Genomic DNA, 51757 nt, shown 5'->3' with positions numbered 1-51757 from the left:
GGGAGCGACGCGACGACATCCACGAGGCCTTCCTCGGCCTCGCCACCTGCCTCATCACCCACCGCCACGTACAGCGCCTTTGTTAGGACCTCTTACAGCAACGGCCCACCGAAGGCGTCAACACCAAGACCAAGCGGATCGCACGCCGGATGCACGGACGAGCCGGCTTCGCCTTCCTCCGCCACCGCATCCTCCTCGGACAACAGCACGCTCTGTCACCACCGAGAGTGAGACAAGGCCCTCGTTTGACAGACCCTCCCCTTCGCTGTGGTCCCTCGGGAGGCGGTGAGCCTGGTGCCGCCCTGTCAGGCGAGGTGTTCCCGGAACCATTCGACGGCGGCGCCGCTCGCCTTGTCGAACTGCTTGACGTACGGGTCGAAGTGGCCGCCGGGGATGGTCGCGAGCCGCTTCGGCTCCAGCGCACGCTCGTAGGCGGCGAGGGCCAGGTCGGTCACGGTGACGGTGTCGTTGAGCGCGACGACCATGAGCAGCGGTGTGGGCGAGACCCTGGCGACCCAGACTCCGGGCTCGTACATGCGTGCGGCACGGGTGGAGCGGACGGTGACCTTGTTGTCCCACACCCCGTTGGGCTTGGGCTGGAGGTAGAAGTCGATGGCCTCCTGTGTCCGGTAGGACGCGGGAACCGCCGGGTCGCTGCCGACGATGGCCTGGCTGCGGGGAGCCTCGCCGCGCAGTTGGGCGCGCTCGTCCTCGTCGAAGGCCGCTTCCAGACCGGCGATCGCCTCCGGTGCCATGCGGCGCAGTCCCTGCTCGAAGCCGCTGATGGTCGGAACCTGGGCGATCACGGCCCGCAGCCGGCGGTCGGTGGCACCCAGGACGATCGCGTGACCGCCGGCGTAGCTGGTGCCCCACAGCCCGATCCGGGCCGGGTCGACCTCGGGCCGGCTCTCCAGATAGGAGATGGCGCGCCGCCAGTCGGCGATCTGCCGCCAGGGGTCGACGTCCTGGCGGGGCGTACCGTCACTGGCCCCGAAGCCGCGGTGGTCGTGCACCAGGACGGCGAAGCCGTTCTCCGCGAAGGTCTGTGCGAACGGCTCGAGGCCGTGTTCCTTCACCCCGGCGTAGCCGTGGGCCATGGTGATGGCAGGGTGCGGGCCCGGTCCGTCCGGCAGGAAGAGCCAGCCGCGCAGGCGTACTCCGCCGTCGGCCTCGAACTCGACATTTTCGCGCTGGGACATGGGACAACCTTTCTGTGGCGGAGGGGACTTCAGCCCTGGTGGAAGTGGTCGGAGTCGATCTCATCGGCCAGCCGGTCACGCAGTTCGGCGGAGAAGCGCAGCAGGGCGCCGAGCGGGCGGTGGTGGATGGCGGCCCGGAGGATCTGGCCGTCCGCGTTCTTGGTCAGGATGGTGACGCCTTCGATGGGCAGCCCGCCGAACGCGGTGGCTTCCCACTCCAGGTAGCTACGCGGACCGTCGACGGCCTCTCGGGTGAAGCGGAGCGATTCGTAGATGGCGCTCGCCGCGCCCATCACCTTCTTCACCTGGTCGCGGCCTTCCACCGGGTGGGTCATGATGCTCGCCTCCAGTACCACGTCCTCGGTGAACGCCGCGCCGAACGCCGTGGCGGACTTCCGCGCGAAGGCGTTCGTCCAGCCCTGGGGAGCCGTGCTGTCCGCGGCGGGAGCGGCTTCGGGGCCGAGGACCCGGGCGAGCAGGCGGTCGAGGAGGCCGGCGACCTCGGCCGCCTGCTCGATGTGGGCCCAGTGGCCGGCCTCGGCCACCGACACCGCCGTGACGTCGGTGAAGCGGGGGGTGATCGCGTCGACCATGGTCTCGGTGACGAATCCGTCGCCCTCGCCGCGGACGATGAGCACCGGGCCGGAGAAGGTGCTCGGCTTCTCGCCGTGGGGGTGTCCGGTGTTCCAGCATTCGGCGAGGGCCCGGATGACCTCCGGATGCAGCCGCGTCCCGGTGGCGAGCAGCCGGTCCAGCTCCGCCGGCGGGAGTGCGACGGACAGGTTCTCGCGTACGCCTCGCTGCCCGGCCTCGTCGCCGCCCAGCGAGCGGAACTGCTGGATCATCTCGTCGGGCAGGTGCACGCCCGCGAGCGGGACTGGGGTCACGAGCATGAGTCCGCGGGCCCGGTCGGGCCTTTGGGCCGCGACCAGTTCGGCCACGGCGGCGCCCATGCTGTGGCCGACGATCACGAACGGCTTGCCGAGGGCGTCGACCACCGCGCCCGCCTCGGCGGCGAACCGGTCGTAGTCGTGGGGCCCGTCGGCCGCATCGCGGTCCCCGCAGCCGGCCAGGTCCAGCGTGACGCATTCGATGCCGGGTGCGGTGAGCTGAGGGATCAGGCGGTCCCAGGCGTACTGGTCGTCGAGGAAGCCGTGGACGAACACCACGGCCAGCTCCCCGTCGCCGGTGCGGCGGTAGCGTACGTCGGTGTCGGCGACCCGTTCCGTCTTCATGTGTGTGTCCTCACTGTCCGGGTGCGTGCGGACGTCGCCCCGGATGGGGACCGGTCCTGGCTTTCGTTTCCTGGCTTTCGATGGGGAAGTGCATCGGACGGGCGTCCGGGTGTGTGACAGGGCGCGTCTCCGGGCGAAGTCTTCGATGTGCGCGGTGTCTTCGGTGTCGTCGGCCTCCGCGTGCTCGGCCGTCAGAGGCGGGCCGCTCCGTCGCGCCGGGCGGCCTCGGCGACCGCGGGGGCCACCCGCGGGTCGAAGGGGGACGGGATGACGAGGTCGGGGTGCAGTTCGTCGGCGACCAGGCCGGCCAGGGCGTGCCCTGCGGCGATCTTCATGCCTGGCGTGATGCGCGAGGCGCGGACACGGAGGGCTCCGGAGAAGATGCCGGGGAAGGCGCGGACGTTGTTGATCTGGTTCGGGAAGTCGCTGCGGCCGGTCGCCACGACGGACGTGTACTTGCTGGCGACGTCGGGGTGGATCTCGGGGGTCGTTCGCCCGGCGGGACGCTCAGGCTCTTTGGTGTGGCCGTCTGCCCTGCTTCCGTGGCGACGGGTGCCGCCGGGCCCCGGACCGCTCCGGTCCGCTGGCAGGCTCCGGGTCCGGTCGGTTGGCGGGAGCGCGGGGTTCACCAGCGCGGAGCCCCTTCGGCGAGCTGGAGTTCGCCCCTTCCGAACGAGAAGCCCTCGTTCGGGACCGGGATCAGGGCGATGAAGATGTCGTCGGGAGAGACATCGAGTGCCTCCACGACGAGCCGGTTGATGGCGGCGGACACCGCGCGCTTGTCCTCCAGGGGCCGGTGGGCGCCGAGGAGAACCGTGATGATCATGGCGTCGGCGGTTCGCCGCATGCCCATGAAGGTCGGGTCGAGGAAGAGTTCGTCCTCGCCGTGCTCGCTGATCATGATGAAGCGGTCGCCCTCGGGGATGCCGAGCCCCTGCACCAGCGACTGGTTGAGGGCGTCGGCGAGCGCGCGCTTCTGCTGCGAGGCGAAGCGACCGGCGGGGATGTGGGCGTTGAAGACCGGCATGGGGAGCTCCTCTTCGGGGGGAAAGTGTCGGTTGTCGAACCGTTCAGGGGGCCTGGTCAGGCCCTGTGTGCGGCGCTGCCGTTCCGGGCGTCCCTGACATACCGTGCGGGGGTGAGCGGCGGGTGTGCGGGCGGCCGGGAGTCGCCGCCGTCACGCCTTCGTGGCTCCGGAGGGGGACCAGTCGGCGCTGTCCACCGGCGACCATCCGTCCGGGCGCCCGTCGAGGCGGTGGCTGCGCCGGCCCAGACGCGCGCTCAATACGTCGTCCGGCAGTGGCGTGACGAACGCGTTGTCGGCGAGGGTGTACTCGGCGGCGAGACGGCCGACCGCGGGAATCGCTCCGGTGTCGATCCGTCCGTTCTGGGCGTAGACGTCGTCCCGGACGTGGAAGCGCACGACCCTGCCCCAGACGACGTGGTCGTTCACGTCACCGATCTGGATAACGCGGTCGACGACGCACTCCATCGCTATCGGGGAGTCCTTCACCCGCGGCACCTTGACCACCTCGCAGTCCGCCTTCTCGAGGCCGACCTCGTCGAACTCGTCCTGGGAGCTGTCGAATTCGACGGCGCTGCGGTGCATCTCGTGTGCCTGCGGCAGCGTGACCAGATTGGTGACGAACTCGCCCCTGTCCCGGATGTTGATGAGCGTGTCCTTCAGTGTCCCGTCCGACCGTGGCTGAACGGTCAGGGACACGATCGGAGGCATCCGGCTCACCACGGTGAAGAACGAGATCGGCGCCAGGTTGGCGACGCCGGATTCCGACTGGGTGCTCACCCAGCCGATCGCGCGCGGAGTGACCGCCCCGATGAGGAGTTTGTACGCGGAGGTCGCGTCCAGTTCGTCACTGTTGATGATCACGTTCATTTCCTCTCTGACATGTGCGGCGGCATGCCGCCGGTGAAGGTGCGGCTGTGGCGGGGCTCCGGGCGGGCCGGGGAGATCGCTGCCGGCCGTGGTGCGCTCCGCCCGTGCACCGGTGAGCGAGGCGGGACGACCGCGCCCTCGGGGCCCGGCCGGTGCGTCGCCGCTTCGGGCAAGGCCCGGGTCCGGATCGCCAAGAGGCCTTCATGCCATGCCGGTTAGGGGGATCAGGCGGACGGATCAGCCGGCCGCGGAGAGGAAGAGCTCAAGGCCCTCGAGCACGTCACGGCCCTTGGCGGTGTCGGCGTACAAGCGCGCCTCGGTGATCAGTCCGCCGGTGACGGCGAACAGGAGGAGGTGCTCGTTCTCCATGGTGCGGCCGTTCTTCGCCTTCGCCCGGGCCCGGACGGGGACCACCACGTGCGACCCGGCGTCGAGGACCGTGTGAAGGTCGTAGTTGAAGTACTCGTAGTAGTGGTCGAAGAGGTCCTTGTAGAAGGCCACGAAGCCCTCACGGCCGTGGAAGGTCCCGCCGTAGGGCAGCGAGGTGGGGAAGTGGAAGACGACGTCCGGCGACATCAGGGCCACCAGGTCGGACGAGTCGTTCTTCTCGAACCCGGTGTATGCGCGGTGGCAGGCATCGACGATCGCCTGGTTGCTCGACATGGTTCCTCCAAGCTCATGGCTGGGTGCGGTGCTGGGTCAACGCCGGTCCACTCGCCCCGGTCGTCGGCACGGTGGCGCGCGGAGCGGACTGGGGATCAAGGGGACGGGCCGGTCGGCTCGCGAGTGTGCGGCGTCCGGGGCCGAAAGGGGCTGCGGCGATGTCTCTCGACGGCCCCGTTGCCGCTAAGTTCCCATTTGGAACCCAGGAAGTCAAGGGCTGGGTTCCAAATGGCAACCCTGGAGCTACCCTAGGCGTATGGACTGGCGAGAACTCGATCTGAGCAACTGCAGCGTCGCCGCGACCCTGAGTCTGATCGGCGACCGGTGGACCCTGTTGGTCCTGCGCGAGATCTTCGCCGGACTCCATCGCTTCGACGAGATCGCGCAGCACCTCGGGGTCTCCCGCCGTGTCCTGACCGAGCGCCTCGGGCAGCTTGTCGCGGCGGGGCTACTGGAACGCCGCAGTTACCAGGAGGCCGGGCAGCGCGTACGCCAGGAGTACCACCTGACGCAGGCCGCGCACGACCTCCACTGGGTCCTGGCCGCCCTCCTGCAGTACGGAGACACGCACCTCGGCGGCCTCGAGGGCCCGCCGGCTCTCCTGAACCACACCGGCTGCGGTGGCCGCGTACACCTGGAACTGCACTGCTCCTGCGGGCACGAGGTCACCACCTCCGAGGTGAAGCCCATCACCGGCCCCGGCGCCCGAAGCACTTCCGCCTGACGGCGCCCCTCCTCCGCGCCCCCTCCCGCCCGGCCCGGCTGCCCGCGGCGGGGGCGCGCGGCGATCAGGGGCGAGGAGGCGCCGGGTACGGCGCCCGCCCAGCGGCGACGAGACTGCCTTCCTGGCACCCTCTTGCCGACATAAGTGAACATGCTACGGTTATTACATCCGAAGACAGCTTGCCGGCCACCGCTCGGGCGAACACGACCGGGATCGACGGGACTGCCTTCGACGGAGCGCCACGCCGCTCAACCGCGGTGCGGACACACGCCCACCGGAACGGGTCCTCACGCCCGCCCGCCTTGGCAAGCGCCCGGCCCGCCGTCTGGCCGCGAGCAGACGGCGCCGCGCGAGCCGCGTTTCCCCATTTCGCCCCGCGAAGGAGCGCGTCACCATGACCTCATCCTCCCCCGCCCCCTTGGCCTACGAAGTTCTCGTCCAGGAGGGCACCCCTCGAGCCGGCGGCGAGCAGTTGCCCAACGGTCAAGGGCTCGTCTCCTCGCCCCTGAGCTCGACGCTGATCTTCGGCGAGGAGGACGCCGTACTGGTCGACCCGCCCCTGACCATCGAGCAGACCGAGCGGGTAGGCGACTGGATCGAGCGCTCCGGAAAGCGTCTGGCCTACATCTACGCCACCCACGGGCACGGCGATCACTGGTTCGGCACCGCCGGTCTCGTCAAGCGGTTCCCCGGCGTCACCGTCTACGCGACCCCCGGCACCATCGAGGTCATGCACCAGCAGGCCACCGTGGGCCGCGAGGAACTGTGGGACAAGCAATTCCCCGGTCTGATCCCCGATACCCCCGTGCTGGCCCAGCCCGTGCCGGCGGAGGGCTTCGAACTGGAGGGCAACCTCGTCGAGGCCATCGAGGTCGGTCACACCGACACCGACAAGACCACGGTGCTGCACGTGCCTACGATCGGTCTCGTGGTGGCCGGCGACGTCGTCTACAACGGCGTACACCAGTACATCCTCGAAGGCGGCGAGGGCGGCCTGGAGGAATGGCTCGGGGCCCTGGACCGTGTGGCCGCGCTCCAGCCGCGCGCAGTGGTGGCCGGTCACAAGAACAAGGACCTGCCCGACGATCCGGCCACCATCGAGGAGACCCGCCAGTACCTGCTGGACGCGATCCGGCTGCTGGGCCAGAAGCCCACCGCCCGCGAGTACTTCGACCGGATGACGGCCCTCTACCCGGACCGCCTCAACCCCGGCCCGGTCTGGTACGGAGCGGTCGGCCTGCTGGGAGCCTGACGCCAAGAAGCAACCGGCCCGCCGGAACGCCGGAACCCCTGAGGTCCGCCGAGCACCACGCGGCCGGGAGACTACATGTCCAGTCGTCTCCCGGCCGCGTGCGTTCAGCCGAGCGTACGGTCGCGGAGGCCGTCAGCCACCGGCGGTCACCGTCACGGTGACATGCCCGCCGACGCGGCGTCAGGGTCGCGGACTCCAGGTCCTGTACGGCCAGCGTGTGCTGTCCGTGTGCGGCGGACGTCGCCTCGGACGCCGAACCCGCACGACGACGCCGCAGACCGAATGGGGTCCGCCCGTCGCCGAACGGGGCCGCGTCCACGATCCGAGGGGGATGTTGAGCGCGCCGGGGATGCGGGGACTGTTCACCGAGCGGATGTGCTCGCCTGCGGGCCGGCCCCGGCGGGACACCGCCTGTTGCATTGGCATGAGCGGCGGCGCCCACACCGTCCACCGGCAAGCAGTTGACCACTACCAGCATCTCAGCCTGCTTGGCCCGCGACCGGCACTGACCGCCAGCACGTCGCCGCATTCGGTTCCGACACCGGCGGCTTCGTCGGCTTCCTCGGTGGGCCCGCCATCTGCCGAGGGTGTTACTGGCGCTCAGCGTGAGAGAGGCCATGTCAGCCCCTTGGGATCGCTGGCAAGCCGCCGATTCGCCCCTGCGAATCGCTTATATGTCTGTATGTCGCAGACCTGTCGATCGAGTCACCGGACGGCTACGGTGAGCAGCTCTCGGGGGAGGCTGAAATGGCCCAATATCGGTGTAGGCGATGTTCGCGAATCTATGAGGGATACAAGTGTCCGAGCTGCCCTGAGCAGTTCGAGACCTGGAAGTACTGCAGCGTCTGCGACGGCGCAGGTTGCCACGCCTGCGGGCGCCCCAGGGACCAGAAGGTGGGCCTGCCGGGATGCGTCTCGCTGTTCGGCTACATCCTCGCGATCATGGTTGTGTGCGTCCTCTTGACGTCGGTCGGCTGGCCCGCCAGTCATCAGATCAACGAGCTCTATCACTGGCTGACACACCTGCGAGCGCCCGGAAGCGCCCCCGTACACTGACCAGCCACAGGGTCGGGCCCTTGCCGGTATTCCACGTCGCCCACTACGGGGCCTGCTCCAGGTCGCGCCGTGGCATGGCCACGCCCTCGCGGCCTATGCACTCGGATACAACTGCGTCGAAGACGTCGGCCGCCTTACGCCACTGCGCCGATGCTTGCCCTGTGACGCGCACGAGCCCCCGGACCTTGAGCAGTTGATCGGGCAGGTGGTCGACCGGGCCCGCACGAGTGGCCCGCAGTTGACCGGTGAGGGCGGGCTGCTGCAGCAACTGACCAAGCGCGTGCTGGAATCCGCTCTCGAAGGCGAGATCACCGACCACCTCGGCTATGAGAAGCATGACCCGGCCGGTGCCGGCAGCGGCAACAGCCGTAATGGGGCCCGGTCCAAGACTGTGCTGACCGACGTCGGCCCGTGGAGATCACGGTGCCGCGTGACCGCGACGGCAGCTTTGAGCCGCAGATCGTGACGGCCTTACCTAACCCCGGCCTGGGCTGTCGGTGGCCTGCAAGTGCCCATCTCCTCGGGCCGCCCGCCGTCAGAGGGCCCCGGATCCCATGACGGGGGAGCCGGACCAAACCTTGCAGGACTTCGTTGAGTGGCCCGTGCCCTGACCTTGCGTTCCGACCTCTGCAAGCGGTTCGGAGCCGCACTTTGCCACGTGGTTCTCCTCAGACGCGGGCGAAGTCGCGGGGGCGGAACTTCCCGCTCTTCAGGTGCCTCTCGATGTCTTCGAGGCTGTGCCCGGTGAGCTCCGGCATTCGCCGCCACACGAACAGCCACGCCGCGACGTTGAACATCCCGTAAATCCAGAACACCTGGCCCACACCGAAGATGCTGATCATCGTCAGCAGGGTCAGCGTGATCAGCAGGTTCGTGCTCCAGAGCGTGGCCGACTGCACGCTTGTGGCGGCGGCACGCACCGACAGCGGGTAGATCTCGGAGCCGGTCAGCCAGCCCATCAGCTGGAGCCCGCCAGCGTTGAAGAACATGAAGGCCAGCAGGCAGGCGACGATGGCTGGCACGTAGTCACGGGTGGCGTGGCCGGTGATGAAGAAGGCTCCGAGGGCGAACAGGCTGAACGCCGCGCCGGGCACCATCACCAGGGTCAGCCGACGGCGCCCGACCTTGTCGACGATCACCAGGCCGACCACCATCATCACCAGGTAGGTCATGCCCAGCGCCACGCTGACCCATAGCGCGGTCGTTTTGGAGAAGCCGTTGTCGGTCAGGATGGTCGGGGCGTAGTAGATGATCATTTCGATGCCGGACAGCTGGGTGAAGACGGCGATGCCGCAGCCGACCACCAAAGCCGGGCGCACCCATGGCTGCCACAGCCCGCTCCACCCGCGGTTGCATCTGCTGGTTCGCTGTTGGCGTCCCTCCAAGGCGACGAACTCCTCGAGCTCTGAGGAGATGTCGTAGCCGTCGGGCCGTATGTCTTCAAGCACCCGTGCGGCTTCGTCCACGCCGACGCGGCCGTGTCTGAGGACCAACCACCGCGGGCTCTCGGGCAGGCGCAGCTGCAGGAGAAGCATCACCAATGCCGGTGCGGCGGCGGCGCCGATCGCCGCCCGCCACGACACAGCCTGGCTCGCGCCCACGAGCGTCGCGATGACGATGCCAACGCCGATGGCGAGCTGGAAGCAGAGCACGAGCCCTCCGCGGATCGCCTTGGGGGCCAGCTCGGCGATGTACATGGGCACGGTCTGGGTGGCGCCGCCGACGGCCAAGCCGAGCACCACCCGGGCCAGGGCCAGGCTGACCGCAGTGGGGGCGAGTGAGCTGCTCACGCTGCCGAGCATGAACACCACGCAGATCAGCAGGATCGTGCGGTGCCGGCCGATGCGCGCGGACAGCAGGCTGCAGGCGAGGGCGCCGATCACGGCGCCGAGCAGGATCGCGGCGGCGATCACCTGCTTCATGTCGTTTCCGATGTGGAATTCCCTGGATATCTGCAGCAGTCCGCCGGAGATGATGCCCGTGTCGTAGCCGTACAGCAGTCCGCTGATGGCAGATACCACGGCCGCCATCAGCATCCGCCCGTTCAGGGCCTTGGTCGGTGGCGCCTTGTCTGCGATATGGGTCATGGTTCCTCCAGGGCGGTGAACGGACCCTCATCCATCCTCGAACCGGGGGCTGGGCCCTCATCGCTCGGCTGTCCTGCCACGGCGAGGCCCAGTACGTGACGGCCTGTCGCTGTTGGCATTCACTTGAGCAGCACCACACGACGGTGACGGCGCGGAAGGCTTCAGCGGTGCCCAAGGTGGCATTCGCCTTATCCTCGGCAGCAGCGGAGACGACACAGAATCGAACCTCCCGGTGACAGCCTGCGCGTAGCGGGTGACTGGCGACATGGCCCAGGGAGACAAATTGGTCTCTTCATCTCACCCCAAGGGGCCTAAGGGCCGTCCCGTAAATGATCTTCAGGCCCTCCTGGCATGATCACGGCGTGACCAGTGAGCGTGTGCAGCCCGGCCCCAGGAAGTGCGTCCTCTTCGACGTCGACGGCACGTTGATCGACGCTGTGGACAACCAGCGTCGGGTCTGGGCAAGTTGGGCGGGGCGATACGGAGTGGACGCGATTGAGGTCTATCGGGTGGCCCTGCGGACACGGCCGATGGAGACCTTCGCAAAGGTGGCTCCGGACCAGGACCCAAGGGAGTGCCTGGCTGCGCTGCACGAACTGGAGGACGAGGACGTCCGGTCTGGCGTCTATGCGGCGTTCGACGGCGCGTCGCAGCTGCTGGGCACCCTGCCGTCGGGGGAGTGGGCGCTCGTGACCTCCAACTACGAGCACCGGGTGCGCGGGCGATTTGCTCGTACGGGCCTGCCGGTCCCGCGCGTCATCGTGGACGCCGCCGCCGTGGAAGAAGGCAAACCCTCGCCCGTGCCCTACCTGTTGGCCGCCGAGCAACTCGGTGTCCGGCCCGAGAACTGCCTGGTTATTGAGGACGCCCCGTCCGGAGTCGAAGCAGGGCTGCGGGCCGGTATGACGGTGTGGGGCGTCAACACCGCGGCTGCGGTGGCCGGCGTACACCGTCACTTCGCGAGCCTGCGCGAAGCGGTCCCCGATATCCTCGCCTTCGCCCGGCTGGAGGGATCAGCCGGAGTGGGATGATCACGGTGTGGCTGGTGTGATCACGGCGTCGGAGTCGTCCTGGATAGCCCCGTTCACCGGGATCAACCCGCGCCAGTTCGCCAAGCTGGTGACCGTGCTGCGGCGTGCGGGCGCAGTCGCGGTTCGCAGGGGCGGCCGTGGAGCCTGTCTCTGGAAGATCGGGCGCTGCTGGTCGCGACGTACTGGCGAACCAACTTGGCGATGCGCCAGCTCGCCCTGTTGTTCGGGGTGTCGAAGTCGGCCGCCGACCGCATCATCGACGACCTGGGGCCGAAGCTCGCGCTGCAGCCGCGCACGCGGTTTGCAAGGGACGCCGTGCTGATCGTGGACGGCACTCTGGTGCCGACCCGCGACCACACGGTGGCCGAGCAGTCCAAGAACTATCGGTACTCCACCAACCATCAGGTCGTCATCGACGCCGATACCCGACTCGTCGTCCTGGTCGGTCGGCCCGTGCCCGGCAACCGCAACGACTGCAAGGCGTGGGAGGAATCCGGTGCAAAGGCTGCTGTCGGCGCCACGACGACGATTGCCGACGGCGGCTACCCCGGTACCGGCCTGGTGATGCCACACCGTCGCCGCAAGGGCGAGGAGTTGACCGCCTGGAAAGAGGAGCACAACAAGTCTCACAAACAAGTCCGCGCCCGCGTCGAGCACGTCTTCACGCGCATGAAGGGCTGGAAAATACTGCGAGACGGCCGTCTCAAAGGTGACGGTGTCTACCACGCCATGTGCGGCATCGCCCGCCTGCACAACCTCGCCCTCGCCGGATAGAGAGCGGTCCGCCAGTCGGCCGATCTCACTCTCCCGCGCTAAAGATCATTTACGGGACGGCCCTTAGCGTCGCCCTTTCACGAGGCGGGCTGTCCATCTAGTGATCATGAATGCAGAAAGTGCCTCTGACCAGGGAGAATGAGGATTTCTGAGGTCCATGTTTCTCGCCACCGGTCGGAGGCAGTTTCCAGGTGAAGAAGCGTATTGGGTCCTATCCGCGTGTCCGCGTCGGCGGGGGTCGCGGAGTGGTTTCGCAGGCCGGTGCGGTCGCGGGTCGGAAAGATCCTGCTGGATGTGGCGCTTGCCGTCGCACTGGGCGGAGACTGCCTGGCCGATGTGGCCCCGTTGCGTGCTGAGCCGGCCGTGCTCGGGCCGGTGGCCTCCGACCCGGGCGGCCTCCCGCCTGGTCGGACAGCTGGCGTCGGGCGGCAAGCGGGTCCTGACCGCGCTGCACACCGCCCGTGCCGAAAGTGACAGCGATCCGGGCAGTCTCCCGGCGTGTTCGACGAGCGTGCAGTTGAAGTCTGGAACGACGAACTCGAGGAACTGTTCCTGCGTACCGGCCACCGCTTCAGGCGCGTCGAGCCGCGTCGCAGGATGCGTGACTACATCCGTGGGCTACTGGGCCCGGTCGGCCGCAAAGACGGCTGGCAGCTGGCTGAACACGCCGGACACCGTACACCGACCGCCTCCAGCGGCTCCTCAACGGCGCCTGCTGGAACGCCGATGAGCTCCGCGACGACCTCCAGCACTACGTAGTCGAACGACTCGGCGCGCCCGACGGGTCCTCATCCCCGTCTCCTCCTTGCACTCGTCCACCTGTCGCTGTGGGCCCTGGCCACAACCCTCACTGCACAGGGCCATCCGGTCAGCGCTTCAACCGGCGGACACCTGCTGCACACCCTGGGCTACAGCCTGGCCCAGTTCTCCCACCTGAATGCCACCGCCACCGCAGAGGGGCGAACCGCTCGCCGTCGTCGGCCGGTCCGAGTCCGGCAAGTCCACCCTTCTCAACAGCATGGGTACCCTCGACCGCCCGACCGGCGGCGTTGTCGAGATCGACGGCAAGGACGTGACCTCGCTCTCCGACCGGGCGCTGTCCGTACTGCGTGGACGTCGACTGGGTTTCGTCTTCCAGCAGTTCCACCTCACCGACGGCCTCAGGGCATGGGAGAACGTCGCCACCGGACTGATGTACGCCGGACTGCCCCGCCAACAGCGCCGTACCCTTGCATCCGCCGCGCTGGCTCGGGTGGGTCTGGCACACCGCGTCACCCATCTGCCCCGCCAGCTCTCCGGTGGTGAGAAGCAGCGTGTCGCCAGCGCCCGTGCCCTGGTCAACGGTCCCGCCCTGGTGTTCGCCGACGAACCGACCGGAGCCCTGGACACCGCGAAAGGCGCGGCCGTCCTCGAACTGCTCACCGCACTCAACAAGGAGGGCACGACGATCGTGATCATCACGCATGAACGGGGCCTCGCCACCCGGCTGCCGCGCCAGGTGACGATCCGGGACGGCCGCGTCATGTCCGACACCAACGGCGGCGTCACACCAGTGGCAACGGGCAGTCGACATGTCCGACTTCCCAGCTTCTGCCACCACAGGCACAGCGCATTCCGCTCCCGTCCGGGTGCGGCTGCCCCGCTCGACCTGCTGGGCCTGGGCCCGCTCGGCATCCGTACGAGAAAGCTGCGGGCGGCACTTGTCGTTTCTGGTTCGGGGGCGGGGTGGCGTGGAGCATGTTGGTGCCCAGGGCGGAGAACTGGTTCAGCAGGGCCTTCTGACTCGATGCGGGAATGCCGGTCACGATGGGGCCACTGCCTCGCGGCTCGGCTCACCGAACTGCTCCCTGTCGATGCATGACCTGGGGTAGTTCGCTGTGCCCGAGGGGCGCCCGTCGCATAGGCTGAAAAGGGACGTCGGCCGGCGCAACGCGGCACGCAGGGAGATTCCTTACCTCCGTGTCGGCAGCGGAGCTTGACCCGCTGATCGAGGCCGCAGCAGTCGGTGGCCACCGCCGCTGAGGTCGGCCAGGCGCAGGCGGGCCCGAGCTCAGCACTACAGAGGCTGACGACCCCCACGCCTTGGGTGCGAGAGGGCAATAGGAGAGGTGACATGCCTGCATACGGATTCTTCGTGCAGTTCGAAGCCAAGCCGGGCAAGGAAGACGACGTGGCTCGGTTCCTCGTCGACGCCAAGGCCCTGGTCGAGGCGGAGCCGGGAACCCTGGCCTGGTTCGCCTTCCGGCTCGGACCCAGCACCTTCCGGATCTTCGACGCCTTCGAGACCGAAGACGACCGCGAAGCGCACTTCCAGGGAAAGGTGAAGGAGCAGATCCAGGCCCGTGGCGATGAGCTGTTCAGCACGCCCCCCACGATCACCCCGGTGAACGTGCTCGCCTCCAAACTCCCGGATTAGCCGTCGGCTAGTGGAGGCGTTGCCGTGGACGTTCCGCTGCAGTGTATGAACCCAGCACCTCGCCGAGACCGACCCGGGGACATGAGACTTCTGCGGTGAATGCGGCTCGCGACGCCTTCGGGCAGGTCGTGTTCTCGCCGTGCATGCGGCGCACGGACAAGTCGATGCGCAGAGGCCGGCCTGCGAGAGTGACATCGGCGAGGCTCCGTACATAGCGGCTGTGGCATCACGCACTGAGCTGTCCACATCCCGTACATCCCGCTGGTTCATCGGATCTCGTGCGAGCGCGGACCGCCACCACAGCGCCGGATTCCTCGACCGAGATCACCAGCACCTCAGACAACTGCGGTAGCAGACTCGCCAGTTCAACAGGACACAGCCATAGACTGCATCCCCTGCGGACCGACTGACCGTGTCACCGAGATGATCTCCGGCTACGAAAATCCAGCCAGAGCGACGTTCAGGTGTACGCCGACACCTGTCCCGCTGACCACTCCACAGCCCGTCTGCTGGCGCAGCCCATTTAAGCCAAACCCGCATCAGATGCTGAAGGGTTTCCCGCTACGCAGGGTCGCGTTTGATGAATGCTTGCCGACTGTGCACGAGCAACTCGCGCACCGCAGGGCTGTGCGTGCTCTTCCAGATCAGAGCTAGCACGGCGGGTGCCTCGACATCGTCGATGATGCGGGTGGTGAGCAGGTCGCGATAGCTCGCGGCCATTGAGTCGCTGAGGATAGCGACGGCGAGTCCGCGGGCGGCGAGGTGGGCAATGGCCTCCGCTGCGCTGGCTTGCAGCGCGATTGCAGGTTGGAGGCTCTGTGCGGCGCAGGCACGGTCGAATACTGTGCGCAGACCCGTGCCAGGTGGCATGCACACGATCGGGTGGGTGGCAACGTCACGCAGGGTGACCCGCCGCAGTTTCACCAAGGGGTGCCCAGCGGGAACTCCTACGACGAGTCGCTCGCTGATGATCGTCATCGCGTCCAGCCCATCGGGCGTGGCCGTTGTGGTCCCGACGAGAGCCAGGTCGATGGTGCCGGCCCGCGCCCCTTCGACAAGCCGGTCGGAGCTGTCCTCCAGCAGCGAGATCTCCACACCAGGATGCGCCCGGTGGAATGCGGCGAGAGCGTCGAACAACGGTGTGACGGTGCAGCCGATGACCATCCCGACCGCGAGCCGACCCTTGATCAGGTCGGTCACCTCACTTACTGCCTGGCCGACCGCCCCAGCCGCGGCGAGCGTGGCGCGGGCATGTTCGAGCGCGGCTCTTCCCGCAGCAGTAAGGGTGACGGTGCGCGCTGACCGGTCAAACAGCTCGGTACCCAGTTCACGTTCCAGCTGGCGGATCTGGGCGCTGACGCCGGACTGGCTGATGTGAACCCGCTCGGCTGCCCGAGTGAAGTTCCGCTCTTCCGCGACTGCGACGAAATATTCCAACTGCCTCAGATCCATGACCGCAGATTCTAGTTGTCAGTAGATCTATCTGTTGGACTTCTGATCAGTGGGCGACCACGCTGGGAAGGCACCGAAGTCAGACGTCAGGAGGAACCCATGCCGGGATACGAGAAGGCCATGCGGCCCGAAGACATCACCCGCTTGTTCATCGAACGATCCAATGCCGGTGACGCGGCCGGGGTCGCCGCCCTCTACGAAGAGAATGCGGTGATGGCCTACCCGCCCGGCGACCGGACGGTGGGCCGAGAGGCGATCCGTGTGCTCTGGGAGAAGGTGCTGGCCAATCGCCCCCGCTTCGAACCGGAACAACCGCTGCCCACGCTGATCAGCGGCGATATCGCCCTCACCTCGACCCCGCCGAAGGACGGGGCCGGCGCCCGGGCGCAGGTCGTCCGGCGCCAGCCTGACGGAAGCTGGTTGCGCCTGCTCGACCAGCCTGAATTCGTCCCACCCACCCACTGAACCCCGTCCACCGTCCCGGCGGAGGAGTCGTCCCACGAGACCACCCGGACGAGCTACCACAGGGGCTCCAACACACCGTCACGGACATGTAGCTATGAATCGTCGCAGTTCAGAGCGGTTTCCAAGCTCCTGCGGTCGGTAAAGTCGAGTACAAGCGTATTGTCGACGCCGGTGTCATCAACCAGTCCCGGAGGCCGGCGGCACGGGCTGGCGTGGTGCTTCACGGATCTCTGTACGGCCGGATCCGAGGTGGGCTACGAGGCGATGCGCCACCGGATCGAGGACTTCGCGGTCTGGGCCTCCCAGCTAGCGGTGCGCCTGGGCCGCAGGCATGAGGTCGTCCCCGACGACCCGCACGGGGCGCTCGGGGTGGCGCGCTTCCGGCGCACGCTGGCCTGGCATATCGCCCGCAGACCGGGCGGGCTGGTGGCGCTGGCCATCCAGTACGGGCACATGCGCACCGCGATGAGCGCCGGGTACGCTGCCCGTGGCCGCGGGGGCATCCACGAGCTGCTCGACATCGAGACCGCCCGGGCCACCGCCGACACCCTCACCACCCTCCACGACGCTCTCGCCGTTGGGACCGGAATCTCCGGCCCTGCCGCCCGGCGAGCGATCCACGCCGCCGCCCAAGCCCCGGCCTTCGCCGGGTCCATCCGCACCCACTGCCAGGCCCGGGACATCCTCGGCAACCCGGCCCTGACTGTCTACGACAACCCGCGAGCGTTCCTGATGTGCGTCTACGACCGCGACCGAGCGCTCTGCCACCGCCTAGATGTCTCCGACACCCCGCGGCTGGACCGCCGCCAGCCGTCGTGCGCAAACGTCGCGCGCACCGACCACCACGCTGATCAACTCCTACGACAGGCCATGAGCTTGGAGAAACAGGCCCCCGCCGAGGCGCTCCCCATGAGCCCCGCCCTCGATGAGCGCCAGCGCATCCGCGCCGCCATGGACCGCATCCTCAACGGCACACCCGAACACTCCAACGGCGCCCTCACGATCGTCGCCCTCGCCGTCGAAGCCGGTGTCCCGCGCAACGCGCTCACCCAGCGGCACATTGACCTGAAGAACGAGTTCTACGAGAAGGTCCGCGCGCGCGGCGCCACCCCGGACAGCGAGCAGCGCCTGCGCAAACAGGTCCGCCGACTCAAGGAGTTACGGGCCGCCGACGCGGAGGAAATCGCCAAGCTCAAGGCCGACGTCGAGGCACTGGTGGGCGCTCTGCACCGAACCACCGTGGAGAGCGGTCGCCTGCGCCATCAACTGGCGGATCGTGCTTCGGTGGTCCGCGCGCTCCCGGCGCAGGCGCCTTTCCGCCAGTAGCGGCCAGATGTAAGCCGGTGTACAAGGCGCCTTCCGCTCGTCAGCCGTTTCACCAAGGTGAGGGACGCACTGAATCCGAGGCGTTCGCGGCGCCGGGGGCCATCCCGTACGCGCGAACCCCTCGGATTCTGCTTCTGAGCTAGAAGGCCGCTGTCCGGTCTTCGCTGCGCGGGTCGATCACCTGGTGCTCGGTGTAGATGCCCGCGCGCGCCTCACGACGCCAGGGACGCCCGTAGGTCACTGCGTCGGCGGCGGCCTCGGAACTGTCGTCGAGGTTCACGACGGCTACCGATGGCGAGTCGTCCGTGGGGCACCGCGCAAGCCAGTGGCCATTGGGAGCGACGATTCCGGACGGTGCGGTGGCGCTGTGCTGTGCCGGCCCTGACAAGCTGACCCAGTAGCTGTTGGCCGCGGCGTGGCCTTGGGCTTGGGCGGCGGTGTTACCCGGGGTGCCGCTGGTAGAGAACAAGACGCAGTCGACATCCAGCTTCTCGTATTCTGCGAACAACTCCGGGTAGTGGATCTCCATGCCGAGCAGGCAGCCGAAGCGCACACCGTCGACCTCAAAGGTCACCGGTGAGACGCCCGGCGAGTACATGTACGAGACCTTCGTCTTCGACAGGAGACGCTCGTCGTAGCGCGTGACGACGGCGCCGCGATCGGAGATGACGTAGAGACTGTTGTGCGGGCGGTTCGGCTCGGTCAGGCGATGCACCGATGCAATCACCGTCCACAGCCGCAACTCGCGGGCCAGCTCGGCGATCGCGGCCAACTCCGATTGGACCACGGGCCACTGGCACCGGTCCCAGTCCGCCGGGCCGACCGCGTCCGGGCCGTCGACGGACATGACGAACTTGCTGGGAAAGCAGATCGCGCCTTCCGGAAAGTGCACGATCCTCGCTCCCTGAGCACTGGCCTCGCGCATCAGACACGGACCTCACGCCCGCTTTCGCGCAGCGCTTCAACGCCTCGGGGGTCTTCGCGTACGAGCGTCTGCGCTACGGCGAGCCGCACGCTCTTGGGATTCCTTGCTTCCGACATGACGTCTCCTGATGGAGTCGGACGGAAGTGCCGGAGGGCGGACGTGTAGGACTCACCGGTCTTGGCGGCGCGGGCACGCACCTGGCGCTTGAAGTTCCTACGGGCTGTCATCGCGGCCTTCCACGCCTTGAGCGGGCTCCCCAGCAACGTCGCCCGAGGCGATCGGGCTGCAACAACGACCTGAGACGCTGGTCCCTTTGCCTCCGACGGGAGACCGCGCTGGGGACGGTCGCGGGAGGTTCGGCGTAGGCCACGCAGTCGATCATCATGCCGTCGCTCGCGAGCTCCGTCAACATCCTTCAACACGTCCAGCGCACCGTCGAATTGCCGGCGGCTGAAAAGAAACACCTCAGCTCAACACGCTGAACTTGACAGGGAAGTCGACGGTCAGCTGGTAGCGGGTCTTGTCGGCGGCCCAGTCGGCGACGTACTGGCACCAGTAGCCGGTGTACGGCGCATCCACTGGGCTGGGGCCTCGTCGATCTTCGACCGGTTGGAGGTTCTCGAGGCACAGGTGGAGATGCCTGCCGGTCCGCGGCTGTCCGTGAGCTTCGCGTACGGCACCCCGTCCTTCACGACGGGGGGCTGCGCGCCCTGTACGCGATCGTGCGTCCCTGCCCTGAACTCGCCGTCCTGTCACCGCAGGTGGAGTTCCAGCACGTTGTGGTGCGCGATGAGTACGAAGCCCGGCAGCTGGCCCGCGTGATGTCGCCGCGGGCCTGATCGCGCACCTGGGCCTGTCCCGCGGCGCGGGCAGCCTGGAACTCTGACGCCGTCTGCCCGGGACGGGACAGACAGCCCGTACTTTTTCGGGTACGGGCCGGGCTCAGAACGCTAGGTCTTCGGCGCAGCCGCCGGCCCAGCGTTCTGCTCGCAGCCGGGCCCAGTGTTCCCGGACTGCGATGTCGTCCGCGTTTTCCAGGCCACTGATCTCGTGACCCCACTCCTTCAGCGCTTCCGGCACACGGTCGCGCCGGTAGCGGTGGGTGCTGGTGGCCAGCAGAGAGCGGGTGTGGTCGGCCAGTTCACCCCGGCGTGCGGTGAGAAGCGGGTGCTCGGCCAGAGGGAGGGCGGCGACGAGCGCCGCGTGGCGTACCTCCTCGTGATCGTCCCCGAGGAGTGGGTGTATGGCGCGGTAGAACAGGGGGCGCAGTTCGCGGACGGCCCGCATTTTGGGGACCTCCGTCACCACTCAAGCTGTGATCCCACGCTGTCGCCTGCCAACTGCTGGGAAGCCGCGGCCGGATCTCCTCCTGCTCTGTACGGTGCCGTCTGCGGTCAGGAGGCCTGGTCCGTGGACGTCACCTGGACCGACGTCCAGCAGATCACCAGCGTCTTTCGTTCTCCGATCAACCGCCTGCTGCCCGTTGAGTGACGACCCTCCACGCCCGGGCAGTGCGCTGCACGTCCCGCTGTCCGTCGCAGCACCGCCACCCCCTCGTGCTAGAAATGGATCTGGAATGACTCGGATGACACTTCGCCCGCACCAGGTAGAGGCCGTGGATGCGGTGCTGCGGAATCTCTCGGAGCAGCCCGGGATGGGCATTCCGCCCGAGGGCCTGCGCACTCAGGTCATTGCCGCCACCGGGTCCGGGAAGACCCTGATCGGTGTGGGAGCGGCGAACCGCCTCTCCGCGCGCCGGGTGCTGGTCCTGGTGCCGACACTGGATCTGCTGTTGCAGATGGCCGCCGCCTGGCGCCAGGGTGGCCGCCACGGCGCGATGATCGGCGTGTGCTCCCTGCGGGGCGCGGACAGCCAGGGCCTGCCGTGCACCACCGACCCGGACGAACTGATCGCCTGGACCGAGGGCCAAGAGACGGTCACGGTGTTCGCGACCTACGCATCGGTCGGCATGGGCACCCTCCAGCGCGCGCACGCCGCCGGCCTGCCGGTGTGGAGCCTGATGGTGGTGGATGAAGCCCACAGGGTCAGTGGCGATGGTCTGAAGCCGTGGGCGGCCGTCCACGACCAGGCCCGGGTCCCGGCCGTACGGCGTCTGTACATGACCGCGACGGCCCGTGTGTGGGAGGCCGACGGGGAACGCCCGCGGCTGGTCGCGTCCATGGATGAGGATTCCGAGATCTTCGGCCCGGTCGCCTACAAGCTGAAGCTCTCGGAGGCGATCAGGCTCGGCCTGGTCGCGCCGTATCAGGTGCTGTGCCTGGACATCCGCGACCCGCACCTGCACACGGCGATGACGACCGAGGCGACCGGCTCCGACGCCGTACGCGGGGCGCGCCTGGCGGCCGTGCAGACCGGCCTCATGCGCGCGGCGGTCGAGGAGCGGTTCAGGCGGGTGCTGTCCTTCCACGGCAGGGTCGGAGAGGCGGAGGCGATGGCGGCCGCGGTCCCGGCGACGGCGGCCCGCCTCGCCGAAGATGACCCGGCCACGTTCCCGCCGGCGGAACAGGTGTGGGCGCAGTGGCTGTACGGCGAGCACGCGCCCGCCCACCGCCGCCAGGTCCTCGAGGAGTTCGCCTCCGACTTCCTCGGTGCACCCGGAGGGGAGGGCCGGGACGTGCGCGCGGAACTGCGTGTTCTGTCCTCGGTCCGGGTGCTGGGTGAAGGCGTCGACACTGCCGAGTGCGACGCGGTTCTGTTCGCGGACGCCCGCGGCTCGATGGTGGACATCGTGCAGATGGTCGGCCGCGCCCTGCGCATGCGGCCGGGCGTCGGGAAACTCGCCACCCTGATCGTCCCGGTGTTCCTCGGCGAGGACGAGGACGCCAACGAACTGCTCACCTCGGACGCGTACGGCAACCTCAGCAAGATCCTCGGCGCGCTCCGGGCCCATGACTCGGACACGATCGAAGCCCTCGCCGACCCACGCGTCCGCAACGCCCGTCCGGCAGACGACATCGACGACACCGACGAGGAGGACGTCGACGCCGACGACGCCCAGGGCGACGCCCGTATCGGGGCAGCGGCGGCCGGGGTCCTCCGGTTCAGCGAGGAACGCGACCCGTCCGCCCTCGCGCGGTTTGTGCAGCTCCGGGTGATCGATCCGGAGGGGGCGTACTGGCTGCGCGGGATCGAGGCGGCCACGCGGTGGCTGCGCGAGACCGGCAGCACCGAGCTGCGCGTGCCCTACACGTTCGTGTCCCCTGAGGACTGGGGCGCAGCCGGCGGGCATCCGCTGGGGGTGTGGGTGGCGGATCAGCGCCGTTACTACGCGGCCGGGACATTGGAAGCCTCGCGCGTGCAGCAGCTCGAGACGCTCGGCATGGTCTGGTCGGTGCAGGCATCCGCGTGGGACGCCGGCCTCGCCGTCGCCCGCGCCTACGCCGAAGCACACGGGCATCTGCTCCCGCCCACCACGGCCGTCTTCGGCGGAGGCAACTTCCCCATCGGAGTATGGCTCAAGAACCAACGCCAGGCGGCCCGCAAGGCGGCGGAGAACGCCCGGCGACGGCAGGCCGGGAAAACGGGCATCTCCTACGCCGGGGAACTCTCAGTAGCCCGTACGGAGGCCCTGGCCGACCTGGACCCAGGCTGGTGTCCGGTGTGGGAGATCAGCTGGCAGCGGGCCTACCGGCTCATCCTCGCCCACCACAAGGCGGATGGCAGCCTCCCGGCCGGGCCGGGCGAACTCATCGTGCAGGGTGAGGACTTGGGTGCGTGGGCTGCTGGGCAGCGCACCGCATGGGACAAGCTCATGCCCGCACAGCAGTGGCTGCTGGAGTCGGTCGGGATCGAGCCCGCAGACGACGGCGCACCGGCACCGGGCGCGCCCCGGTCGCAGGACGCCCGGTGGACGGCGAACCTTGCTGCCGCCCGCCAGTTCCACGCCCGCGAGGGCCACCTCCAAGTACCCCGCCAGCATGTCGAGATCACCGCAGGCAGCCACAGCGACGGGGACCAGACGGCCGTGAAGCTGGGGGCCTGGCTCGACAACACCCGCCGCCGGGCCGCCAAACTGAGCCACGAACGACGCAGCGCACTCGATGCCCTCGGCATGCGCTGGTAGGAGCCCGGACAGGTGAGGGCAGGCGTCCAGCCCGCTGAGCCGAAGCACGATAGCTGTCACCGCGGCAGCCTTGTTGTCACCAGAACTCCGGGATGGGGATCGCGGGGACCACAGCCCAGGTGAGCGTGGCGGCCCCCGGTTTTCGGACCGAGGGCCGTCGGACGGATTCAGTTGGGCGGGTCGAGGGAGAACACCGAACGGACCCCCGGCGCCGGGGCTATGCGTTCATTGATGCCCCACAGGCGGCCGGAGGAGGGGGCCCAGGAGAGGTTCTGGATGAGCGGAGGGCCGTACGTGAGCACGTGCGGCGCACTGCCGGGCTTCGCCCAGTGGATGCAGTACGGAAGGTCGGCGGTCGCCGGGTCCTTGGGGTCACGGTCCGCGTATTCAGGGCAGGTGCCGCTGAAGTAGAAGTATGTGCCGTCGGTCGCCGCTCCCTGCACCCCCCAGACCGGGGTCCGGTAGCCGGCTGTGGCGTGGACGGTGCCTTCGTGATTGGTCGTGCCGTCCGTGTCGAGCAGCGTGTCCGCGGCGTTCAGTGGCCAGCGCACGATCGGGGCGCCGCCCGTCGAACGGCGGAACTCGGACGTGATGAGCCCGTCGGTACCGGTACGGTCGAGGCTGAGGGAGGTCATGCACGGGTTGAGGTCCGTGCAGGGATCGCCCTTGGTTCCGTTGTCGTAGAAACCGATCATGGGCAGGGCCCAGTTGTGCCAGCGAGCGGAGGACTTGCCGTCGCTGATCCCGACGGACTCGCGCGTGTTGTCCGACATCCGCCACAGGTGGCGCAGGTCGTAGACCTGGATCTGGTGTCCGCTCGCCACGAACAGTCTGTTGCCGTACCAGGCGATACCGTCGGCGTGACCGGCGAACGGGCTGCCGGCGGCGCCCACGGCCTGGAAGTTCCCCGTGGTCTGGGTCTCCATATAGGGATCGACCAGCATGATGTGGTTATAGATCGTGTGGTCTCCGCCGTCGTTGTCCACGACGGAGATCCGGGCGAACTCGTTGCTGCCGGTGTTCCTGCTGTGCCAGGACGCGATGTAGACGTACTTGTCGAGCCACTTGCCGTCGGGCTGGGCGTCATGCGATCCGGTGATGCCCTGGGGCACCCAGTTGCCGGTGGTGTCGTCCGCTTGTTCCCAGCAGAAGCCGTCGACGCGGTAGGACGTGTTGAGGTTCTGGTTGCCGTGGCACAGGTACGGGCGGCCACTGTGCCCGCTCCCGCTGAGCAGGGGCGCCAGCGAGCTGTACGCAGTCACCATGCCGCTCGCCTCGACGGCGTCGATGGCGCGCCAGCGAGACGCGAAGTCCCCGGCTGTGAGGGTCATCTTGCCGGGGTCGGACATCGGGTCCAGGGTGCTGGCCGCCGCGGCCGGCTGTGCTCTCGCCAGCATGAGCAGGAGTAATCCCAGGGTGAGCCCGACCGCCAGGTGAACCCTGAGCATCCGCTGTGTGATTGGTATGTGCATGGCAGTGAAGAGTAGCCAGGCCGTGCGGCAGGTAATACTGCGGGTCCGGGTGTTCCCTGAGACCGAGCGGCCGTTCGCCTGCGCGACGCAGGCGGGTCTGGGCCGGGACTCGGAGCGCCTGGATGCCACGCCGCGCCGGAGACTTCGGACTTACTGGCTCTAACAAAAGCTGTTGATCATGTGACTGTGGGCTTGTCTGTTCGTTGGTCTGGTCGTGGGGAAACGTCAGTCGCGGCCGTGGATCGTGTCGGATGAACTGTGGTCGTTCATCGAACCGTTGCTACTCGTGCCGGCGCCGACGTTGGTAGAGGGCAGACCTCGGGTGCACCGCCGGGGAGACCGATCCAATCGGGGTCGGGATGCAGATCTCACGGAGGCACTGCATCTTCGACTGCGCTGCTGGTCATCACAGGACAGCTCCCTCAATGGCGTGTATAGATTCGGGGCCCGTCCCGATCACTTCCTCGCTGACGAATCCTGAATCGGTGACACGGGGCGTGTGCCCCGGTTTTCCGGCCTTCCGACCTGTCTGGGGTGGGGGCAGCTGGGTCAGGGAACGACCTGTCCCCAGACCCAGCAACCCTATGGCGCAGGCGACCGGGCCGGTAGGCCAGTGCTGAGGCTGCCGGTGCTGCGGCAGAGCGCGCAGTGGCTCAGCGCGCGGTCGCTCCTTGCGGACCTGGCACAGGTAGTCAGAACCGTCTTCTGGCGTCCACGGGGTCCAAGTTGGGAGTGTTTGGCCTGGTCAGGTCCTTGTAGCGCAGCTGCATCGACCCTGTTGGTGACACGTATGTGACCGCTGGGACTGATGCGGACCCCTGCCGGCTCGTTCCGGCGGGGGTGTCTGCGTTCAGGGATGGGCCCGGCGTTAGCGCCCTCGCACAACGAGGTGGAGCAGTGTCACCACGGCAACACCGGCGACGAGGGCGGGGCCAACGACGGGTGCTCGAAGGCGACGTACACGGTGCCGCAACCAACGAGCATGAGCAGTGCGGTCCGTTGATCTATCGACCCGTTCATCCGCGAGGCCCTCCCTGCATCTACGCCGTCATGGCTGTCCAGGGGGAGCGGTCCGTCGCCGAGCGCATGGGCGCCAAGATCCCTCCCGTGGACAGCAGTTGCATTCCGATGCTCTCGCATCCTGACTTCGTCCTCGATGTGATCCGTGAGGCCGCGAAGTCCCCCGACGCCTAGGCCAAGCCGACAACGACCGGCCGCAGCGCAGCATGCAAGGAGGCGGCCCCGGACGGACCGGGCCGCCTTCTTGCAACGACATCACGCTTTCAATCTCAGTAGTAGGTGCTTTGTTGGCTGGTCAGGCATTCTCCGCGAGGCAGGGCTTCAGCAACGTCGAGTTCAGCGAGGCTGCTCCCCGATCAGCTCGGCAGCCTTTTCGGCGATCATGATCGTGGGTGCGTTGGTGTTTCCACTGGTGACAGTCGGCATGACCGAGGCGTCGACGACGCGGAGTCGCTCGACTCCGTAGACCTCCAGATCCGAATTGACGACGGAGTCGTGTCCGGTTCCCATGGCACAGGTGCCCACTGGGTGATAGGCCGTGGCACTCCATCTGCGGACGTGCTCTTCGAAAGCCGCGTCGCCCAAGCCGTCCAGACAGTCCAGGTCGTCACTGGCCGGCAGGTACGACCGCGCCAGGTATTCGGCGAACGGTGCGCAGTGGGCGATGCCCATGACCGCTCTGAGTCCGGCGACCATGACCGCCGCATCCGCGGGCACGTCGAAGTATCGGGGATCGATCAGCGGTGGGGCCTGAGGATCAGCCGACGCGAGACGGACGGTGCCGCGAGTCTGCGGGTGCAGGGGGACGCAGTTCATCGTGAACACCGGCCGGTCGGGTCCTTCCTCACCGCTGAGAATGAGTGCCGTGGCCCCTCCCACCAGCTGGACGTCAGGACGGCTTTGGCCGTCCGTGACGTTGAGGAACGCGCCGACCTCGCCGTAGTTGGAGGCGAAGGGCCCGTCGCCGTGTGTGCGCCACCGTTCGAGGTTGTCCGGGGTGAGCAGGTCTCGGACGATGTCAGTGGAGTTCCGGGTCTCCCACACGACGGGAGTCATCAAATGGTCCTGCAGGTTACGCCCGACCCCGGGCAGGGGTACTCGGACGTTTATGCCCACATCGTGCAGTTCGCCGGGATCGCCTATGCCCGACAGGAGCAGCAGCTGGGGCGAGTTGATGGATCCGCCGCAGAGCAGAATCTCGCTGTCGGCGTGGGCCGTCCGTTCTCGTCCGTCCCGGAGACAGGTGACGCCGGCCGCGCGTGATCCGTCGAGTGTGATCTTTGTTGCAAGGACGCCGGTGCGTACCGTGAGATTGGGTCGGCCGAGGGCCGGGCGCAGGTAGGCGTCGGCTGTGGACCACCGTCGCCCGTGATGGCATGTCACCTGGTACAGGCCGGCGCCGGCAGGGGACGCACCCGCGAAGTCGTCGTTGCGGTCCAGTCCCCATTCCACGGCGGCGTCCAGCCAGGATTGTGAGAGTTCGTGGGTGTAGACGCGGTCCTCGACGTGCAGGGGGCCGTTCGAACCGTGGTAGGGCTCGCCGAGGCGGCGGTTCGACTCGGACTTCATGAAATAGGGCAGGACGTCGTTGTAGCCCCAGCCTTTCGCACCGTGCTCGTCACGCCAGCTGTCGTAGTCGTGCCGGTTGCCCCGGGTATAGATCATGATGTTGGTGGACGACGAGCCGCCCAGTGTCTTGCCCCGGGGCCAGGAGAAGGTGCGCCCTGGCTGGGGCTGCTCGACCGTCCGGTAGCTCCAGTCGGTATGCGATCCGAAGAGCATTCCGAGCGCGGCTGGGATGTGGATGAGTTCGTCGGTGTCGGGGCCGCCCGCTTCGAGGAGTAGCACGCGGACGCGGTCGTCGCGGCTCAGGCGGTCTGCGAGTACGCAACCGGCGCTGCCGGCCCCCACGATGACGTAGTCGAATCCTTCGGTTCCGGTGGAATTCATGTTGACTTCCTCGCCTGGCGGACGGCCGCAGCCCGGACTCGCCCGAGCCGGGCGACGGATGCCGGCTGTCGCATCAGGGGTGGTAGATCGACTGGAGTTGCTGGTATGCGTGAAGCCCCTCGGGCCCCAGTTCGCTGCCGAGCCCGCTGGCCTTCCTGCCTCCGTAGGGGGAGGTGAGGTCGGGCAGATAGCCGTTGAGCCCGACGGTGCCGGTCCGCAGACGGCGGGCCACCTGGGCACCGTGGTCCAGGTCCGTGGTCCAGACGGTGCCGGCGAGGCCGTAGGCCGACTCGTTCGCCAGGCGCACTGCCTCGTCCTCGCCGTCGTAGGGCGTGATCGTGAGGACCGGGCCGAAGATCTCTTCCTGCGCGATGGTCGATGAGTTCTCGACGTCGGCGAATACGGTGGGTTCAACGAACCAGCCTCGGTCCAGGCCGGGTGGCCGGCCTCCTCCGGTGGTGAGCCGCGCCCCTTCGTTGAGGCCGGTCTTGATGTAACCCAGGACCCGTTCGCGCTGGCGCTGGCTGACGAGGGGGCCGATCTGGGTGGCGGGGTCGAGCGCGTCACCGACGACGGCGTCATGGGCCATCGCCGTACAGAACTCGACCACTTCCCGATACCTGCTGCGGGAGGCCAGGATCCTGGTACTCGCGTAACAGGTCTGACCGTTGTTCAGCAGACTGGCCGTGAAGAACTGCTCTGCGTTCGCGGCGAGGTCGGCGTCGTCGAGAACGACGGCGGCGGACTTGCCTCCCAGTTCCAGGGTCACCGGTCGCAGCAACTCGGCGCACGCTGCGGCCACTTGGCGCCCCGCTCTGGTGGATCCGGTGAACGACACCTTGTCGATGTCAGGATGGGAGACCAGATAGGCGCCGGTGTCGCGGCCGCCCGGAACGATGTTGATCACGCCGTCGGGGATGCCCGCTTCTTCGACGGCCTCCGCCAGCAGCACCGAGTCGAGGACCGTCTCCGGAGCCGGCTTGACGACGAGCGCGCAACCGGCCGCCAGAGCCGGGGCCACCTTGAAGAAGGCGATGGTCTGAGGGAAGTTCCAGGTCATGATGGCGGCTACGACGCCTGCGGGTTCCCGGCGGACCAGGGTGGTGCCACGGGGCAGTCCGGTACGCAGTTCCTCGGACGTCATGCTGTCGGCCAGACCCGCGTAGTAGCGCAGCAGGGCTGACGGCACCACACCTTCGAAGGACCGGGCGACAGTGATCGGCATGCCGTTCTGCGCGCTGACGGCGGCGGCGGTCGCCCCCTTCCTGGCATCGAGCGCATCCGCGAGACGGATCATGGCGGCCGCGCGATGTTCAGGGCCCCAGGAGGCCCAGCCGGTCGGTGCGTCGAATGCGGCACGAGCGGCTCCGACCGCCCGGTCGATGTCGTCCTGGGAACCGTCCGGCACGGCACCGAGATGATCGCCGGTACTCGCGGATGCGACGTCGATGACACGGTCACCGGACGTGGGCACCCAGCGTCCGCCGATGAACAGATGGTTGGGATCCATGGTGAACTCTCCCCACGGCATGGCCTTGGGACCACGACATTCCGTGGTGTTCGATACGTGGATGACCGGCGGGCACGAGGGTGCTCAGCGCGGTACGCAGGCCGCTGCCGGTCATGACTTTCCTGCGCAGTGGCCCGGCGCGTGGAGCCTGCGGGTGGGCCACATCTGCGACGCCCCTTGCGGCTGGGTACCGCCCCTGGGGAGCGCTTTCATGGTTCACGACTGAATAAAGTCGACGCTACACCCATCTGGGGTAATCTGTCACCAGATGGGTGAAACGTGGTGAAAATGCCTTGGCCGCCCCAGATGAGGGCCAGACCGACGGCTCAAAACCTCCCACGAGGCCACTGAGCAACCCGGTCGGGAGGCCGGGCCCCGGTGCGTGACCTCGCACCATGAGCTGGACGCCTCAAGGAGAGTTGGCACATCGTGAGGACATATGGCGGGGCCACGGCGGATGAGCGCGCTTCGCTCCGTCGTCGGCGCCTCATGGAAAGCGGTCTCGAACTTTTCTCCAGCCAGGGATACGCCCACACCTCCATCCGTGCGGTACTCCGCCACGCCGGAGTGAAGGACAGGTACTTTGCGGAGAGCTTCACGTCCCTCGACGATCTCATGGCAGCGCTCATGAGAGACATCTACGAGGAACAGATCACCCGGTGCACCGAGGCGATCGCCACAGACCAGCCGCTACGCGACCGGGCTCGAAACATGATCGACGTCATCACCGGGCTCCCTCTGGAAGACCCGAGAAAAGGGCGCGTCAAACTGACGGAATCCCTGGGGGCCGGTCCCCTCACAGCACGCGAACGGCGTCTGGGCCTGCAGCGCATGAGCGGCCTCGTGGACTCCCTCCTCAGGGAAGGGCTCCATGATCCCCGGATCGACCCCACCACCCTGTCCGTGGCCGTCGTGGGCGCGGTCAGCGAGATGCTGCTGAGCTGGTTCAACGGAGTTCTGGGCATCTCAAGGGAGGAACTGGTGGATCAGGGCCTCCTCCTCTTCGAGGCCATCACCGAGCATGCCTCGGCAACATCACGAGAATGACAGAGCAGCCACCGTCAGCGGCTCCCAGAGGCCATCCGCAACCATGCATTCCCCAAGCTCGGCCGACCGCATCCACCGGCATTCCGCCACACCTCCCCGCCGCTTTCCCGCCGGTGGCGACCCAGGCGTTCACGACCGGGTCGTCGAGCCTCGTCATCCCCACGCGAGCGGGGGTTGCTCGTCAGCTCATCAGCGATCGAGGCCGTGAGGCCAGGATTGCCTCGGCCTCGTCACCGATCGTGCGGACCACTTCTTCGGCGGGACGGACGGCATCGACGAAGATCGCCGACTGGCCATAGAGAATCGCGCTCGTGTCAGGGTCGGGCGGGCCCTCAACGGGACTGACGTCCCTCGGGGGCGCGTATTCCTCCTTGCGGTCCCGCAGCGTCGCCTCGCGCTCTGACCACTCATCGGTGAACCGATTGCGGCGGACTCGTTCACCGATGGTCTCCGGCCACGGCAGCCCCGACACAATGTCGTAGGCCCGCGTCCATACGGTGTCGCCGCCATCACTCTCGACGATCAGACGTTTGTGGACATCGTGTACCTCGATCGCTTCGGGCGTGGCGAGAAACGCCGTGCCCAGCCAGGCGCCGTCCGCCCCGGCGGTGAGGACGGCCGCGAGTGTTCGGCCATCGCCAATGCCTCCTGCGGCCAGCACCGGAACATCGGGGTAGCGCCTCACGATCCCGGCCAGGAACGGCAGGAGGCCCATCGTCCCGGTATGGCCACCGGCCTCGCTGCCCTGCGCCACGAGGACATCGGCACCCGCGGCGACGGCCGTCTGTGCGTCATCGTAGTTCTGTACCTGGCACATCACCCGGGCTCCTGCGGCCTTGGCGCGAGCAAGCCACGGCTTCGGGTCGGCGAACGACAGTGCGATGACCTCTGGTCGCTCTTCCAGGGCGGCCTCGAAATGCGGTTCGGTGAAGGGGAGGAACGGCGTGATGAAGCCGACTCCGAACGGGCGGTGAGTCGTGGCACGGATGGTCGCGATCTCCGCATGGATCCAGTCAGGCCCTTTCCAGGGATGTGTGCCCCCGAAGGAGCCGAGCCCGCCGGCCGCGGAGACCGCGGCGGCGAGTGTTCCGCCGCTGTGCAATCCCATCGGGGCCGCCATCACCGGGTAGGTGATACCGAACATTTCGGTGAATCTCGTATGCAACATGGTTAGACGCTAGCGAACACGGCGAGCCCGGCGCACCAGAAGCACCCCGTCTCGCCCGCGCGAAGCTACTCGATCGCAAAGCGGAACCGCGGAGCGCCTGATTCGGCAGCCGCAGTGCTCGGTGGTGTCGCAGAGCTTGTGACACGATCTTGCAGAAGTGCTCCGGGTGGGCGTGAACGATGTGATGATTCGGCCGTTCGGGAGGCTGCGAGTACTCGGCCGTGGATCGTGGACGACGATTTTATTGTTCGACTGAATCGCAACACACGGTAGGGGAATGCACGCGCTATTCTTCGCGGACGGTGCGGTGGGCAAGTAAGAGCCTGCGCAACTGATGAAGCCTGTGAGTCGTGCAGGGGCCCGAGCCTGGTTGGAAGGGGCTTGGGCCGTGTGCGCGCATGCTGATGTTATGAGGCTGATCAGGAGCCAGCGCCGGGCAGCTTCTGCGACAGTTCGATCATGTTGCCCCACGGGTCACGGAAGAACGCCAGTCGCCGGCTGATGTCCTCGATCTCGAAAGGTTCACCGATAAGGTCGACACCACGGTTAGCGAGCTCCGCACGTGCTTCGTCGACATCGTCGACAGAGACGCACATGTGCTGGTAGCCGCCGTGCTGCAGGCTGACTCCGAGGTCGTCGAGAACCTCGTTCGGGAAGGGTACCGGTCCGGCCAGCAGTTCGACATGGAAGTTGTCATCGTTGGGCGGGCAGAGGTACGCGAGCTTCAGCTCACCGTAGGGCCACTCCTGGAGTACTCGGAAGTCCAGCTTCTCCGTGTACCAAGCCTTCGCCGCGTCGTAGTCGGGAACGCGGATACCAACATGGTGACCACTGAACGACGAAAAGGGGCTTGATGGGTTTTTCGGCGGGTGGGCCGGCATGGGCATCGCAATCACTCCTATCCTGCTAAACCATCAGGGGATGGCGCGATGAGGTAGACGGTTCAGCCTATCGTGCGGTTCGGTGCGGAATAATCAAGGTCCGGATATTCGTGATCAGGTTCGATGGCTCGCCGTTTATAGCTGGTAACACGATTATGATCGGTGCTTCTTCAGTCGCATCCAGCAGATGAGGCTGCATGCCAACGAGACCAAGGCGTCACGTCGTTCTCCAGCTCCTCCGCATAGGTTCGGGCGTCCAGTTGCTGCCGGCGGGCGGTCGATGCGGCGGCAGTGACGTGGCCGATCGGGGCCTGGGCGAGCGGTTCCCGGGAGCGGTGCGGGAACGCCTGCCCGAGCAGCCGACCCGCCGTACGAAGGCACTCCCCGGTGCGAAATACTCTCCCGATGGGTTCACGCACTTCCCCGGTCAGCCAGCCGATCACGATACGGAGGGCCGTCGCGCGGGATGCCAAACGGCTCACGCGGCTCGTGCGTCGCTCAGGCGCCTACGAGGGTAGGTACGCAGCCGCAGTCGCGGGCTACCGGGTCGGTCCTGATTACATCGAGGCCCACCGCGTCTTTGTGGCCGTCGGCGCCGACGAGAACGGAGGCCGGGTCCTCGGGTTCTACTCGCTCGTCCTCGCTCCACCGGAGCTCGACCTGCTGTTCGTCGCCGACGAAGCGCAAGGACGGGGTATCGGACGGCTGCTCGTCGCCCACATGCAGTCCGAGGCCCGTGCCGCCGGGCTCGACCGTCTCAAGGTCGTGTCGCATCCTCCCGCCGAGGACTTCTATCACCGCGTCGGTGCGGTGCGGACCGGGACCGCGTTCGCGAAACCGCCCGCCGTGCCGTGGGACCGTCCCGAATTCGAGTTTCGCGTTCCTTCGGAATGACGCGGAGTGCCGGTTGGCGGGGCACCCGGCTTCGCCTGGATGGTGGCCGGCATGCAGGAGCCGCTGGACGCCGCGCGCTCCGTGTGTGCCGTCGACGCCACCGTGGCGGGGTGATCGCCTGCGGCCAGCGGCCGTCCCCGGCGACTTCCTCGCCTCCGACACACCCAGAGCGTTGAGCTCGTCCATCAGCCTCTCCCGCTCAGGTGGCCGAAAACGAGAATGCGATGAGTTCACCGTCCTCGAACGCTCTACCCAGCGACACGACCGTTCTCGACAGGAGTGCCATGTCCACGATCCAGCCAGTGGTCATCACTGCCGACCAGGACGTCCTGCTCGGCTTCTGTACGAAATTGTTCGGCGCCGGTTCAGGCTGCGGATCATGGACCGTCGTGTCGCGCTGGTCGCACTGATCGGAGGACGCTACGACAAGATTGCCGTCGTCCATCAGTCGGGTCTGCTCGATGCGATTCTCGAGTTGTTCGACGTCTACTGGCAGCGGGCACAACCCATCGTCTCGATGGTCCCGGAGACCCCCGACCGGCCGAGCACGGACGATCTCTTGCTGTTGAGAATGTTGCAAGCGGGCTACAAGGACCAGGCGATCGCCTGGCAACTGGGGACGAGCGCGCGTGACCCGCCGCATCGCCGCGATCGCGTCCCGGCTCGGCCTCGATACCCGCTTTCAGCTGGGCACCGAAGCCGCCAAGCGAGGCTGGATCTGAGAGGGCGTATGAAGTAGGCAGATTGCCCTTTACGCCCTAGCAAGTTCCTCGCCAGGTGGGGGTGGTGTCCACCGACAGCACCGTCACGTCCGCGACGGACGGGAACAACAGAGCTTCCAGCCGGAGCAATGTCTCTTCCGCGACGTCGAACTGTCGGCCACCCCGAGATCGGCACTGATCATTTTCAGGCAACTTCCCGGAGGCCGCCGCGGACCACAGCCGTCACTCAACGTATGTGCTCCACGGAAAGCGTTCCAGAACCCAATCTCGTGGACAAAGCCAGCACCGCAGTCGGCCACACCTCAGACAGTCGGCTGAAGGTCGCCGGCACCGAGGCGGCGGGATCAGGCACCATGAGCGCCTGACGGTGCCGTGCGATCTCGTCGATTGTTGCTGTGGTGTGGGGCAGGAGCGTTGCTTCTCGCCGCGGCTCTTGCTGCCATTGAAGTGCCGGGGATCGGCGCGTGGATCGCTGCGGCGGCTCTCGCAGGACTCGCTTCCGCTGTTAGCGGACTCGTGGTGCGCGGCACGGACATCGCCGTAAGACGTGGCCAAGAGGCCGTAGTTGAACCTGCGCCGCTCACTCCTATCGTCGTCACAGCTCAGCAAAGCAGAGTCACCAACAGCTACGGCCTCATTCTCCCGCTGCCCGAAGGGCACGCTGCCTGCCCCGAGTGCCCAAGGGCTGGCGTACGGACCCTGAACGTCCGCCTAACCGTTGAGGCTGCCGTTGATCGCGCTGTAGTCCTGACAGGCCTGACTGTGCAGGTGGAGTCACGGTCGTCTACTCCGCCCGACCTTCAGATCCTCCCCAGTCCCAAGCCAAGACCCAAACCCAGACGCACATTCGACGTTCTCTACCGCGGTCCGGAACTCGGTGTGGACCTCGGAGCCCCGGAGCCCATACCGAAACCGGCTGAGGGCGTGCCGGACTTCCCGTACACGGTTTCGCCGGACGACCCTGAGTACTTCGTCCTTCAGGCCGAGCTGGAAGCGCCAGGGGAAATCACTTGGCGTGTCGGGATTCACTGGGTCTATGGCGGAAAGTCCGGTGTCGTGCTTGCCGGTGACGGGGGCGAGCCTTTCCGCCTCGTCACTCCTCGCCCACTACACGCTGATCGCGAAGATGCGGGCGACTCTTGAGCGCCAATGTGGCCAACCGAAGCACTCGAGATCGCCTTGGCCTGCGACCTCGCGCGGGAGTTCACCGACATGCTTCGCGACCGTCGCGGCCACCTACTCCGGGATTGGATCCAGAAGGCCGAGCTGGGCGGCCCCGACGCCATTGGCATCTTCGCCGACTCCATCCGCCAAGACCTCCACGCCGTCACCGCCGGCCTCACCCTGCCCTACAGCTCCGGCATCGTGGAAGGACACGTCAACAGAATCAAAACGATCAAGCGGCAAATGTACGGTCGAGCCTCATTCGCTCTGCTCAGAGCCCGCGTCCTTCAGCCGTGGCCATCACGGAAGAGCGGTCAGAACCGCACAGTTGGCCGTTGTCTTCGGGTGGCAATGTTCCCCAACCCGCTTCTCTTCGCTGCCAAGGGGCGGCCACCCCGCGCACGCGCCGCGACCAGAGCCTCGGCGTCATACGCCCAGGTGGTTTGACCAATGCACCCCCTGGATCGGCCTCCTGTCCACCCTATCTTCAGAGCGTAGTCAAACGGCTACGTTGAGTGAGAGGAGACAGGGATGCGTCCGATGTCCATGGGCCGACTGGTGGCCCTCGCCTCGACGGCCCTGCTGCTGGCCGGCGTGGTGAGTGCCGGATCGGCTCAGGCGCAGTCCGCTGCTCAGGCACGGTATCCCGGGGGGCTCGTCACCTACTCGATCGAGTTCTCCAACCCCCAGGAGAAGGACGACAACGACCTGCCTGAGCCCTACGGCAAGGTCTACGTGACCGACGGCGGCCTCCGGCAGACCCCTCTGTGGGAGCACCCGGACCTGGACATCAACACCCCCACCGTCCCGCGCTACCCCGAGGCCGACTTCACGCACCGGTACGCCGACCACCTCATCACCGAAGTCTGTGCCTTCGTGGGTGAGGACGACACGGGCATCAACGCCGACGACGTCCTCGCGGAAGGCTGCGAGCCCTTCCACGGCCCCGGCGCGTACAACATCCCCGGTGCAGACGGTGAGGTGACCATCACCGTCTACCACATCGGCTGATCCCCTCGCCGCATGGTGCCCTGCTCCTTTCGGGAGCAGGGCACCATGCATTGGCACTCAGTTGCCAGAGCAGCCAACTGAACCGCTCAACTCCCGCGTCGTGAACCTGGTGAAGGTCGTGGGTGGGCAGGGAACGGGAGAGCGGAGGGTGAGGGGAGCGGGCGTCCGGTGTTTGTTCCGCGCGGCGCCGGCCGCGCGGCCCGCCGTGGTCGGCGGGTCGCTCCCTTGGTGGGCTGGAGGGTTGGTCCCACCCCCGAGACCGTAGGGTGCACCGAGAGTTGCAGACCTCCGGGAAGACTGTCCCGTCCTCGCGGATCATCCCGGCCGGGCAAGCCTGTCCAGCCCGGCGATGACGTACAGCGGCCGGGGCCGGCCACCCAAGTACTGCACACCTGCACACCTGCGCGCGGCACCCGGGCGTGGGAGGTGCATACCGTGCAGGCCCGGGCGGAGTGGCCCGTCAGGGCCGCAGGCCGTACGGCTGCCCCGGTCCGTGAAGTGGTGGAGCGGACGATGACCCGCACCCTGACCGTCGCGGTTCCCGCGCCGCCTCGTCCGGCGGTCAGGGTGACCGGCCAGCCCTACACACTTCCCGGGGATGCGGTGGAGTGGGTGGAGGTCCTCAAGGCCCTGCGGGACGTAGCGGGGGCCGGGCAGATCTACCCGTTCCGCGAGCAGCTGGCGAAGATCTGCGACCGGACTGCGCAGGTGCTGCGGGAAGCCGTGCCAGTCTGACGGGTCGGCAAGCCTGACGACTACCGCGGTTATGCCGTCCGGGACGTCGCCCGCCGCCGGGAGGCGGAAGCCCGTGAGTGCGCGTAGCAGTCGCGCAGGCGCACGAGGGGACCGCCCGCACCGGCCGGTGCGAAACCCCTCGTCGTGGCGTACCGGCAGCGCCTCGGGGCGGTGGTGATCGTAGGCTGATGTGGGGTCTCGCGCTTCGCTGCATACACCGAAGCTGTGACCTGCGACTTCTCGCGGTGCCTCACGCTGCTTCATCTGCGGTTGTCTCGGCTCGCGGTGCATCCCCGCCAGGTTTGGCGACACGGGTGTGGTTCCTCCCGTGCCGCGCGGCACCCTCGTGACGTCAGGCGGCGCGCTTCACGTGGCGGACCAGCCACATGAGCAGGGCGTCCAGGTCGGCGGCGGCCGAGAGGACCCGATCGACTGCCTCGGGGGTGTGCAGCCACTCCTCGCAGCCGAGGGGGCGGGCGGCGATCAGCGAACGGTGGCGCAGCAGGTTCGTACGGGAGTGGTTCGTCGGGTAGCCGCGTGGGGGGCGTTTCATCACGTCCCCGGAGATGTCGTAGCCCTTCTTCTGCACGTCCTCGACGATGGCGGACAGTTCGCGGCCGCTCCCCTCGGAGGCCACGGCTTTGCGGAACATGTCCACCTGGCCGGGATCGGGGTACCACCAGGCGCCCTGGATCCGCAGGCCGTCCAGGGCGAACCGGAGACCGATCTCGATCTTGCGGCCGAGCCGGATCACCGCGCTCTGGTGCTGCCACCACCAGGAGTCGGTGCGGTAGTGCCAGACGGAGAAGTCCTCGTATCGGGGGTCGGTGTCCGCGACCTCGTTGAGCAGGGCGATCATCGGCTGCCGGACAAGGCGTTCGCGGTCCGCGCGGTAGCGCTCGCGGGTCGCGTGGGTCGGTTCGCCCTGGAGCTGCCACAACACGTCCATGGCCTGATCCGGCCAGCCGGTGAACTGTCCGCGCATGCCTGCAGGTTAGCTCACGCAGGGTCCGCGCTCCGAGAGGACGAGCGCCTCGTCGGAGGTGAGCTTGATCGTGATCTCGGATGTGTCCACGGCCTGAACCTATCCCGTTGTCGCCTTGGGGAAGTCTCGTTCGCCGCTCAGCGCGTGACGCGATGAGAATCCGACAGCTCGAACGAGAACGAGTGAGAATTCGGCAGCTTCACTGCCACAGGACAGCGGCGGGGTTCGTCGGCGAGTCGAGAGTGCAGTCGATATGAAGCGGGCGGTGAGATTGTGCAGCCGAACTTGAGATCCGACAATTTGCTGTAGGTTCTCGGTTTCGCTGTCAGGTGACGGCGCTGTGAGGAGGAGTACCACTGGAGTGCCGTCCTAGGGGACTTCACGGACGACTTCTACCACCTGGGCCTGCCCCCACTGTGCCGTGGAAGTGACCATCGCCATCGGGGATCACGGGCGCTCTGCAGCGATCCGGGACTGGCGCCTGGGCGATGTGGACCGTCGCGGCCTGCGGCCGGCAACTTCCGAGGAACTCTCCGGCACCGGCCGGAGGATGCACGAGGCTGCCGTCCGTGACGGGCACGAGGCCCTCGCCGACGGAATCGCCTACCTCTTCGGCAAGGCCGAATGCCCACACTGCTCAAGCGTGTTCAACATCGCGGACGAGTACACATCCGCCAACTTCCCCTTCCTGCGGTAAGCCAAGGTGAATCGGAAGTATGCGGGAAGGGCTCAGGAGCGGAGCCACAGCCGGATCGCGGATACGGTCACCGTGCCGTGGAAGACGTAACTGGCTCTAACAAAAGCTGCTGATCATGTGACTGCGGGCTTGTCTGCTCGTTGGTCTGGTCGTGGGGAAACGTCAGTCGCGGCCGTGGATCGTGTCGGATGAACTGTGGTCGCTCATCGAACCGTTGCGGCCCGTGCCGGCGCCGAAGCTGGTCGAGGGCAGACCTCGGGTGCCGGACCGGCAGGCACTGTGCGGGATCCTCTTCGTCCTGCACACAGGCATCCAATGGGAGTACCTGCAGTCAGCCGCCCGAAGAACGTGCCTGGATTCGTCGTTTTGCCCCGGCGCTGGGTCGTCGAACGCTCTCACGCCTGGGTCATGCACGCCCGCCGGCACGCGCGCGACTACGAACGGCTCATCCAGCACTCCGAATCGCTCATCACCTGGGCCGCGATCACCCTTATGACCAGGCGAATCACCCGCCGAAGCTCCCGCAGGAGCGGACAGCCGGCCTCCCGCGAGGCCCAACGCGACTGATCGTCTTGCCACTGACGGTCAGCAGCCCCGCCAAGAGGTCACCGAGCCCTCAAGCTAGCTCGATTGTCGCACCACCACGACTCAGAGCACCCGTAACAGGCACTGACCAATACGGCGTCGCTCCCCCCCACCACCGCCACCGGGAGATCCCGAATCCGCTGGACCGCACCTATCCTCCCACCGCCGTCACGAGCCCGTCAGCCCGCCCGAACAGCGGAGCGAGCACACGAGATACCTCAGTTCACCTCGGCGGATCCTCGCCCGCAAGGCCGTCGACGGATTCGCGGATGAGGTCGGCGTGACCGACGTGGCGGGCGTACTCCTCAATGAGGTCCAGGAGAATGCGGCGGAGGTTGGGGTGTTCGCCGCTGCGGGTGGCATAGGCACCGAACTGATCCAGGCCGCCCGCGCTGAGTGCCTTGTCAACGATGGCACGGGAACGGGCGACTGATTCCTGCCAGAGAGTGAGCAGCTGCTCGGGAGTGTCCTTGGCGGCGGAGTGGTAGTCCCAGTCGGGGAAGCTGTCCCAGTCGACGGTATTCCAGGGGGCGCCGACGGAAGAGCCGAGCCACAGCCGTGCAAAGTGGCTGTCTTCTACGTGCGCCAGGTGCTTGAGTAGGCCGCCCAGCGTAATGGTGGATGCGCCGACTGTGGCTTGCATGCCAGCTGCGTCCAGGCCGGAGCACTTCCAGGCCAGCGTTGCCCGCTGGCGTTCGAGGGCACCGATGACGGCTGCTGCCTCGGTACCGGCGAGTGGAGGTTCGGGCCACGCTTCCGCAGTGATCTCAGTCATGGCCGCAGACCTTAGCGAACGGCTCCGACAGTCCGGCCCTGCGGACTCCACCCTGGCCAAGTCCGCGAACTGCAACGAACCGATCTCTCGAAAACACAAGATCCGCCGACCACGCTCCAGCTAGGCCCTGTTCGAATTCTGAGCTGGGCGAACGCTCGCCAGGGATCGAAAACAGGCACTCAGCACCCGCCCCTGACGGCGGGTTTCGACCCCGGCGACGGTAGAAGCTGACACAACCGAGAACGGCGCGTTCCCGACACCGGTCGGGTCAGGTGCGAGGGCTGGTCGGCAGCATGGCCCAGACGGTCTTGCCCATAGGAAGGGTCCTGCCCGCTCGGTAGCGCCAGGTCCAGCCCCAGTGTTCGGAAAGGGCGTCGACGATGCGCAGGCCACGGCCGTGCTCGTCCAGGGGGTCGCTCGTGCGCCGAACCACGGGCGGGATGTCGCTCGAGTCGATGACGGCGCACACCAGGTGGTTCGGTCGCTGGGTGAGCTTCAGCCATACCTCGGCCTCGCCGCCCGGGGCGTGCGGCACTGCGTGGACCACGGCGTTGGCGGCCAGTTCGGCGACGACGGTGAGGGCGTCAGCGCTGCAGTGGTCCAACGCCCAGTCGCCAAGCGTGCGATGGGTGAAGTCGCGGGCCCGGGCGCATCCCTGTGTGGTGCAGATGAGGCGCAGTACGGCGGTCCTGGATGAGCCGGGCGATGGCTCCTGGCGCGTGAACTCTCCGGGGCGCGAGGCGCCGGGGAGGGCTAGCCGCCCGAGGTCGTCGGGCGCGGTCCCGTCCGGCAATGGCGCAGCCGTGCCGGGCAGCCGGAGCGCTTGGTGCGCAGGTAACGACACAGCGCCTCCCTGATGGGACGTCACCTTGTGGGCGCCAACACGCCGGTTGACGCCACGGGCTATTATCCACAACCGAAGGCGCTTCCGTGCAATTTCACGGGGAATTACACGCACGATGCTGGAAGCGCGCGGCACGCGGTGCGATCCGATCCAGTAGGTGGCGAGGTTGCGGGCGTGGCGGAACGTGAACAAGGAGAGCGCGGTGTCATCAGTTCCGAACGGAGTGCGGGCTAGCTCACTGGGCGTCCGCTGGATCAAGAGCCGGCACAGTAATGCCGAAGGCAACTGCGTTGAGGTGGCTGCCCTCGGCGAGGGGGGTGTTGCGCTGCGCAACTCCCGCGACCCCGACGGCCCGGCGCTCGTCTACACGCCGGAAGAGGTTGCCGCCTTCGTGGCCGGCGCGAAGGACGGCGAGTTCGACCACCTGCTGTGAAGCGGAGCCGGTCGTCCCCACTTCGGTAGACGCCTGCAGCGGGAGAGGGCTGGGTGCGATACTGCGGGTTGTCGTCTGCCGGTCTACGGGGGTCAGGATGTCCGCCGAGTCACCTCGTATCTCGCACCTCGAACCGTATCTGAGCCGGACCGAGCCCGCTCCGACCTTGCTGAAGATGCTGGTCGGTGTCCAGTTGGCGGGCATCCGCGAAGACTTCGGTCTCTCCCAGGACCAGGCAGCGCGTGCCGTGGGATTCAGTGCGCCGAAGCTGTCGCGTATCGAGTCGGGCAAGGGTCGGCGACCGCCCGCGGAAGCCGACGTCCGCGCACTGCTGGAGCTGTACAAGACCGACGAGCACGAGGCGCAGGTACTGCTGCAACTGCTCCGGCGCGCCGGTGAGCCGGGCTGGTGGCAGCGCTTCGACAAGCGCCTGATGCCCGAGTGGTTCGACCGGCTGGTCGGCCTGCAGGAGGCGGCCACCACCATCCGTACCTTCGAAATCCAGCACGTTCCAGGCCTGTTGCAGACTGCGGCCTACACCCGGGCGGTCGTGGAACGCGGTCTGCCGACAGCGCCGGCCCGCGAGGTGCAGCGCCGCATCGAGCTGCGCATGCGCCGCCGGGAACTGCTGGAACGCGCGGATCCCCCGCAACTGTGGGCGATCATCGACGAGTCCGTCCTGCTGCGCGTCCTGGGCGGTCCCGAGGTGATGCGCGAGCAGCTCCAGCACCTCGTCGACATGGCGCAGCGCCCCCATGTAACCGTGCAGATCGTGCCCCTGGACGTGACGAACGCCTCCTCGCCCGCCATCCCCGTCACCTACCTGCGCTTCGGCGGCCTCGATCTGCCCGACATCGTGTACCTGGAGCACATCAAGAGCGCCGCGTTCCTGGAAGACCGCGACGAGACCGAGGAGTACCGGCTGGCCTTGGACCGGCTGGGCGACGAGGCACTCAACCCACGCGAGTCCCTGGAGCGGCTGCGCGACACCGTGGAACAGCGGTACCCCGCTCCGTAACCCGGCGCCCTGCAAGCGTATGAGCCCCGGGTGCGGCCGTACGCTCTAGCGGATGCGGCCCACGCCCCCGAACTCGATCCACTCCTGCGTGGCCTGACGGGGAACCACCTCACTGTCCGGCCGCCATGTGGACACCTCCACCAGCCCCGGATCGAGGATGTCCAGGCCCTCGAACCACTGCGCGACGTCCTTCTCCTGTCGTACGCGGCCCCAGTGCCCCTGCGTCGCCTGGTTCATGAAGTCGGTCACGAAGTCGCGGACCTCGGGATCCTCGCTGACCAGCTGACACATCACCATGCAGCTGCCGGGAACCAGTTGTTCGGCGACACGGCGGACCACCGCCGGCGGGCCGTCGCTGTCACTGTCCGGGATGCAGTGGAAGACCGAGTTGAACAGCAGAGCCACCGGCTGCGAGAAGTCGATCAGGCGCTCGGTGTCGGGGTGGGAGAAGATTCCGTCAGTATCGCGCAGGTCGGCCTGGATGACGGCCGTGCGCTCGTTCTGGTCCAGCAGCGCCCGTCCGTGTACCAGGACCATCGGGTCGCTGTCGACATAGACGACGCGGCTGGCCGGGTCGATCCGCTGCGCGACCTGGTGCACGTTGTCCTGGGTAGGCAGACCTGAGCCGTGGTCCAGGAACTGCCTGATGCCGTAGTCGGTAGCCAGCGTCGCAACCACCCGCTGCAGGAAGCGCCGGTTGTTCACCGCCAGGGCACGCGTGCTGGGTACGACCTTGTCCAGTTCCTCGCAGGCCGCCCGGTCGGACGCGTAGTTGTCCTTGCCGCCCAGGTAATAGTCGTACATGCGCGCGGCCGTCGGAACCTCGGCATCGATCTTCGTGGACACCTGCTTGCCAGGCTGCATCATTCCCCCAGATCCAAGCCGCACCAAGGCTGACTCGACAGACAATACATCCTAGATATGGGGCAGTTGGCGAGACCAGCCCCGACCGACGTGGCAGCCAAGCTCCGCCGCGTGATCACCACCGCCAGATTTTCACCAGCGGCCATGCCCAGGCCCGGACGAAATCCGCGCCGTCCGGCACACCTGGGCGATGACCGGCGGTCCAAACGGGCTATGTGCCGCCAGCCGGCTCGGCACCCGCCTGCGTCAGGATCTGCAGCAGGGACCAGCCCGGCGCTTGTTCACGGGGGCGGACGGAGACAGTGAAGACTCCGGGGTCGGCGCGGGCACGCCCTGGAACTGCCGGAGGACACAGCGCCGCTGACCGACCCGACCGCCACGCAGCGCTGAGAGCCGCCTCGCCTCTCCTGCTCCTCCTGGATCCTCCGGCCATCCCTCGCCCGCCTCACGGGACCAGGGAAGGCGGGCCTGGTGGGCGTGGAGCGCGGCGTACAGCTCGGCAAGCTTGAGCTGCGCGGCCAGCAGGTCCTTCGGGAAAGCCTTCGGGTGGAACGGCTAGTTGTCGGCAGTGGGGGCAGGAGTACTCATGCCCTGGACGCTAGTTCGAGTCGCTGACAGCGCTCCGCACCCAGGCCTCCGTGCGGGCCCGTGGCAGAGGGTCCGCGCCCGGTCCCAGGGGGCGTTCCACTGGGCCCACCTCTCCTCATTCGCACAAAGGCGCATACGAGGGGGCCGGCCCGCCGGTAAAGGTGTGACGCGCGACGGTAGATGGCCACTCGCAGCGATAGTCGGCCACGTCGAAACGATCGCAGCCGTGGAGCCGCGGCCCAGCAACTACACCCACCACCACGGAGACAGGAACATGGCGGCGACGAAGATGGGCGCACCGATCGAGATCATGATCCACCCTCTACGCCTCGTCATGGCCCCCACGTCAGCGGAGACGCCGTTGTATGCGTCCCGGACAATGACGAGGCCGAGAACCACGGCAATCCCGGCGGGACTCACAATCGCCATCCAGATCAGTGTCAGCAACAAGAGCACACCATCCGACATTGCGGTCCCCCCTCGTCCATTTCTCGACACCGCAGCATAGATGCAAAACATCACCGACGGCCCATACGGCCTCATCTCTACCGCCGGTGACACAGATCCGCTGCGTTGGCCGAGCGGAACCCAAGAAGGCCACACGGTGAGGCACGGCAGCGCGGGTACGGGATCCTGGAATGGCTTCCCGATGGAGAAGCCAAGCCATGAGACCTGGGCATTAAACCCCTTTGAGAGAGCTCGTGATCTCTCCTAGGTTGGCCCGTGTGACGATCGAGGTGCCCTACCAGCCGCTGCCGGTCGACCAGTCGGAGGTCCGCTACGCCCACGGCCCCGACTCGGCTGTCCAGCCCGGCGTGCCTGTCGGCGAGACAATCGAGTTCGACCGGAACGACAGCGCGATCTACCCGGGCACCTTCCGGAAGTTCTGGGTTCACGTGCCCGCCCAGTACGACCCCGCACAGCCGGCGTCGCTGATGGTGTTCCAGGACGGATGGTGGTACCTGGACCCCGAAGGAGAGGTCCGCGGCGCGATCGTCCTGGACAACCTCGTCCACCGCGGTGACATCCCGGTCACCATTGGCGTGTTCGTCGACCCCGGTGTCTTGCCCGACGCTGCGGACCCGAAGAACCGCAACGCCGAGTACGACGCATTCGACGACCGGTACGTCAGTTTCCTCCTGGCCGAGATAATCCCCGAGGTCACGCAGCGGTACACGATCACCGAGGACCCTGATAGGTGGGGCATCTGCGGTGGCAGCAGCGGCGGCAACTGCGCCTTTACCGCAGCGTGGCTGCGCCCGGACAAGTTCCGCCGCGTCATCGGGTACCTGTCCAGCTTCACGCAGATGCCAGGCGGCAACCCCTACCCCGAACTGATCCCTTGCGTTCCCCGCAAGCCACTGCGCATCTTCTTGCAAGCGGGCCATCGTGACCTGCGCTGGAACGAGCCCGAAGCGAACTGGCTCGCCAACAACTTGCGTGTCGCGGCCGCACTCGCGGAAGCCGGATACGACTTCCGCCTCGTCCTGGGCGACGGCGGTCACAGCCCCAACCACGGTGGAGTCCTGCTCCCTGATGCCTTGCGCTGGTTGTGGCGGTCGGATGATCGCCCGGACTAGCCGGTCGGCTGGGGCGGGACCACTTCGTAGGGGCGCCGGTCTCGGATCAGGGCCCACAGGACGTTGACTCTGCGGCGGGCGAGGGCGATCACGGCCTGGGTATGGCGTTTCCCCAGCGCGCTTGCGGTCGTAGAACGTCCGGGAGTTGGGGTCGTAAGGAACACTCGTCAGGGCTGACATATAGAAGATGCGCTGGAGGCCCCGGTGGTAGTGGCGGGGGCGGTGCAGGTTGCCATTGCGCTTCCCGGAATCGTTCGGTGCCGGCGCCAGGCCGGCGAATGCTGCCAGCCCGTCCGGGCTGGCGAAGCCCGCAAGGTCAGGGCCGATCGCGGCAAGGAACTCGGCGCCCAGCAGCGGGCCGATGCCGGGCATGCTGGCCACGATCTCGGCCAGCTCGTGCGCGCGGAATCGGGCCTCGATGAGCCGGTCGATCTCGGCGACTTTCTCGTTCAGAGCCCGGACCTCCGGGGCAAGTGTCCGAACGAGTTGGGCGATCACAGCCTCGCCAGGAACGGCGGTGCGCTGCTGCTCTGCGGCCTCCACCACCTTCCTTGCGAGCTCCTCGGAGCTGCGGACACCGCGGGCGCGCAGCGATCGGGTGAGCCGAACGGTGCCGAGGCGGCGGAGGGCTGTCGGAGTCTGGTAGCCGCCCAGCAAAACGAGCGGTCCGGCGCCGGTCAGGATGAGCGAACGTTCCAGCACGGGGAACATGCCGGTCAGGGCGGAGCACATCCGGTTGATGGACCGGGTGCGGTCGCGGACGAGGTCGGCGCGGCGGTTGGTCAGCAGCCGAAGTTCGATGGTTGTCTCGTCGCTGGGCCACAGCGTGTGGAGATCGCGGCGGATACGGGCCTGGTCGGCGATGACGAGTACGTCGCGGGCATCGGTCTTGCCCTCAGCGCGGTAGCCGTGACTGGCCCGATTGACCACACGGCCAGGAATGTAAAGGACTTCCTGCTCGTGGTTGACGAGCAGGGCGAGTAATAGGGCGGGCTCACCGCCAGCCATGTCCACCGCCCAGGTGACCTGATCGCCGAGAGCGAGTACGGCGTCAAGGAGCTTCAGGAGCTCCGGCTCGTCGTTGGCAACGCGGCGGGACAAGAGCGTCTCGCCGCCTTCGTTGAGGACAAGGCAGTGATGATGGGTCTTGCCGCTGTCTATGCCTGCCCAGATCCGGTTCATGACGCTCCAGATGTCGTGCGGGCAGTTGGTGCCACGGACGACCTCGCCGGCATGGCCTTACACCGCGATCTTGTTCGCACTTCCCAATCTGGCGGCCGGGTCGTCGTGGGGCGCCAGGCGGCCAAGCCATTGCAGCCACGGTCGGCAGCCAACTAAAAGCCACACCGGGCGCCCCTGGGTGGCCCAACCATACGAAGGGCTCGGCTCATCCCGTCCCTGGAACGTAAGGCCGACTATCTCTGAGCAAACGGGCCAACCGCCCTTGAGCGCAGGTCCCTCACCAGCGGCCTACCCACCGCCGCGGGCCAACTATCGCTGATGGTCACACCAGCACGGTGAACGTGCTGTGGCTGAGCGTCCCGGTTGGTTGTGACCGCATTTCCGTGATGACTACGACCTCTGACGGAGCACAGCCGGGTTTCGGACGTCCGATGATCGATGCCGGAAGCCTGTACCTGATCCTGGCCGCCGTTGATCAGGTATGGGTTAGCGTCAGGACCTGCCGTGTTGTTGTCGCGGAGTTTTGCCAAACTCTGCGCGTATCCAGTGCCTCGGCTTCTAGATGCTGCCGAGGTTCGGGAGGGTGCACGGGTCCTCGATGTGGGGACAGGCACGGGCAGTATCGCCGTTGCTGCGTGTGAGCGGGGTGCGAGAGTGGCGGCGGTGGATGCCGAACCGGGCATGGTCGCCTGTGCCGCGCGGGCAGCCCCGGAAGCTGACGTGCGGCTTGCTGCTCTGCCCCGCCTGCCTTTCGCTGACCACGAGTTCGATGCTGTGGTCGGCAACTTCGTTCTCAACCACGTCGGACGGCCCCGGGCAGCCCTGAGGGAACTGCGCCGCGTGACGCGTCCCGGCGGACGGATAGCCGTCACCATTTGGGCGGTACCCGCGGCCGCCGGACAGGCCCTGCTGGGCAGGGCTGTCCAGGCAGCTGGCGCCAGTCGTCCGGCTCACCTGCCGGCTCTTGCTCCAGAAGAGGACTTTCCGCGCACTGAACAGGGCATGGCCGCGTTGCTGGGCGACGCGGGCCTGTTGGGTGTCGTCTGCGACACCTTGGTCTGGGACCATCGGACGACTCTGGAGGAGTGGTGGAGCGGACCAGCCGCCGGAGTGGCGACGATCGGGCAGATCGTGACAAGTCAGAATCCGATGGTCATCGCCGAGATCAAAGACCACTTCGAGTCGCTGTGCGCCGATTTCACCGGTCCGGGCGGCGTATTGGTGTTGCCGCATGCGGCCCTGATGGCACACGGCCAGGCATGACGTTGCCCTGCCCGGAACAGGCTGGCGTGACAGGGATGTACGTCCGTGCTGCTCAGGGCACGCATCCTCCTCCAGCCGTAGCCATCACGGAAGCGCGGTCACAACCTCCCAGTTGGCCATCTGTGTACTCGGGCCGCGGCATAGGCAGACCTCCGCTCCCAGGTGGGCTGGGGTGGGACCTGTGGTCTGTACGGACGGCACCGCTCGCGTGGGGGCGTCCCCGGCCCAAGGGCGGGGGTGACGGATTCCCGTCCCGCCCTGCTACCCGAAGGAATGCCGCATGCCCGCTCTTCCCCCGATCGGCGCCGAGCTCCCGTGCAGCGCCCTAGCCATCAACACCCCCCTCAGACGAGCTGGGCCGGGACTTCCACCGGCGCAAGGCCCTGAGCAAGGCGTCTCTCAATAACGCGCGCCGACAGGACGTCACTCCCACCGGCCGCGAGCTTCGTGAACTGACGCTCCGCGTTACCTCCTGAGTCCGGTGTTTCGAGACCGGCCTCGGGACTGGTGAGGTCGCGCGTTCAGGTGTCGCGTATTCCGGCATCGCCTTCGACCGCGACGGCTTGCTCGTCCCGCGCGGCGCCCTCGCCCTCGAGCTCCGCGACCGCGTAGGCGAGGTGCCCGTTCGGCTCGTGGTCACCGACCGGACCTCGGGCCGGGACCGCTCCGTCGACAGCAAGGACGGCTTTCCGCGGCGTCGTCGCCCTGGACGGCGCTGAGCGCCGCCCCGGCTCGTTGACCGATCACCCGGCCCTGACCGTACCTCTGCGAGAGACTGGGCCGATACTTCCTCCACCACCTCGTGTCGGATCGTCCGGTCGGGTGAATGGGTGACCGGGGGTGTCCCGGCCGGTGCTGTGTCCACCCCCGCTGGCGCTGGTTCGTACGGGTGGGGTTCCGGGGTCGGCTGTGTGTCGGTGCGGCGCGGGCGTGGCTGTGGCGGGTTACCAGATGAGGCACCAGTAGTTGTCGTAGTGGCCGATGCTGATGTGCGGGCGCTGCGGTACGAGGTTCGGGTTCGGTTGTCCTACGGCTGACAGTGAGCAGGCCGGGTCGCCGACCGTCTTGGCGGCCGCCATCCGCTTGGCGGCGGCCACCGCCTCCGGCGAAGTGACCCAGGTGGTCGTTCCCGGTCCATTGCCGGTGGTCGTCGGGGCCGGTGTCATGGGCGCCGGTGTCTGCGGAGGCTGCGAGGTGGCTGGGGGCGGGCTCGGCGTCGTCGTGGGGGACGGTGAGGGCCAGGGCGGGGTCGGCCGGGGCGGGGTCACGGACGGTCTGGGTACCGGTGTCTGCAGAGGCTGCGAGGTGACCGGGGGCGGGGTCGGCCGCGTTGTCGTGGGGGGCGGGGTCGGCCGGGGTGGGGTCAGGGACGGTATGGGTGTCGGTGTGTGGTGAGGTGCCGGCTTTGTGGTCGGTGTGTGGACCGGGGGCGGGGGAGGCGGGGTTGTCCGGTGGGGTGCCGGCCGGGTGGCGGTCGGTACCGGCGGTACGGTCCGGGTCGGTCTGGGCATGGGGGGGTGTGTCGGCCTCGGTGTCGCCGGGGCCGGTGATCTCGGGGCCGACGGCCGCGGCGAAGGGGACAGGGACGGAGTCGGCGTGGACGGCGACACCGTCACCGACGCCGTCACCGAGGGTGATGGCGTCGGGTGGGGGGCGCTGCCGCCGTTGTCGGACGACACCAGCGCCCAGGCCGCCAGACCGGCCCCCAGGGCGATCACGGCCGCTCCGCCCGCTATCCACGGGGTCCGCCGTGATGGCTGCCGGTGCCGGTTCATGGTTCTCACTGTCTATCCGATCGCCGACGGCCTCAAGCCGGGGCCCGGGCCGACGCCCGGTCCCCGGCAGCGTCCGCCGGTGCTGTGCTCCCGACGCTGACGCCCGGCTCGCTTGAGCGCCGAGCGCAACTGCGCGAGCGACAGCCTGGCCGCCTGGGCCGGGGTCGGCGCGAGTTCCAGCAGGATGCGGGCCTCGGAGCGGCAAAGGCCGTTCTGCCAGTGCAGATAGGCGTCGAGTGCGGCGGGGAAGTACTCACGCAGGAGCGAACGGAGCTGGTTGGACATCTGCTGGCGGTTCCAGACGGCGTCCTGCTGGGCTCGGGCGAGGACCGCGATCGCGTGGGCCAGGTCGCTGTCCTGGGGCAGCGGCCGGTGCGCGTGCATGTCGGTGCGCAGAATGTTCGCCAGGACGAGTGCGTCGCCGGGGTTGGACTTCTTGGGGGTCACGGAATGGCGGTCGCGGTAGCGTGCGGCGGCCAGCGGGTTGATCGCGAATATCTGCCGCTTGCCGGTTCGCAGTACCGCGACCAGCAGGCCGCGAGAGGTCTCGATGGCGACGGGGTCGGGTTTTCGGCCGGCCGTGACCGCCGGAGCTGCCGGCGTATTGGCGGCGAGGCGGGTCCGACGTTCGCGGACCGGTTGGGCCTGGCGCGTGCCGGTCTCTTGGGCGAGGGATTCGGAGAGATCGGCCAGCAGCGAACTCGGGGTGTGCGGGGACGCGGTAATGGCCCAGGCGGGCCGGTCCGGACCGGGTCCGGCCCAGATGGTCCAGGTGGCCAGGTTCTGATTCGGGTGCTGTGCGGTGAAGGCGTCGAACTGGACGCCGGCGTCCCCGTCGGGGGACGTCCGGCGGATCCATCGCCCGTCCACGGTGTGCTTCCATCCGGCGTCGGAGAGCGGCTGGGTGGCTGTGGTGACCTTCTTTTCGTCCACTGGGGCGCCGATGGCGGTGTCCCAGCCGTCGCCGTCGGCGCGGTGGGTGAGCAGATCGTGCAGCACCGGGGCGGGGGTGACGCCGGTCGCGGTGAGGACCCACATGCGGTCGGAGACGGGCGTCACGTAGGCGGCTACGATCCAGGCCCTTTCGTGGGTGGGCGTTTCGTGGACGCGCTCGATGCGTAGGGTCTGCGACTCGTGGATGGCGTGGGTCGTGTCATCCGACCAGGTCCGTTCCCTGTCAAGTTCCGCGTGTTGAGCTGCTGTTGGACTGCACCGCTGGCCCATGGCTTTGGCAGCGGTTCGTGGCCCACTCGCCAATCAGGGCTGGACCCACCGGTGTTGACGGCAAGGTGATGTGAGGAAGTTTTGGCCCCACCGTCCTTGTTGCGGTCGGAGCATCGATGTGATCTCCGGCGGGAGGAGGCGGCCCAGCTCCTACTCGACGCATGCCGCCTTGGTGTTGCGCGTCAGCCATGGTCGACGTAGGCGACGAGTCCGCCGACGGTCAGGCCCACCGCGCATCCGCGGCGGAAGGATTCGTGGCGCATGAGCGGGGTGTGCTGGGCGTCGGTCATCGCGTAGGGTGCGCGGATCCCCAGTTCCACGCCGCACAGGCACACGACGTAGCCGTGACGCAGGGCGGCGGCCGCCCACTCGGGGTCGTGCGGGACCCAGGTCCGGGAGTAGATCTCACCGTCGGGCGTTCGCAGTTCCAGCCGGGAGTAGGTGTATCCGTAGCGCCGCTCCAGTTTTGGCTGTTCATCGGGTATCTCGTGCAGTTCCCATCCGGGGATCGAGCGCAGGTCGGAGACCTCGGGCGGTAGGCGCCTCATGCCGAACAGGATGGCGCCTTCGATCTGCGGTTCCTCGGGTATCTCGTCGAGCGAGGCTCCCTTCGGCACGACGTACCCGAAGTAGCCCACGCCCACGGCATGCCTGAACTCGAAGAGGGCAGTGGGCATGCGGGGTGTCTGTGCGGGATCGATGGTGATTGTGCCTTCCGCGGTCTCCAGGCCCCCCAGCACGCACTCGAGCTGCAGCGCGGGGTCGTCGCAGAACAGGATCTGCCCGAGGTCGTCGACCTGTTCGAACTGATGCCAGCTCATCTCCTGCAGCCCTTCGGTTGGTTGCGGTTCCGCGTCCGCGAAGCAGACGACTCAATGTTGAACCATCCTATTGAAGTATCGTTGAACAATCCATACATTGAACGCGTGCACCACCAGGCCGGCGGTTTCGTCGAGAGCAGGGGTGAGGGTGAGCGCGGAGGAAGCAGGCACAGGGCGGACAGGCGTGGCTTGGCGGGTGCTGGTGGGCGCCGCAAGCACCGGCGCAGCGTTGGCGCTGTGGGCGATCGTGCGCACAGCCATGAGCCTCCGCCAACTTGAAGTCGCAGGTCAAAGGGCTGGTGTGACCGGTACTCAGGGTGCTCACGCTGGTCGTGGGCGGGAGCCTGTGGAGTAGATCGTCTGTCAGCGGTTGACTTCGAGGTTCGTCAGAACGAGCAAGGCTCGCAGGAGGCGGGTGGCACGGGCGGGGTCGGTGCGGAGCTTGGTGAGGGTCCGCCAGTTCTTGAGGTGCGCGAAGCCGTGTTCGACTGGCGCGCGTCCGACGGCGAGGACGCGGTTGGCGTCCTTCTGGCCTGGGGTGAGCTTGTGGGTGCGGCTGGCGTGGAAGCCGGTGACGATCACGGGGTCGCGTACGTCGTTGTCCAGGCCGCGGAAGCCGAGGTCTGCGAGGGCGCCGAGGCCGGCGGCGCGCAGGTGGGCCAGGATGTGGTCGTGGCGGGCGGCGGTGATGTCGTGGGTGCGGCTGGGCCGGGCGGCGGATATCCAGATCAGGCGGCCGCGTTCGTCGGTCAAGGCGAGAAAGTGCAGGCCGTGATGGTGGTGTTTGCCGGAGTAGTTCCGCCGGTTGGCCTTGCCGGTGCGACGTTGGGTGGGAATGAGGGTGCCGTCGATCAGGACCACCTCCCCGCCTGTCTTAGAGGTCCTAACAGAAGTCGTTGATCATGTGACTTTCGGCTTGGATGGTCGTTGGTCTGGTCGTGGGGAAACATCAGTCGCGTCCATGGA

Annotated in this window: 40 protein-coding genes and 12 pseudogenes; 26 read left to right on the top strand and 26 right to left on the bottom strand. The window is 67.6% G+C overall.

Annotated elements, in window-relative coordinates:
- Positions 1-305: 305 nt before the first annotated feature.
- From ACWGJB_RS47605 to ACWGJB_RS47580, 6 genes and pseudogenes are all read right to left on the bottom strand, one after another.
- Positions 306-1199 (bottom strand): alpha/beta hydrolase, encoded by an 894-nt coding sequence (locus tag ACWGJB_RS47605; RefSeq protein WP_453386277.1) that lies wholly within the window; start codon positions 1197-1199, stop codon positions 306-308.
- A 29-nt stretch (positions 1200-1228) separates the two neighbouring features.
- Positions 1229-2434 carry an alpha/beta fold hydrolase gene (locus ACWGJB_RS47600; protein ID WP_453386276.1) on the bottom strand — a complete coding sequence of 402 codons (1206 nt, stop codon included), beginning with the start codon at positions 2432-2434 and terminating at the stop codon, positions 1229-1231.
- Positions 2435-2625: 191 nt separating this feature from the next.
- Positions 2626-2919, bottom strand: a pseudogene (locus tag ACWGJB_RS47595) (malic enzyme-like NAD(P)-binding protein); the annotation flags it as partial.
- Positions 2920-3059: 140 nt separating this feature from the next.
- Entirely contained in the window at positions 3060-3461 is a 402-nt protein-coding gene (locus ACWGJB_RS47590) for a tautomerase family protein (protein WP_453386275.1), read from the bottom strand.
- A gap of 150 nt (positions 3462-3611) precedes the next feature.
- Positions 3612-4322: a flavin reductase family protein gene (locus ACWGJB_RS47585; protein ID WP_453386274.1), complete on the bottom strand. Its 711-nt coding sequence runs from the start codon at positions 4320-4322 to the stop codon at positions 3612-3614.
- A 243-nt stretch (positions 4323-4565) separates the two neighbouring features.
- Positions 4566-4991 (bottom strand): nuclear transport factor 2 family protein, encoded by a 426-nt coding sequence (locus tag ACWGJB_RS47580; RefSeq protein WP_453386273.1) that lies wholly within the window; start codon positions 4989-4991, stop codon positions 4566-4568.
- A 256-nt stretch (positions 4992-5247) separates the two neighbouring features.
- Here ACWGJB_RS47580 and ACWGJB_RS47575 point away from each other — a divergent pair, with 256 nt between their 5' ends.
- From ACWGJB_RS47575 to ACWGJB_RS47565, 3 genes and pseudogenes are all read left to right on the top strand, one after another.
- The gene (locus tag ACWGJB_RS47575) at positions 5248-5715 is read left to right on the top strand and encodes a winged helix-turn-helix transcriptional regulator (RefSeq protein ID WP_453386272.1); all 468 of its coding nucleotides are present in this window, start codon (positions 5248-5250) and stop codon (positions 5713-5715) included.
- A gap of 394 nt (positions 5716-6109) precedes the next feature.
- Complete coding sequence (locus ACWGJB_RS47570) at positions 6110-6967, top strand: MBL fold metallo-hydrolase (RefSeq protein ID WP_453386271.1); 858 nt, start codon at positions 6110-6112, stop codon at positions 6965-6967.
- A 1249-nt stretch (positions 6968-8216) separates the two neighbouring features.
- Positions 8217-8488, top strand: a pseudogene (locus tag ACWGJB_RS47565) (transposase); the annotation flags it as partial.
- A gap of 203 nt (positions 8489-8691) precedes the next feature.
- Here the strand turns inward: ACWGJB_RS47565 and ACWGJB_RS47560 are convergent.
- Positions 8692-10110, bottom strand: coding sequence for a sugar porter family MFS transporter (locus ACWGJB_RS47560; protein ID WP_453386270.1), 1419 nt, complete (start codon positions 10108-10110; stop codon positions 8692-8694).
- 362 nt (positions 10111-10472) lie between these two features.
- On the opposite strand from ACWGJB_RS47560, the gene ACWGJB_RS47555 reads away from it, so the two are divergent.
- The 6 genes and pseudogenes from ACWGJB_RS47555 (at position 10473) to ACWGJB_RS47530 (ending at position 14331) form a co-directional block, all read left to right on the top strand.
- Positions 10473-11141, top strand: coding sequence for an HAD family hydrolase (locus ACWGJB_RS47555; protein WP_453386269.1), 669 nt, complete (start codon positions 10473-10475; stop codon positions 11139-11141).
- Between the two features lie 7 nt (positions 11142-11148).
- Positions 11149-11915 (top strand): annotated as a pseudogene (locus tag ACWGJB_RS47550) (transposase).
- 191 nt (positions 11916-12106) lie between these two features.
- A pseudogene (locus ACWGJB_RS47545) lies at positions 12107-12384 on the top strand (IS1380 family transposase); the annotation flags it as partial.
- Positions 12385-12413: 29 nt separating this feature from the next.
- A pseudogene (locus tag ACWGJB_RS47540) lies at positions 12414-12700 on the top strand (transposase); the annotation flags it as partial.
- A 170-nt stretch (positions 12701-12870) separates the two neighbouring features.
- Positions 12871-13449 (top strand): annotated as a pseudogene (locus ACWGJB_RS47535) (ABC transporter ATP-binding protein); the annotation flags it as partial.
- A 579-nt stretch (positions 13450-14028) separates the two neighbouring features.
- The gene (locus ACWGJB_RS47530) at positions 14029-14331 is read left to right on the top strand and encodes a putative quinol monooxygenase (protein WP_453386268.1); all 303 of its coding nucleotides are present in this window, start codon (positions 14029-14031) and stop codon (positions 14329-14331) included.
- Between the two features lie 561 nt (positions 14332-14892).
- On the opposite strand, the gene ACWGJB_RS47525 is transcribed toward ACWGJB_RS47530, so the two are convergent.
- Positions 14893-15783, bottom strand: a complete 891-nt coding sequence (locus ACWGJB_RS47525) for a LysR family transcriptional regulator (protein ID WP_453386267.1) — start codon at positions 15781-15783, stop codon at positions 14893-14895.
- Positions 15784-15882: 99 nt separating this feature from the next.
- Here ACWGJB_RS47525 and ACWGJB_RS47520 point away from each other — a divergent pair, with 99 nt between their 5' ends.
- Positions 15883-16248 (top strand): YybH family protein, encoded by a 366-nt coding sequence (locus tag ACWGJB_RS47520; RefSeq protein WP_453386266.1) that lies wholly within the window; start codon positions 15883-15885, stop codon positions 16246-16248.
- Between the two features lie 171 nt (positions 16249-16419).
- Entirely contained in the window at positions 16420-17574 is a 1155-nt protein-coding gene (locus tag ACWGJB_RS47515; RefSeq protein WP_453386265.1) for a hypothetical protein, read from the top strand.
- Between the two features lie 139 nt (positions 17575-17713).
- On the opposite strand, the gene ACWGJB_RS47510 is transcribed toward ACWGJB_RS47515, so the two are convergent.
- Together ACWGJB_RS47510 and ACWGJB_RS47505 are read right to left on the bottom strand one after the other, a co-directional pair.
- Entirely contained in the window at positions 17714-18466 is a 753-nt protein-coding gene (locus ACWGJB_RS47510) for a carbon-nitrogen hydrolase family protein (RefSeq protein WP_453386264.1), read from the bottom strand.
- A 975-nt stretch (positions 18467-19441) separates the two neighbouring features.
- The gene (locus ACWGJB_RS47505) at positions 19442-19804 is read right to left on the bottom strand and encodes a hypothetical protein (RefSeq protein WP_453386263.1); all 363 of its coding nucleotides are present in this window, start codon (positions 19802-19804) and stop codon (positions 19442-19444) included.
- A gap of 280 nt (positions 19805-20084) precedes the next feature.
- Between ACWGJB_RS47505 and ACWGJB_RS47500 the strand changes: the two genes are divergently transcribed.
- Positions 20085-22583: a Helicase associated domain protein gene (locus ACWGJB_RS47500; RefSeq protein ID WP_453386262.1), complete on the top strand. Its 2499-nt coding sequence runs from the start codon at positions 20085-20087 to the stop codon at positions 22581-22583.
- 167 nt (positions 22584-22750) lie between these two features.
- Here ACWGJB_RS47500 and ACWGJB_RS47495 read toward each other — a convergent pair whose 3' ends face one another.
- A complete protein-coding gene (locus tag ACWGJB_RS47495; protein WP_453386261.1) occupies positions 22751-24055 on the bottom strand; it encodes a hypothetical protein in 1305 nt (434 codons plus the stop codon).
- Between the two features lie 1050 nt (positions 24056-25105).
- Here ACWGJB_RS47495 and ACWGJB_RS47490 point away from each other — a divergent pair.
- Positions 25106-25249, top strand: a complete 144-nt coding sequence (locus ACWGJB_RS47490) for a hypothetical protein (protein WP_453386260.1) — start codon at positions 25106-25108, stop codon at positions 25247-25249.
- Between the two features lie 162 nt (positions 25250-25411).
- Here the strand turns inward: ACWGJB_RS47490 and ACWGJB_RS47485 are convergent, their stop codons facing one another.
- Complete coding sequence (locus ACWGJB_RS47485) at positions 25412-27025, bottom strand: GMC family oxidoreductase (RefSeq protein ID WP_453386259.1); 1614 nt, start codon at positions 27023-27025, stop codon at positions 25412-25414.
- Positions 27026-27098: 73 nt separating this feature from the next.
- Positions 27099-28535, bottom strand: a complete 1437-nt coding sequence (locus ACWGJB_RS47480) for an aldehyde dehydrogenase (RefSeq protein WP_453386258.1) — start codon at positions 28533-28535, stop codon at positions 27099-27101.
- Between the two features lie 429 nt (positions 28536-28964).
- Between ACWGJB_RS47480 and ACWGJB_RS47475 the strand changes: the two genes are divergently transcribed.
- Positions 28965-29582: a TetR/AcrR family transcriptional regulator gene (locus ACWGJB_RS47475; protein WP_453386257.1), complete on the top strand. Its 618-nt coding sequence runs from the start codon at positions 28965-28967 to the stop codon at positions 29580-29582.
- Between the two features lie 181 nt (positions 29583-29763).
- Here ACWGJB_RS47475 and ACWGJB_RS47470 read toward each other — a convergent pair whose 3' ends face one another.
- Together ACWGJB_RS47470 and ACWGJB_RS47465 are read right to left on the bottom strand one after the other, a co-directional pair.
- On the bottom strand, positions 29764-30726 hold the full coding sequence (locus ACWGJB_RS47470; protein ID WP_453386256.1) for an NAD(P)H-dependent flavin oxidoreductase: 963 nt from the start codon (positions 30724-30726) through the stop codon (positions 29764-29766).
- 443 nt (positions 30727-31169) lie between these two features.
- A complete protein-coding gene (locus ACWGJB_RS47465; RefSeq protein WP_453386255.1) occupies positions 31170-31637 on the bottom strand; it encodes a VOC family protein in 468 nt (155 codons plus the stop codon).
- Between the two features lie 399 nt (positions 31638-32036).
- Here ACWGJB_RS47465 and ACWGJB_RS47460 point away from each other — a divergent pair, with 399 nt between their 5' ends.
- The 5 genes and pseudogenes from ACWGJB_RS47460 to ACWGJB_RS47440 all read left to right on the top strand — a co-directional run bounded on the left by ACWGJB_RS47460 (position 32037) and on the right by ACWGJB_RS47440 (position 36157).
- Positions 32037-32525 (top strand): GNAT family N-acetyltransferase, encoded by a 489-nt coding sequence (locus tag ACWGJB_RS47460; RefSeq protein ID WP_453386254.1) that lies wholly within the window; start codon positions 32037-32039, stop codon positions 32523-32525.
- A 379-nt stretch (positions 32526-32904) separates the two neighbouring features.
- The gene (locus ACWGJB_RS47455; protein WP_453386253.1) at positions 32905-33264 is read left to right on the top strand and encodes a hypothetical protein; all 360 of its coding nucleotides are present in this window, start codon (positions 32905-32907) and stop codon (positions 33262-33264) included.
- 1132 nt (positions 33265-34396) lie between these two features.
- A pseudogene (locus ACWGJB_RS47450) lies at positions 34397-34705 on the top strand (transposase); the annotation flags it as partial.
- Between the two features lie 237 nt (positions 34706-34942).
- Entirely contained in the window at positions 34943-35422 is a 480-nt protein-coding gene (locus tag ACWGJB_RS47445) for a hypothetical protein (RefSeq protein WP_453386252.1), read from the top strand.
- A 513-nt stretch (positions 35423-35935) separates the two neighbouring features.
- Positions 35936-36157 (top strand): hypothetical protein, encoded by a 222-nt coding sequence (locus ACWGJB_RS47440; protein WP_453386251.1) that lies wholly within the window; start codon positions 35936-35938, stop codon positions 36155-36157.
- Positions 36158-36509: 352 nt separating this feature from the next.
- Here the strand turns inward: ACWGJB_RS47440 and ACWGJB_RS47435 are convergent, their stop codons facing one another.
- Positions 36510-37142 (bottom strand): DUF2461 family protein, encoded by a 633-nt coding sequence (locus ACWGJB_RS47435; RefSeq protein WP_453386250.1) that lies wholly within the window; start codon positions 37140-37142, stop codon positions 36510-36512.
- A 550-nt stretch (positions 37143-37692) separates the two neighbouring features.
- Between ACWGJB_RS47435 and ACWGJB_RS47430 the strand changes: the two genes are divergently transcribed.
- The 3 genes and pseudogenes from ACWGJB_RS47430 to ACWGJB_RS47420 form a co-directional block, all read left to right on the top strand.
- Positions 37693-37839 carry a hypothetical protein gene (locus ACWGJB_RS47430; RefSeq protein ID WP_453386249.1) on the top strand — a complete coding sequence of 49 codons (147 nt, stop codon included), beginning with the start codon at positions 37693-37695 and terminating at the stop codon, positions 37837-37839.
- Positions 37840-38017: 178 nt separating this feature from the next.
- Positions 38018-38167 (top strand): annotated as a pseudogene (locus tag ACWGJB_RS47425) (transposase); the annotation flags it as partial.
- Positions 38161-38363: pseudogene (locus tag ACWGJB_RS47420) on the top strand (transposase); the annotation flags it as partial. The pseudogenes ACWGJB_RS47425 and ACWGJB_RS47420, both read left to right, overlap by 7 nt.
- Positions 38364-38647: 284 nt before the next feature.
- Here the strand turns inward: ACWGJB_RS47420 and ACWGJB_RS47415 are convergent.
- Both ACWGJB_RS47415 and ACWGJB_RS47410 read right to left on the bottom strand, forming a co-directional pair.
- Entirely contained in the window at positions 38648-39199 is a 552-nt protein-coding gene (locus ACWGJB_RS47415; RefSeq protein WP_453386248.1) for a DinB family protein, read from the bottom strand.
- Between the two features lie 268 nt (positions 39200-39467).
- Complete coding sequence (locus ACWGJB_RS47410; protein WP_453386247.1) at positions 39468-40043, bottom strand: ATP-binding protein; 576 nt, start codon at positions 40041-40043, stop codon at positions 39468-39470.
- Positions 40044-40245: 202 nt separating this feature from the next.
- Here ACWGJB_RS47410 and ACWGJB_RS47405 point away from each other — a divergent pair, with 202 nt between their 5' ends.
- Positions 40246-40476 carry a DUF397 domain-containing protein gene (locus ACWGJB_RS47405; RefSeq protein WP_453386246.1) on the top strand — a complete coding sequence of 77 codons (231 nt, stop codon included), beginning with the start codon at positions 40246-40248 and terminating at the stop codon, positions 40474-40476.
- Between the two features lie 97 nt (positions 40477-40573).
- Complete coding sequence (locus tag ACWGJB_RS47400) at positions 40574-41494, top strand: helix-turn-helix domain-containing protein (protein ID WP_453386245.1); 921 nt, start codon at positions 40574-40576, stop codon at positions 41492-41494.
- A gap of 45 nt (positions 41495-41539) precedes the next feature.
- Here ACWGJB_RS47400 and ACWGJB_RS47395 read toward each other — a convergent pair whose 3' ends face one another.
- Both ACWGJB_RS47395 and ACWGJB_RS47390 read right to left on the bottom strand, forming a co-directional pair.
- Positions 41540-42358 (bottom strand): SAM-dependent methyltransferase, encoded by an 819-nt coding sequence (locus ACWGJB_RS47395; protein ID WP_453386278.1) that lies wholly within the window; start codon positions 42356-42358, stop codon positions 41540-41542.
- A gap of 834 nt (positions 42359-43192) precedes the next feature.
- Positions 43193-43393, bottom strand: coding sequence for a hypothetical protein (locus tag ACWGJB_RS47390; RefSeq protein WP_453386244.1), 201 nt, complete (start codon positions 43391-43393; stop codon positions 43193-43195).
- A 278-nt stretch (positions 43394-43671) separates the two neighbouring features.
- Between ACWGJB_RS47390 and ACWGJB_RS47385 the strand changes: the two genes are divergently transcribed.
- Positions 43672-44526 (top strand): alpha/beta hydrolase, encoded by an 855-nt coding sequence (locus tag ACWGJB_RS47385; protein ID WP_453386243.1) that lies wholly within the window; start codon positions 43672-43674, stop codon positions 44524-44526.
- Here ACWGJB_RS47385 and ACWGJB_RS47380 read toward each other — a convergent pair.
- Positions 44523-45708: pseudogene (locus ACWGJB_RS47380) on the bottom strand (IS110 family transposase). The gene ACWGJB_RS47385 and the pseudogene ACWGJB_RS47380 sit on opposite strands and share 4 nt — an antisense overlap.
- 471 nt (positions 45709-46179) lie before the next feature.
- On the opposite strand from ACWGJB_RS47380, the gene ACWGJB_RS47375 reads away from it, so the two are divergent.
- A complete protein-coding gene (locus ACWGJB_RS47375; protein WP_453386242.1) occupies positions 46180-46971 on the top strand; it encodes a class I SAM-dependent methyltransferase in 792 nt (263 codons plus the stop codon).
- Positions 46972-47915: 944 nt separating this feature from the next.
- Here the strand turns inward: ACWGJB_RS47375 and ACWGJB_RS47370 are convergent.
- The 5 genes and pseudogenes from ACWGJB_RS47370 to ACWGJB_RS47350 form a co-directional block, all read right to left on the bottom strand.
- A complete protein-coding gene (locus ACWGJB_RS47370) occupies positions 47916-48137 on the bottom strand; it encodes a hypothetical protein (RefSeq protein ID WP_453386241.1) in 222 nt (73 codons plus the stop codon).
- Between the two features lie 669 nt (positions 48138-48806).
- Positions 48807-49313, bottom strand: a pseudogene (locus ACWGJB_RS47365) (IS110 family transposase); the annotation flags it as partial.
- Between the two features lie 99 nt (positions 49314-49412).
- Positions 49413-49970 (bottom strand): annotated as a pseudogene (locus ACWGJB_RS47360) (DUF317 domain-containing protein); the annotation flags it as partial.
- Positions 49971-50152: 182 nt separating this feature from the next.
- A complete protein-coding gene (locus ACWGJB_RS47355) occupies positions 50153-50791 on the bottom strand; it encodes a hypothetical protein (RefSeq protein ID WP_453386240.1) in 639 nt (212 codons plus the stop codon).
- Positions 50792-51154: 363 nt separating this feature from the next.
- Positions 51155-51652, bottom strand: a complete 498-nt coding sequence (locus tag ACWGJB_RS47350) for a transposase family protein (RefSeq protein WP_453386239.1) — start codon at positions 51650-51652, stop codon at positions 51155-51157.
- Positions 51653-51757 lie beyond the last annotated feature (105 nt).

The sequence above is a fragment of the Streptomyces sp. NPDC054813 genome (assembly GCF_053611365.1).
Note: the sequence above shows the minus strand (reverse complement) of the source record. Positions and strands in the feature narration are given on the sequence as shown.

Bases quoted from the DNA above. Each gene is read 5' to 3' on its own strand.
- ACWGJB_RS47605 (WP_453386277.1), bottom strand. From the start codon at position 1,199: ATGTCCCAGCGCGAAAATGTCGAGTTCGAGGCCGACGGCGGAGTACGC.
- ACWGJB_RS47600 (WP_453386276.1), bottom strand. From the start codon at position 2,434: ATGAAGACGGAACGGGTCGCCGACACCGACGTACGCTACCGCCGCACC.
- ACWGJB_RS47590 (WP_453386275.1), bottom strand. From the start codon at position 3,461: ATGCCGGTCTTCAACGCCCACATCCCCGCCGGTCGCTTCGCCTCGCAG.
- ACWGJB_RS47580 (WP_453386273.1), bottom strand. From the start codon at position 4,991: ATGTCGAGCAACCAGGCGATCGTCGATGCCTGCCACCGCGCATACACC.
- ACWGJB_RS47575 (WP_453386272.1), top strand. From the start codon at position 5,248: ATGGACTGGCGAGAACTCGATCTGAGCAACTGCAGCGTCGCCGCGACC.
- ACWGJB_RS47570 (WP_453386271.1), top strand. From the start codon at position 6,110: ATGACCTCATCCTCCCCCGCCCCCTTGGCCTACGAAGTTCTCGTCCAG.
- ACWGJB_RS47560 (WP_453386270.1), bottom strand. From the start codon at position 10,110: ATGACCCATATCGCAGACAAGGCGCCACCGACCAAGGCCCTGAACGGG.
- ACWGJB_RS47530 (WP_453386268.1), top strand. From the start codon at position 14,029: ATGCCTGCATACGGATTCTTCGTGCAGTTCGAAGCCAAGCCGGGCAAG.
- ACWGJB_RS47525 (WP_453386267.1), bottom strand. From the start codon at position 15,783: ATGGATCTGAGGCAGTTGGAATATTTCGTCGCAGTCGCGGAAGAGCGG.
- ACWGJB_RS47520 (WP_453386266.1), top strand. From the start codon at position 15,883: ATGCCGGGATACGAGAAGGCCATGCGGCCCGAAGACATCACCCGCTTG.
- ACWGJB_RS47500 (WP_453386262.1), top strand. From the start codon at position 20,085: ATGACACTTCGCCCGCACCAGGTAGAGGCCGTGGATGCGGTGCTGCGG.
- ACWGJB_RS47495 (WP_453386261.1), bottom strand. From the start codon at position 24,055: ATGCACATACCAATCACACAGCGGATGCTCAGGGTTCACCTGGCGGTC.
- ACWGJB_RS47490 (WP_453386260.1), top strand. From the start codon at position 25,106: ATGGCTGTCCAGGGGGAGCGGTCCGTCGCCGAGCGCATGGGCGCCAAG.
- ACWGJB_RS47485 (WP_453386259.1), bottom strand. From the start codon at position 27,025: ATGAATTCCACCGGAACCGAAGGATTCGACTACGTCATCGTGGGGGCC.
- ACWGJB_RS47480 (WP_453386258.1), bottom strand. From the start codon at position 28,535: ATGGATCCCAACCATCTGTTCATCGGCGGACGCTGGGTGCCCACGTCC.
- ACWGJB_RS47470 (WP_453386256.1), bottom strand. From the start codon at position 30,726: ATGTTCGGTATCACCTACCCGGTGATGGCGGCCCCGATGGGATTGCAC.
- ACWGJB_RS47465 (WP_453386255.1), bottom strand. From the start codon at position 31,637: ATGCCCATGCCGGCCCACCCGCCGAAAAACCCATCAAGCCCCTTTTCG.
- ACWGJB_RS47460 (WP_453386254.1), top strand. From the start codon at position 32,037: ATGGGTTCACGCACTTCCCCGGTCAGCCAGCCGATCACGATACGGAGG.
- ACWGJB_RS47455 (WP_453386253.1), top strand. From the start codon at position 32,905: ATGGACCGTCGTGTCGCGCTGGTCGCACTGATCGGAGGACGCTACGAC.
- ACWGJB_RS47445 (WP_453386252.1), top strand. From the start codon at position 34,943: ATGCGTCCGATGTCCATGGGCCGACTGGTGGCCCTCGCCTCGACGGCC.
- ACWGJB_RS47440 (WP_453386251.1), top strand. From the start codon at position 35,936: ATGACCCGCACCCTGACCGTCGCGGTTCCCGCGCCGCCTCGTCCGGCG.
- ACWGJB_RS47435 (WP_453386250.1), bottom strand. From the start codon at position 37,142: ATGCGCGGACAGTTCACCGGCTGGCCGGATCAGGCCATGGACGTGTTG.
- ACWGJB_RS47430 (WP_453386249.1), top strand. From the start codon at position 37,693: ATGCACGAGGCTGCCGTCCGTGACGGGCACGAGGCCCTCGCCGACGGA.
- ACWGJB_RS47415 (WP_453386248.1), bottom strand. From the start codon at position 39,199: ATGACTGAGATCACTGCGGAAGCGTGGCCCGAACCTCCACTCGCCGGT.
- ACWGJB_RS47400 (WP_453386245.1), top strand. From the start codon at position 40,574: ATGTCCGCCGAGTCACCTCGTATCTCGCACCTCGAACCGTATCTGAGC.
- ACWGJB_RS47395 (WP_453386278.1), bottom strand. From the start codon at position 42,358: ATGCAGCCTGGCAAGCAGGTGTCCACGAAGATCGATGCCGAGGTTCCG.
- ACWGJB_RS47370 (WP_453386241.1), bottom strand. From the start codon at position 48,137: ATGACACCGGCCCCGACGACCACCGGCAATGGACCGGGAACGACCACC.
- ACWGJB_RS47355 (WP_453386240.1), bottom strand. From the start codon at position 50,791: ATGAGCTGGCATCAGTTCGAACAGGTCGACGACCTCGGGCAGATCCTG.